Source organism: Nocardia pseudovaccinii, from assembly GCF_050942345.1.
GTDB lineage: Bacteria > Actinomycetota > Actinomycetes > Mycobacteriales > Mycobacteriaceae > Nocardia > Nocardia pseudovaccinii.
Genome location: NZ_CP192074.1, coordinates 1094305 through 1151975, shown reverse-complemented (window position 1 = coordinate 1151975; position 57671 = coordinate 1094305). Strand labels below are relative to the sequence as shown.

At 65.9% G+C, this 57671-nt stretch carries 52 protein-coding genes (2 of these 52 only partly in view); 24 read left to right on the top strand and 28 right to left on the bottom strand.

Annotation, left to right across the window (positions count from 1 at the left end; translation table 11 throughout):
- Window positions 1-201, top strand: partial view of an NAD(P)-dependent alcohol dehydrogenase gene (locus ACQPZ2_RS05300; RefSeq protein WP_433524561.1) — the final stretch only. It extends 852 nt beyond the left edge of the window; only the last 201 of its 1053 coding nucleotides appear in the window; its start codon lies beyond the left edge, outside the window; the stop codon is at window positions 199-201.
- A gap of 46 nt (window positions 202-247) precedes the next feature.
- The gene (locus tag ACQPZ2_RS05295) at window positions 248-1450 is read left to right on the top strand and encodes an AI-2E family transporter (protein ID WP_433524560.1); all 1203 of its coding nucleotides are present in this window, start codon (window positions 248-250) and stop codon (window positions 1448-1450) included.
- Here ACQPZ2_RS05295 and ACQPZ2_RS05290 read toward each other — a convergent pair whose 3' ends face one another.
- A complete protein-coding gene (locus tag ACQPZ2_RS05290) occupies window positions 1451-2734 on the bottom strand; it encodes a phthiocerol/phthiodiolone dimycocerosyl transferase family protein (RefSeq protein WP_433524559.1) in 1284 nt (427 codons plus the stop codon).
- A 133-nt stretch (window positions 2735-2867) separates the two neighbouring features.
- Between ACQPZ2_RS05290 and ACQPZ2_RS05285 the strand changes: the two genes are divergently transcribed.
- The gene (locus ACQPZ2_RS05285) at window positions 2868-3434 is read left to right on the top strand and encodes a TetR/AcrR family transcriptional regulator (protein WP_433524558.1); all 567 of its coding nucleotides are present in this window, start codon (window positions 2868-2870) and stop codon (window positions 3432-3434) included.
- Between the two features lie 174 nt (window positions 3435-3608).
- On the top strand, window positions 3609-4340 hold the full coding sequence (locus ACQPZ2_RS05280; RefSeq protein WP_433524557.1) for a ZIP family metal transporter: 732 nt from the start codon (window positions 3609-3611) through the stop codon (window positions 4338-4340).
- Here ACQPZ2_RS05280 and ACQPZ2_RS05275 read toward each other — a convergent pair.
- From ACQPZ2_RS05275 to aceA, 6 genes are all read right to left on the bottom strand, one after another.
- Window positions 4337-5257, bottom strand: a complete 921-nt coding sequence (locus tag ACQPZ2_RS05275; protein WP_433524556.1) for an LLM class flavin-dependent oxidoreductase — start codon at window positions 5255-5257, stop codon at window positions 4337-4339. The two genes, ACQPZ2_RS05280 and ACQPZ2_RS05275, sit on opposite strands and share 4 nt — an antisense overlap.
- A gap of 39 nt (window positions 5258-5296) precedes the next feature.
- Window positions 5297-5863: a TetR/AcrR family transcriptional regulator gene (locus ACQPZ2_RS05270; RefSeq protein ID WP_433524555.1), complete on the bottom strand. Its 567-nt coding sequence runs from the start codon at window positions 5861-5863 to the stop codon at window positions 5297-5299.
- Window positions 5863-6282 carry a VOC family protein gene (locus tag ACQPZ2_RS05265; RefSeq protein WP_040696382.1) on the bottom strand — a complete coding sequence of 140 codons (420 nt, stop codon included), beginning with the start codon at window positions 6280-6282 and terminating at the stop codon, window positions 5863-5865. Before ACQPZ2_RS05265 ends, ACQPZ2_RS05270 begins: the two co-directional genes overlap by 1 nt.
- A gap of 107 nt (window positions 6283-6389) precedes the next feature.
- The gene (gene metE, locus ACQPZ2_RS05260) at window positions 6390-8696 is read right to left on the bottom strand and encodes a 5-methyltetrahydropteroyltriglutamate--homocysteine S-methyltransferase (RefSeq protein ID WP_433524554.1); all 2307 of its coding nucleotides are present in this window, start codon (window positions 8694-8696) and stop codon (window positions 6390-6392) included.
- A 300-nt stretch (window positions 8697-8996) separates the two neighbouring features.
- Window positions 8997-9866: a 3-hydroxybutyryl-CoA dehydrogenase gene (locus tag ACQPZ2_RS05255; RefSeq protein WP_357481834.1), complete on the bottom strand. Its 870-nt coding sequence runs from the start codon at window positions 9864-9866 to the stop codon at window positions 8997-8999.
- Between the two features lie 181 nt (window positions 9867-10047).
- Complete coding sequence (gene aceA / locus ACQPZ2_RS05250; RefSeq protein WP_433524553.1) at window positions 10048-11337, bottom strand: isocitrate lyase; 1290 nt, start codon at window positions 11335-11337, stop codon at window positions 10048-10050.
- A 432-nt stretch (window positions 11338-11769) separates the two neighbouring features.
- Here aceA and ACQPZ2_RS05245 point away from each other — a divergent pair, with 432 nt between their 5' ends.
- Window positions 11770-12891 (top strand): alpha/beta hydrolase, encoded by a 1122-nt coding sequence (locus tag ACQPZ2_RS05245; RefSeq protein ID WP_433524552.1) that lies wholly within the window; start codon window positions 11770-11772, stop codon window positions 12889-12891.
- On the opposite strand, the gene puuE is transcribed toward ACQPZ2_RS05245, so the two are convergent.
- From puuE to ACQPZ2_RS05220, 5 genes are read right to left on the bottom strand one after another with little or no spacing between them, the layout of a single operon-like run.
- On the bottom strand, window positions 12888-13787 hold the full coding sequence (gene puuE / locus ACQPZ2_RS05240; RefSeq protein ID WP_433524551.1) for an allantoinase PuuE: 900 nt from the start codon (window positions 13785-13787) through the stop codon (window positions 12888-12890). The genes ACQPZ2_RS05245 and puuE overlap by 4 nt on opposite strands.
- 5 nt (window positions 13788-13792) lie before the next feature.
- Complete coding sequence (alc, locus tag ACQPZ2_RS05235) at window positions 13793-14755, bottom strand: allantoicase (protein WP_433524550.1); 963 nt, start codon at window positions 14753-14755, stop codon at window positions 13793-13795.
- A 20-nt stretch (window positions 14756-14775) separates the two neighbouring features.
- Window positions 14776-16041 carry a DUF6986 family protein gene (locus tag ACQPZ2_RS05230; RefSeq protein ID WP_433524549.1) on the bottom strand — a complete coding sequence of 422 codons (1266 nt, stop codon included), beginning with the start codon at window positions 16039-16041 and terminating at the stop codon, window positions 14776-14778.
- Between the two features lie 39 nt (window positions 16042-16080).
- Complete coding sequence (locus tag ACQPZ2_RS05225) at window positions 16081-19098, bottom strand: molybdopterin-dependent oxidoreductase (protein ID WP_433524548.1); 3018 nt, start codon at window positions 19096-19098, stop codon at window positions 16081-16083.
- Complete coding sequence (locus tag ACQPZ2_RS05220; RefSeq protein ID WP_433524547.1) at window positions 19095-19952, bottom strand: FAD binding domain-containing protein; 858 nt, start codon at window positions 19950-19952, stop codon at window positions 19095-19097. The genes ACQPZ2_RS05225 and ACQPZ2_RS05220 overlap by 4 nt, the downstream gene beginning before the upstream one ends.
- A gap of 421 nt (window positions 19953-20373) precedes the next feature.
- Here ACQPZ2_RS05220 and ACQPZ2_RS05215 point away from each other — a divergent pair, with 421 nt between their 5' ends.
- The 3 genes from ACQPZ2_RS05215 (at window position 20374) to ACQPZ2_RS05205 (ending at window position 25121) form a co-directional block, all read left to right on the top strand.
- Window positions 20374-23013: a tetratricopeptide repeat protein gene (locus ACQPZ2_RS05215; protein ID WP_433524546.1), complete on the top strand. Its 2640-nt coding sequence runs from the start codon at window positions 20374-20376 to the stop codon at window positions 23011-23013.
- A gap of 142 nt (window positions 23014-23155) precedes the next feature.
- Complete coding sequence (locus tag ACQPZ2_RS05210; RefSeq protein ID WP_433524545.1) at window positions 23156-23896, top strand: 2OG-Fe dioxygenase family protein; 741 nt, start codon at window positions 23156-23158, stop codon at window positions 23894-23896.
- Complete coding sequence (locus tag ACQPZ2_RS05205) at window positions 23889-25121, top strand: M20 family metallopeptidase (protein WP_433524544.1); 1233 nt, start codon at window positions 23889-23891, stop codon at window positions 25119-25121. Before ACQPZ2_RS05210 ends, ACQPZ2_RS05205 begins: the two co-directional genes overlap by 8 nt.
- A gap of 6 nt (window positions 25122-25127) precedes the next feature.
- On the opposite strand, the gene ACQPZ2_RS05200 is transcribed toward ACQPZ2_RS05205, so the two are convergent.
- Complete coding sequence (locus ACQPZ2_RS05200) at window positions 25128-28016, bottom strand: tetratricopeptide repeat protein (RefSeq protein ID WP_433524543.1); 2889 nt, start codon at window positions 28014-28016, stop codon at window positions 25128-25130.
- A gap of 242 nt (window positions 28017-28258) precedes the next feature.
- On the opposite strand from ACQPZ2_RS05200, the gene ACQPZ2_RS05195 reads away from it, so the two are divergent.
- Entirely contained in the window at window positions 28259-28600 is a 342-nt protein-coding gene (locus ACQPZ2_RS05195) for a hypothetical protein (protein ID WP_433524542.1), read from the top strand.
- A gap of 89 nt (window positions 28601-28689) precedes the next feature.
- Here ACQPZ2_RS05195 and ACQPZ2_RS05190 read toward each other — a convergent pair whose 3' ends face one another.
- The 4 genes from ACQPZ2_RS05190 to uraD are packed head-to-tail and all read right to left on the bottom strand — an operon-like array spanning window position 28690 to window position 31789.
- Window positions 28690-30051, bottom strand: a complete 1362-nt coding sequence (locus tag ACQPZ2_RS05190; protein WP_433524541.1) for an 8-oxoguanine deaminase — start codon at window positions 30049-30051, stop codon at window positions 28690-28692.
- Window positions 30052-30055: 4 nt separating this feature from the next.
- The gene (gene pucL / locus ACQPZ2_RS05185) at window positions 30056-30961 is read right to left on the bottom strand and encodes a factor-independent urate hydroxylase (RefSeq protein ID WP_433524540.1); all 906 of its coding nucleotides are present in this window, start codon (window positions 30959-30961) and stop codon (window positions 30056-30058) included.
- 7 nt (window positions 30962-30968) lie between these two features.
- A complete protein-coding gene (uraH, locus tag ACQPZ2_RS05180; protein ID WP_433524539.1) occupies window positions 30969-31286 on the bottom strand; it encodes a hydroxyisourate hydrolase in 318 nt (105 codons plus the stop codon).
- Window positions 31283-31789 (bottom strand): 2-oxo-4-hydroxy-4-carboxy-5-ureidoimidazoline decarboxylase, encoded by a 507-nt coding sequence (gene uraD / locus ACQPZ2_RS05175; protein WP_433524538.1) that lies wholly within the window; start codon window positions 31787-31789, stop codon window positions 31283-31285. The genes uraH and uraD overlap by 4 nt, the downstream gene beginning before the upstream one ends.
- 140 nt (window positions 31790-31929) lie before the next feature.
- On the opposite strand from uraD, the gene ACQPZ2_RS05170 reads away from it, so the two are divergent.
- Both ACQPZ2_RS05170 and ACQPZ2_RS05165 read left to right on the top strand, forming a co-directional pair.
- Window positions 31930-32517, top strand: coding sequence for a nucleotidyltransferase family protein (locus ACQPZ2_RS05170; RefSeq protein ID WP_433524537.1), 588 nt, complete (start codon window positions 31930-31932; stop codon window positions 32515-32517).
- Window positions 32518-32531: 14 nt separating this feature from the next.
- Window positions 32532-33569, top strand: a complete 1038-nt coding sequence (locus ACQPZ2_RS05165; RefSeq protein WP_433524536.1) for an XdhC family protein — start codon at window positions 32532-32534, stop codon at window positions 33567-33569.
- A gap of 2 nt (window positions 33570-33571) precedes the next feature.
- On the opposite strand, the gene ACQPZ2_RS05160 is transcribed toward ACQPZ2_RS05165, so the two are convergent.
- The 4 genes from ACQPZ2_RS05160 to ACQPZ2_RS05145 form a co-directional block, all read right to left on the bottom strand.
- Window positions 33572-34663 carry an ABC transporter substrate-binding protein gene (locus ACQPZ2_RS05160; protein WP_433524535.1) on the bottom strand — a complete coding sequence of 364 codons (1092 nt, stop codon included), beginning with the start codon at window positions 34661-34663 and terminating at the stop codon, window positions 33572-33574.
- 78 nt (window positions 34664-34741) lie between these two features.
- Complete coding sequence (locus ACQPZ2_RS05155; protein ID WP_433527328.1) at window positions 34742-35479, bottom strand: ABC transporter permease; 738 nt, start codon at window positions 35477-35479, stop codon at window positions 34742-34744.
- Between the two features lie 306 nt (window positions 35480-35785).
- Window positions 35786-36532, bottom strand: a complete 747-nt coding sequence (locus ACQPZ2_RS05150; protein ID WP_433524534.1) for an ABC transporter permease — start codon at window positions 36530-36532, stop codon at window positions 35786-35788.
- Window positions 36529-37338: an ABC transporter ATP-binding protein gene (locus ACQPZ2_RS05145; RefSeq protein WP_063046987.1), complete on the bottom strand. Its 810-nt coding sequence runs from the start codon at window positions 37336-37338 to the stop codon at window positions 36529-36531. The genes ACQPZ2_RS05150 and ACQPZ2_RS05145 overlap by 4 nt, the downstream gene beginning before the upstream one ends.
- A gap of 142 nt (window positions 37339-37480) precedes the next feature.
- On the opposite strand from ACQPZ2_RS05145, the gene pnuC reads away from it, so the two are divergent.
- The 4 genes from pnuC (at window position 37481) to ACQPZ2_RS05125 (ending at window position 42172) form a co-directional block, all read left to right on the top strand.
- Complete coding sequence (gene pnuC / locus ACQPZ2_RS05140; protein WP_433524533.1) at window positions 37481-38167, top strand: nicotinamide riboside transporter PnuC; 687 nt, start codon at window positions 37481-37483, stop codon at window positions 38165-38167.
- Between the two features lie 75 nt (window positions 38168-38242).
- Window positions 38243-39745 (top strand): DHA2 family efflux MFS transporter permease subunit, encoded by a 1503-nt coding sequence (locus ACQPZ2_RS05135; RefSeq protein ID WP_433524532.1) that lies wholly within the window; start codon window positions 38243-38245, stop codon window positions 39743-39745.
- 35 nt (window positions 39746-39780) lie between these two features.
- Window positions 39781-40746: a sigma-70 family RNA polymerase sigma factor gene (locus ACQPZ2_RS05130; protein WP_433527327.1), complete on the top strand. Its 966-nt coding sequence runs from the start codon at window positions 39781-39783 to the stop codon at window positions 40744-40746.
- Between the two features lie 67 nt (window positions 40747-40813).
- Window positions 40814-42172, top strand: coding sequence for a HEAT repeat domain-containing protein (locus ACQPZ2_RS05125; protein WP_433524531.1), 1359 nt, complete (start codon window positions 40814-40816; stop codon window positions 42170-42172).
- 153 nt (window positions 42173-42325) lie between these two features.
- Here the strand turns inward: ACQPZ2_RS05125 and ACQPZ2_RS05120 are convergent, their stop codons facing one another.
- Complete coding sequence (locus ACQPZ2_RS05120) at window positions 42326-43474, bottom strand: FAD-dependent monooxygenase (RefSeq protein WP_433524530.1); 1149 nt, start codon at window positions 43472-43474, stop codon at window positions 42326-42328.
- An 89-nt stretch (window positions 43475-43563) separates the two neighbouring features.
- On the opposite strand from ACQPZ2_RS05120, the gene ACQPZ2_RS05115 reads away from it, so the two are divergent.
- Together ACQPZ2_RS05115 and ACQPZ2_RS05110 are read left to right on the top strand one after the other, a co-directional pair.
- The gene (locus ACQPZ2_RS05115) at window positions 43564-44136 is read left to right on the top strand and encodes a TetR/AcrR family transcriptional regulator (RefSeq protein ID WP_433524529.1); all 573 of its coding nucleotides are present in this window, start codon (window positions 43564-43566) and stop codon (window positions 44134-44136) included.
- 120 nt (window positions 44137-44256) lie between these two features.
- Window positions 44257-45048 carry a DeoR/GlpR family DNA-binding transcription regulator gene (locus ACQPZ2_RS05110; protein ID WP_433524528.1) on the top strand — a complete coding sequence of 264 codons (792 nt, stop codon included), beginning with the start codon at window positions 44257-44259 and terminating at the stop codon, window positions 45046-45048.
- Window positions 45049-45101: 53 nt separating this feature from the next.
- On the opposite strand, the gene ACQPZ2_RS05105 is transcribed toward ACQPZ2_RS05110, so the two are convergent.
- Complete coding sequence (locus ACQPZ2_RS05105) at window positions 45102-45947, bottom strand: enoyl-CoA hydratase/isomerase family protein (RefSeq protein ID WP_433524527.1); 846 nt, start codon at window positions 45945-45947, stop codon at window positions 45102-45104.
- Between the two features lie 112 nt (window positions 45948-46059).
- On the opposite strand from ACQPZ2_RS05105, the gene ACQPZ2_RS05100 reads away from it, so the two are divergent.
- Complete coding sequence (locus tag ACQPZ2_RS05100) at window positions 46060-46680, top strand: TetR/AcrR family transcriptional regulator (protein WP_433524526.1); 621 nt, start codon at window positions 46060-46062, stop codon at window positions 46678-46680.
- Between the two features lie 77 nt (window positions 46681-46757).
- Here ACQPZ2_RS05100 and ACQPZ2_RS05095 read toward each other — a convergent pair whose 3' ends face one another.
- From ACQPZ2_RS05095 to ACQPZ2_RS05080, 4 genes are all read right to left on the bottom strand, one after another.
- Complete coding sequence (locus tag ACQPZ2_RS05095) at window positions 46758-47411, bottom strand: TetR/AcrR family transcriptional regulator (RefSeq protein WP_433524525.1); 654 nt, start codon at window positions 47409-47411, stop codon at window positions 46758-46760.
- Between the two features lie 110 nt (window positions 47412-47521).
- Window positions 47522-48427 carry a carbohydrate ABC transporter permease gene (locus ACQPZ2_RS05090; protein WP_433524524.1) on the bottom strand — a complete coding sequence of 302 codons (906 nt, stop codon included), beginning with the start codon at window positions 48425-48427 and terminating at the stop codon, window positions 47522-47524.
- Entirely contained in the window at window positions 48424-49329 is a 906-nt protein-coding gene (locus ACQPZ2_RS05085) for a carbohydrate ABC transporter permease (RefSeq protein ID WP_387294691.1), read from the bottom strand. Before ACQPZ2_RS05085 ends, ACQPZ2_RS05090 begins: the two co-directional genes overlap by 4 nt.
- Before the next feature lie 82 nt (window positions 49330-49411).
- Complete coding sequence (locus ACQPZ2_RS05080) at window positions 49412-50662, bottom strand: extracellular solute-binding protein (protein ID WP_433524523.1); 1251 nt, start codon at window positions 50660-50662, stop codon at window positions 49412-49414.
- Window positions 50663-50857: 195 nt separating this feature from the next.
- Here ACQPZ2_RS05080 and ACQPZ2_RS05075 point away from each other — a divergent pair, with 195 nt between their 5' ends.
- From ACQPZ2_RS05075 to ACQPZ2_RS05050, 6 genes are all read left to right on the top strand, one after another.
- Window positions 50858-51772 carry an SIS domain-containing protein gene (locus ACQPZ2_RS05075; RefSeq protein ID WP_063046977.1) on the top strand — a complete coding sequence of 305 codons (915 nt, stop codon included), beginning with the start codon at window positions 50858-50860 and terminating at the stop codon, window positions 51770-51772.
- 30 nt (window positions 51773-51802) lie between these two features.
- On the top strand, window positions 51803-52852 hold the full coding sequence (locus tag ACQPZ2_RS05070; protein WP_433524522.1) for an ROK family protein: 1050 nt from the start codon (window positions 51803-51805) through the stop codon (window positions 52850-52852).
- Window positions 52849-54018 (top strand): N-acetylglucosamine-6-phosphate deacetylase, encoded by a 1170-nt coding sequence (locus tag ACQPZ2_RS05065; protein ID WP_433524521.1) that lies wholly within the window; start codon window positions 52849-52851, stop codon window positions 54016-54018. The genes ACQPZ2_RS05070 and ACQPZ2_RS05065 overlap by 4 nt, the downstream gene beginning before the upstream one ends.
- Window positions 54015-54965, top strand: a complete 951-nt coding sequence (locus tag ACQPZ2_RS05060) for a hexose kinase (RefSeq protein WP_433524520.1) — start codon at window positions 54015-54017, stop codon at window positions 54963-54965. Before ACQPZ2_RS05065 ends, ACQPZ2_RS05060 begins: the two co-directional genes overlap by 4 nt.
- Window positions 54962-55789, top strand: coding sequence for a class II fructose-bisphosphate aldolase (locus ACQPZ2_RS05055; protein ID WP_433524519.1), 828 nt, complete (start codon window positions 54962-54964; stop codon window positions 55787-55789). Before ACQPZ2_RS05060 ends, ACQPZ2_RS05055 begins: the two co-directional genes overlap by 4 nt.
- 128 nt (window positions 55790-55917) lie before the next feature.
- Window positions 55918-57333 (top strand): glycosyltransferase 87 family protein, encoded by a 1416-nt coding sequence (locus ACQPZ2_RS05050; RefSeq protein WP_433524518.1) that lies wholly within the window; start codon window positions 55918-55920, stop codon window positions 57331-57333.
- Between the two features lie 130 nt (window positions 57334-57463).
- On the opposite strand, the gene ACQPZ2_RS05045 is transcribed toward ACQPZ2_RS05050, so the two are convergent.
- Window positions 57464-57671, bottom strand: partial view of a DUF3349 domain-containing protein gene (locus ACQPZ2_RS05045; protein WP_433524517.1) — the 3' portion only. The gene runs 149 nt beyond the window's last position; 208 of the gene's 357 nt are visible here — the last part of the coding sequence; its start codon lies beyond the right edge, outside the window; the stop codon is at window positions 57464-57466.

Sequence of the window (57671 nt, the reverse complement as noted above, 5' to 3'; positions counted from 1 at the left end):
ATGACCGGATATCGACGGGCGCTGGCCGGCTCGAATATCGGCGGTATCGCGCAGACCCAGGAGATGCTGAACTTCTGTGCCCAACACGGAATCGGCGCGGAGATCGAGCTGATCTCGGCCGACGAGATCGATGGCGCCTACGACCGGGTCGTCGCCAGTGATGTGCGGTACCGGTTCGTGATCGACGCCGCAACGATCTAGTCCGTGTCGCTGCGCCGATTCGTCGCCGGTTCGCTAGCTTGGCGATGTGTCTGCGGATGAAGAGCAATCCCCGCCCGCCGAAACGGCGGTGGTCACCGCCGATGTGACCGCGGGGCCGCCGCCGTGGCTGTTGCGAGCGTTCCTGCTCGCGGCGGCGACGGTGGCCGGGTTGGTATGCGGCTTCTGGGTTCTGCAGAAACTGCAGGGTTTCCTGCTGGTGCTGCTGGTTTCGCTGTTCCTGGCCTTCGCCATCGAGCCTGCGGTGAATTGGCTTGCCGCACGCGGTGTCCGGCGCGGGCTGGCGACCGGGGTGGTGTTCCTGGTGTTGGCCGTCGGCACCGTCGCCTTCGTGTGGACGCTCGGCGCGCTGCTGGTCGATCAGGTCACCACCCTGGTCAAGAACGCGCCCGAAAACGCGGATCAGGCCGTCGACTGGGTCAATCGCACCTTCAAGACGAATCTGTCCGGCAACGATCTGCGGAAGTACCTCGGTGAGTGGAGTTCCACCATCGACCGCTATCTGGTCGGGCTGGCGGGGAATGCCTGGGGTGTCGGCACCGCCGCGATCGGCGCGATCTTCCAGTCCCTCGGCGTGCTGTTGTTCACCTACTATTTCGCCGCCGACGGGCCGCGCTTCCGCAATGCGGTCTGCTCGCTGCTGCCGCCACACCGCCAGCGACACGTATTGCGCGCCTGGGATATCGCCGTCGACAAGACCGGCGGCTATATCTATTCACGCGGACTGCTCGCACTGTGCTCGACGATCGCGCACTATGCCGCACTGCGCATCCTCGATGTGCCGTCCGCATTCGCCCTCGCACTGTGGGTCGGCGTCGTCTCGCAGTTCATTCCGACCGTCGGCACCTATCTCGCCGGTGCGCTGCCGGTGCTCGTCGCGCTGGTACAAGGTCCGTCCACCGCGCTGTGGATTCTGGGCTTCATCGTGGTGTATCAGCAGTTCGAAAACTATGTCCTGCAACCGAGAATCACCGCGACCACGCTGGATATGCATCCGGCCGTCGCGTTCGGCGCGGTCATAGCGGGTGCGGCGATACTCGGGCCGACCGGTGCGCTGCTGGCGATTCCGGTGACCGCGACGGTGCAGGCGTTCGCGGGCGCCTACATCCGTCGCTATGAGGTCGAGACGGACAGCGATACCGAAAAGCCCGAGCGGCCGCCGAAGAAGCAACGAAAGTGGACTCGTCAGTTGACCATTCGACTCAGCGGCAGCAGTCGGCCACCGGAGTGATCATTCGATCCGCTGGAGCGCACCTATCAGTGCCGAGCTGACCTTGCCCATCTGGGCGCGGCTGTACAGGACAGTGTCGTACTCGACCTGGATGGTCAGGCGGCCGCCGATGGTGAAGACGGTGAGCTTCGGCGGCATGCCGGGGCCCATGGCGTAGACGTCGTCGCGAATGTGGCGGATGCCCTCCGGGATCGAATGTGCTGGCAGGCGACCGATATTGGAGATGGCGACGGTCGGCGATGCCGCGAGGATCGCGGCGGTCGCCTCGTCCTGGACGCGCTGCGAGGCGAGTAGGAATATGGGCGCTTCCCGCTGCTTCACTGCGACCGCCATGCCCTCGGCCACCTCGTGCGCGATCTCGATCGGGCCCGCGTTCTCGGCGACGAGCGCGAAGGTGCCCGCGCCGGAAGCGCAATTCAGCATCATGTGCGCGGGCAGATTCAGCTCGGATCGCACGTCCACCGCGTGGCCACAGAATACCGGGAGCGTCCCCGTCGCGGGTTCGAGTTGGGAGCGGACCGCGACGAGTGCGGCGCCGCCGAGCAGGCTGTTGAGCGAAAGCCCATGCGCGCGAGCGGCGTCGACCAGATGCTGGGTTTCCTTGGTATCCAATTCGATTCGGTGTACAGCGAACCGGCCCAGCGGATCGTCGCCATTCCCGTCGATCGGTAAGGTGCGCGGAGCCGATTCCGGCCCCATCGTCGCGGCCACGGCGCGGACTTGGTCGAGCCACCCGGCAACCTCCGCATCCGAGACGACCGCGGCGAGTTGGATATCGGCGGCCTCCGGCAATTCCCGAGCGGAATCCGACTGTGGCAGTGCGGTTCCTGTCGCATGTGCGGTGTAGCGCTGCCACATCTGCGCGAGAAGTGCGAATGCCGATCTGCCATCGGCGATTCCGTGATGGATGACCAGGACGATCTGATCGCGGTCACCGTCGCGGAGCAGATGCGCGCGGAACAGGCCGTCGTGCCAATCCCTCGGGCCGTTGACCAGATTGAGGTATTCGACTTCACCGCCATCGGTGATTTCGAGGCGCGGCCGGTAGGCGTCGTCCGGGTGGAAGTACAGCGTGCCGTCGGGATCGGCCACCGGCTTGCTGCGCAGCAGTGGATGGTCGGCCGCCAGTTCGTCGAGTACCCGGCGCAGGATCTCGACATCCAGCAGACCGTGCACGGTGGATCCGATGAACAACGGCATACCGCCGGTCGGCACGCTGCCGAGATGGGTTTCGGAGCCGAAATAGATGAGTTCGAAGGGAGAAAGCGCTCGCTGGTCGGTCATTGGTCGTCTCGTACTTCCGTGTGGCGGAGCAGGCTACGTCCCTCAACATACAGATGTTTCAAACGCTTGTCACAAACCAACGTTTGAAACGCTTGTCACAAACAGATGTATTCCACGCTGATAGGGTGCGAAGGTGGGAACCCGAGACGATCTGCTCGCCGCGGCCAAGCAGTGCCTGGCCGAACGCGGATACGCGCGCACCACCGTGCGGGATATCGTGGCCGCCTCCGGCACCAATCTGGCCGCCATCAACTACCATTTCGGCACCCGCGACAAGCTGCTCAACCAGGCGATGATGGAATCGAGCGCGGATGCGGTCCAGCAGATTCTCGATTCACTCCCCGCCCGCGACGCCGCGGATCCGGCCGCGCGACTGCACGACTTTCTACAGCAGCTGATCACCTCGTTCACCGAGGATCACGCCCTCTGGACCGCCAATGGCGAAAGTCTGGCCCAGGCACTGCACTCCCCCGAACTGCGTGCCGAACTGGGCTCCGCCCAGGAACGGGCGCGCACCGAACTATCCGGCTTCTTCGGCCCGGCCGCGCAGGACGCTCGACTCGGCGCCCTCCTGCAAACCATGATCGGCGGGCTGCTGATCCAACACCTGATCGATCCCGAACACGCCCCGACCGCCATCGACATCACCACAGGTCTGCGCACTCTCGCCACCCTGCTACCGACTGACGGCGGAAAATAGCCGCCGCATCGTCGCCGCGGCTTCCGGGCGGGTCCCGCTCCGCTCCGCACGACGTATCGCGCTGGGCGCGCCCGGATGGCCGCCGGTGCCGTGGGCGCCAGCATCGCGAACCGGCAGCGAACTTACTGCGCGGATATCGCTTCGCGGCGGCGACGAGTGACAGATGCTGGATCGATGGCGATTCTGCTTGCGCTGGTATCGATGTGCTCGACGCTGCTCGGCGGGCTGGTGGCGGTGCGGATCGGCGACCGCAAACATCTGGTGCTGGGGCTGGCGGCGGGTGTCATGTTGGGTGTGGTGTTCTTCGATCTGCTGCCGGAGGCATTGGCGCAGTCGGGGGATGTCGTGCTCGGGGTCCCGGCGGCGCTCATCGCAACCGTGGCCGGGTTTCTCACCATCCACGTCATCGAGCGCGCCGTCGCCATCCACACCGGCCATGAAGGTGAATTCGGTTCGCACAAGCACGGTTTCGAATCCGTCGGCTTGGTCGCGGCGGCCGGGCTGATCTTCCACAGCACCCTCGACGGTCTCGGCATCGGATTGGGTTTCCAAGCCGGAGCCCCCGTCGGCATCGCGGTCGCCATCGCCGTCATCTGTCACGACTTCGCCGACGGCTTCAACACTTTCACCATCACCACGCTCTACGGCTCCGCCCACAGACGCGCATTGACCCTGCTCGCCCTGGATGCCATCGCCCCGGTGATCGGTGCGGTGATCGGCACCCTCGTCCGGATGCCCGCCGGGACCATCGGCCTCTACCTCGGCTACTTCGCCGGTTTCCTGCTCTACCTGGCCACCGCCGACATCCTCCCCGAGGCTCACGCCGAACACCCGTCCCGTCTGACCCTCGCCTGCACCGTCACCGGCGCGACATTCATGCTCGTCGTGGCTGTGCTCAGCGACTAACCGAGCTCCGGCAGCACCTCTTGGGCCACCCAGGCCATGGCGTCGGCGAATGCGGGACCAGGTACCGGCAGCCAGATCGAGCAGGCATGAAGTCCGGCTTCGTGCAGGGCTCCCAATTCGTCGACAATGCTTGCGGCCGTCGGCTGCCCGCCACCGAGCAGCCGACCTGGATCGCGGCTGATGGCAGTGAACCCGGGTGGGACCACGAAGGCCACCGAGGTGAGTCGCAGCTGCCTCTCGACGCCGGATACTTCGGCAAGCTCGTTGAGCCGCTCGCGGATTCGATGCAGTTCGGCGGGATCGGCGACCGACCCGTGCCATGCGCTGCCGAAGCGCACGGCTCTGCGCAGCGCGGCATCGCTCTGCCCGCCGACCCACACCGGTGGTCCACCGGCCGTGCGCGGCGCGATACCGATCCGCGGCTCGGACTCACCCCGCCACAACGATGACAGCACTTCCAGATACTCACCGGCGCGCTTGCCGCGTTCCCCGAACGGCACCCCGACCGCATCGAATTCGGCACGATCCCAACCGGTTCCGACGCCGAGCGTGAACCGCCCACGCGACAGCCGGTCGAGCGTCGCGGTCTGATGGGCCAGTACGACCGGGTTGTACAGCGGCAGGATCAGCACGCTGGTCGCGATACCGATGCGCGAGATCGCACCCGCGATGGCCGACAGCATGATCAGCGGCTCATGCGTGACACCCAGGTCACCAGCGAGCACATGACTCCCGGCGACGATATGGTCGAAGCCCAATTGCTCTGCGGTACAGGCAGTTTCGACGATGTCATCGAGTTCACCGGCATTGTCGGGCCATAACCGATGCGGGGCGATACCGAGCCGAAGGGCATTGCTGGCTGTTTCTCCCGAGGGCATGGCGCTGGCTCCCGATTCCGGTGTCCCGACAGAGGTCATCAGATCAACACCAACAGCCTGCCCGCCCATTCCGGACGGTCAGCGCGTGATCGCGCGCAGCGCGGCATCCACCGACTGGTCAGCGAGCGGTTCGGTGAGCGGCAGATGGCCGAAGAGGGCGCGGTAGTAGATCGGGGCGGCGACCGCGTCGAGGACGAAATCTATATCGATACCCGGGTCGATCTCGCCTCGGTGGATGGCCGATTCCAGGGCATTCGCGGTGGTTCGCCTGCGTGGTTCGAATACCGTCGCCAGGAAGTGGGCGCGTAGATCCGGGTCGTTGGCGAGATCCGCCACCAGGGCGGGCAGGACGTGGCTCAGCGAGGTATCACATAGTGCGGCAACCAGATTGCGCATGGCGATGGTCAGGTCGGCACGCAGGTCGCCGGTGTTCGGCGTTGGTTGCACACCCAGCAGGTCGGCGACGACATCGACAACGAGGTGGCGTTTGGACGGCCAGCGGCGGTAGATCGCCGGGCGATGCAGGCCCGCTCTGGCCGCTACCTGGCCAATGGACAACTCGGCATAACCGTTCTCGTCCAACAGCTCTCGCGCCGCGGCGAGTACCGCGGTGTCGATGCGGTCTTCACGCGTGCGTCCCGGCATCAGAACACCGGACGCGGCATCAGGACGACTCGCCAACCGTCCGGATCCGGGAAGGTCAGGCCACCGTTGGCCGCCCAGTACGGATTCTCGGCGGGCACGGGCTCCACCCCGAACTCACCGAGGCGCTGTGCCACGTCGTACATCTGGGTTTCGGTCGAAAAGTAGAGCACCAGCAGGTTTTCCGCGCTCGGCGCATCGCCGGGGCTGCCGTCCACGTGGGTGGTGAACTCCAGGTGATATCCGGTCCCCGGCAATCCGAGCATCACGCCGTCGTAACCCGCGTGGTTTTCGAATCGGTAGAGCTCGCGCAGTCCCAACCCCTCGACGTAGAACCGCACGACCTCTACCAACCGATCGGTGGGCCTGGCAATTCGAACCTGGGCCACCGGCAACGACTCGGGCCATGTCTGCTCAGCCATATCTCAACGATACGGTACGTACTGTACCGATTCAGTATGGCATCCATCACCCGAGCCGCAAAAGACCGCCGCCACGTCCGAGACATGGCGGCGGCCTTCGTCTTCGATTACTCCGTCGGCGTTGCCCGCCGACGAACACGGCGCGCGGCGGCGACCATATTGCGCAGCGAGGGCTCCAGCTGCCAGTAGTGCCGGGTCTTGAGTCCGCCGTCCGGATTCGCCCACAGGCGTTCCGGACTGATGGCTTCGGCTGCGGCCGTGAGCAATTCGTCTAGCTCGTCGATATCCGGGATCCGCGCCGAACGGCTCTCGTAGACACCGGGACCGACGCCGTGACTCAGCCCGTGACCCGATGCGGAGTCCTCCTTGAGCGCCTTCAACACCCATTCGATCGAGCGGGTCGCCACGATCGCGGTGACATCGGCATCGAGCTCCTCGATCGCGTCGACCACCTCGGTGCGACCGGAATAGCCGATATGCGTGTGGATCTGGGTCTCCGGCTTGACGCCGGAGGTAGCCAGGCGGAATGCCCCGACCGCCCACCGCAGATATTCGGCGCGCCCCTGCGGACGCATGGGTAGCAACTCGCGAATGGCGGGCTCGTCGACCTGGATGATCGAGATCCCGGCCCGTTCCAGATCCACGACCTCATCGCGAATGGCCAGCGCGACCTGATCAGCGGTCTCGAACAGCGGCTGATCCTGGCGCACGAACGAACGCGCGATCATGGTGACCGGACCGGTGACCATGCCCTTGACCGGCTTGTCGGTCAGCGACTGGGCATAGCTGATCCACTCGACCGACATCGGCGCGGGCCGCGAGACGTCGCCGTAGATGATCGGCGGTCGCACACAACGGGATCCGTACACCTGGACCCAGCCGAAGTGGGTGGTCGCGAAGCCGTCGAGCAGCTCGGCGAAGTACTGGATCATGTCGTTGCGCTCGTGCTCACCGTGCACGAGCACATCGAGGCCGATGTCCTCCTGAAGGCGGATCGTGGCCTCGATCTCGGCCTCGATCTTCTTGCGGTATTCGTCATAGGACAGTTTGCCCTGGCCCAGGTCGTAGCGGGCCTGGCGAATCCTGGTCGTCTGCGGGAAGGAACCCAGCGTGGTCGCGGGCACCGGCGGCAGATTCAGCTTGCGCTGCTGGGCTTCGCGGCGCACCTCGTACGGTTCGCGCGCGCGCATATCGGGCGTGATCGCGTAAACCCGTTGCCGCACCGCGTGTTTCTGCTTGAAGTGCACCTCGGTCGGCCGCTTGCGCCACTTGTCCGATGGCCCCTCGGTGAGCGCCTTGGCGAGCGAAACCACCTCCCCGACCTTCTGCCGCGCGAACGCGAGACGGTCGGCGACATTGCCCTCGATCTCGTATTCGGCGAGCACGTCATAGGGCACGTGCAGCAGTGTCGTGCCGGTGGACACCACGAGATCGGGACACACCTCGGCCAGCTCGTTCAGGTATTCCAGCGTCACGTAGCGATCCGCGCGCCACACATTGAGACCGCTGATCACGCCCGCGTACAGGCGCTTACGCCGCATGCCGGGAATCTCCGCGAGCTCTTCCGGCTGGATGCGGTAACTGGCCAGATCCAATCCGATGGCCTCGACATTGGTTTCGGCCAGAATGCGCAGCGCCTCACCGAAATCGCCGTACTGCCCGGTGACCAGCATGCGCGGCCGCAGCGCCGAGGTCGAAAGTCGTTGGTAGGCACGCTCGAACGCGGCCAGCTCTTGCGGAGTGCGCTCACTGGTGAAGCACGGCTCGTCGAGCTGCACACAGGTGGACCCGCGCTTGGCGAGGATCTCGAACAACTCCTCGTACACCGGCAGCAGCTTGTCCAACAGGCTGAGGGTGTCGAAACCGCCTGCCTCACCGGGGATATGGCCCGCCTTGGACAGCAGCAGCAGCGACACCGGACCCACCACCACCGGACGCAGCTCGATATCAGCGGCCTTGGCGCGATCCCATTCGTCGAGCAAAGCCTCGGGGTGCAGCGAGAATTCGGTGTTCTCGTCGAGTTCTGGCTGGCGGTAGTGGTAATTCGTACCGAAGAACCGCACCAGCTCCAGCGGCGGCAGATCCGGACGACCGCGCGCCATCAAGAAGTAGAAGTCCAGCGGGTGCAGCTCGTCCTGATAGGGCTTGAACCGCGCGGGCACCGCACCGAACAGCAGCGCATTGTCGAGAATGTGGTCGTAGAAGGAGAAGGTATTGCCGGGCACCTGGGTCAGACCGGTCGCGGCCAGCCCGTTGTACTGCCGCTCCTGGATATCGCGCCCGACCGCGAGCAGCTCGTCGCGGGAGACCCCACCATGCCAATAGCCCTCGAGGGCCCGCTTGAGTTCCCGGTGCGGCCCGATCCTCGGGTAGCCGAGAATGCTCGACCCGTAACCGTCCTGAACATTGACCATGAGCGGGGTACTCCCTTGCTGTGTCTGATTGCAGCGCCTGCGGCGCTGCGTGTTCGCGGCCCCCTGGTGTCTCCCGGCCGAGCCGTCGAGACTGGCGCCTGCGGCGCATGCGCTTCGACGGCTCGGCCGCGAGACGGGCCGCGAACGGTCGCTCGTAAGACTCGCTCCGTGGTGGTCACCCGAGTGCCCAAGTCACCGACCACGCCCTGCACTTTCGGAACAGCTTATGCCGATGAATGCATCGACAAGCGCCGTTCGCGACCCGGCTCGATGTGAGCCGAGCCGCGAATTCGGATCAACTCAGACCTTGTACTGGTAGAAGCCCGCGCCGGTCTTCTTGCCGAGCAGACCGGCCTCGACCATGCGCATCAGCAGCGGCGGCGCCGAGTACAGCGGCTCCTTGAACTCCTGGTACATGGAGTCGGCGATGGACTTCACGGTGTCGAGGCCGACCAGGTCGGTGAGTGCCAGCGGACCCATCGGATGGGCACAGCCGAGCACCATCGCCTTGTCGACGTCTTCCTTGGTGGCGAAGCCGGATTCGACCATCCGGATGGCCGAGAGCAGGTACGGCACGAGCAGCGCGTTCACCACGAAACCAGAGCGGTCGGCCGAGCGCACGACCTGCTTGCCGAGCACATCGCCTGCGAAGGCCTCGGCCCGTGCGGACACGGCTTCACTGGTCTTCAGCGTGGTGACCAGCTCGACCAGCGGCAGCACCGGCACCGGGTTGAAGAAGTGCATGCCGACCACGCGCTCCGGGTTGGCGGTGGCGACGGCGATCTTCATGATCGGGATGGAAGAGGTATTGGAGGCCAGCACGGCGTCCGGATCGGTGACCACCTTGTCGAGTTCGGCGAAGATGGCGGTCTTGACCTTCTCGTCCTCGAGCACCGCCTCGACCACCAGCTGGCGGTCGGCGAAGTCGCCGAGGTCGGAGGTGAACCGCAGTCGCCATGCGGCCTGTTCGCGCTCGCGCTCGGTGATCTTGCCGCTGCTGACGCCGCGGTCGAGCGAGCGCAGGATGCGGGCGCGACCTGCGGCGGCTAGCTCCCGGGTCTGTTCGTAGACGAGCACGTCGATATGCGCCCGCGCACACACCTCCGCGATGCCGGCACCCATCTGGCCGGCACCGATGATGCCGACGCGCTGAATCTTCTCGCTGCTCACGTCCCGCTCCTGCTGGTTTTGTCTGGCTGTCGGGTGGCTGATGAAGGTGCCTGCTCCGGTGTGAGCGGGCCTTCGATGGTCCAAGGTATAGGGATGCCCTCCCCGCTGGGGCTGTTCAGCGGGGAGGGCGGTACACCCCTAGAGGGGGCTATCGGCCTGCATTACTGCGGGCTGGTCGGGCTCAGTGGAACTGACCCTCTTCGGTGGAACCCTTCAGGGCCGCCGTCGAGGTGTTCGGGTCCACGGTGGTGGCGATGGTGTCGAAGTAACCGGCACCGACCTCACGCTGGTGCTTGATGGCGGTGAAGCCACGCTCGGCGGCGGCCTTGAACTCGCGCTCCTGCAGGTCGACGAAGGCGGTCATGCCCTCGCGGGCGTAGCCGTAGGCCAGGTCGAACATGCCGTAGTTGAGCGAGTGGAAGCCGGCCAGGGTGATGAACTGGAACTTGAAGCCCATCGCGCCGAGCTCACGCTGGAACTTCGCGATGGTCGCGTCGTCCAGGTGCGCCTTCCAGTTGAAGGACGGCGAGCAGTTGTAGGCCAGCAGCTGGTCCGGGAACTCGCCGCGGACGGCCTCGGCGAACTTGCGCGCGACCTCGAGGTCCGGCACGCCGGTCTCCATCCAGATCAGGTCGGCGTAGGGGGCGTAGGCCTTGGCACGCGCGATGCAGGGCTCGATGCCGTTCTGCACACCGAAGAAGCCCTCGGCGGTGCGGGTGCCGTCCAGGAACTCACGGTCGCGCTCGTCCACGTCCGAGGTGATCAGGGTGGCGGCCTCGGCGTCGGTGCGGGCGATGATCACCGAAGGCACGTCGGCGACGTCGGCGGCCAGACGCGCGGAGGTCAGGGTGCGGATGTGCTGCTGGGTCGGGATCAGCACCTTGCCGCCCAGGTGGCCACACTTCTTCTCGGAGGCCAGCTGGTCCTCCCAGTGCACACCGGCGGCGCCGGCGGCGATCATGGCCTTCTGCAGCTCGTAGGCGTTCAGCGCGCCACCGAAGCCGGCCTCGGCGTCGGCGACGATCGGAGCCAGCCAGTTCTGGACCGAGGTGTCGCCCTCGACCTTGGCGATCTCGTCGGCGCGCAGCAGCGCGTTGTTGATGCGGCGGACCACGGACGGAACCGAGTTGGCCGGGTACAGCGACTGGTCCGGGTAGGTGTGGCCGGACAGGTTCGCGTCACCGGCGACCTGCCAACCGGACAGGTAGATGGCCTTCAGGCCGGCGCGGACCTGCTGGACCGCCTGGTTACCGGTCAGGGCACCGAGGGAGTTGATGTAGTCCTCGTTGTTGACGAGATCCCAGAGGATCTCCGAGCCACGACGGGCGAGGGTGGCCTCTTCGACGACGGTGCCCTGCAGCTTCGACACCTGCTCGGCGGTGTAGTTGCGGGTGACGCCCTTCCAGCGCGGGTTGGTGTCCCAATCCTGCTGGATCTCCGCAGCGGTCTTCGGGGTGCCGGCGTTCGACATCTCTGACTCCACTTCTTCGTTTCGGTGCCCCACGGTCGAGCATCACTCGAACTGCTGTGGCGGCAATTTGCAGGCTTGCTAGGCCCATGGGGTGTACTTCCACACGATGGCACACCAGGAAATAGCCGTCTACCTGTTGCAAGTGTGAATCCGAGCTAGGTTTCGACTGGCCTTTGCTAACCTTGCGAAATTTGCCTGCGAATTGCAAGCGTGAAACCTACCCGCCGGTAGCGCTGACATGCGGTTTTAGCGTAACGCTCGTACTGTTTGAGATCGCCCGACGGGCTGCCATCCGACGCCCCCGGAATTCCGGGTTGTGAGCACCTTCACAAGCCTCTGTGTGGCCTCCGCCACCTCGAAATCGGCGCCGATGGTTCGATTGGCAGACCGCGTCCATCGCGGGCAGACGTTCCGCGTCCGAGAGGAGCCTTTATGCGGAAACTGTGGTTCGCCGTTGTCGTCATATGTGGTCTAGGCCTGCAACTGCCCGCGGCCAGCGCCGATCCGGGCGCGGTGGAATCCGTGGCGCCGCTGGCCGCGGTGGCGACACCGCCCGGTTCGGCGAATTCCAGCCGCATCCTGTACGAGACGACCACCGCCAACGATGTGCCGACGGTGGCCGGCGCCGCGGTCTACTTCCCGCCAGGGGAAGCACCCGAGGGTGGTTGGCCGGTGATCGCGTGGGCGCACGGCACGGTCGGACTCGGCGACGACTGCGCCTACAGCATCGCCGGGCCGAGCGCGGTCGAGCGGGACTGGGCGTATCTGGAGACGTGGCTGCGGCAGGGCTATGCCATCGTCACCGCGGATTACGCCGGGCTCGGCACGCCGGGCGAACACCCGTATCTCAACGGCGTCGTGGTCGCGCACAACGTCGTCGACGCGGTGCGGGCCGCCACCAGGCAGTACTCGTCGCTGGCGAAGAAGTGGGTGGTCGTCGGTCAGTCACAGGGTGCCGGTGCTGCCGTCTACACGGCGCGCTACGCCTCCGAATTCGGCGGACCCGAACTCGACTACCGCGGCGCGGTCGGCACCGGCATACCGGCGTATATCCAGGACATTCTGTTGCCGCTCGGTCCGCATGTGCCGCCGGTGAAACTGTCGCCGCACTCGTCGGCGTACGTGCTCTACATCCTCAACGGCCTGCGCACCACCTATCCGGCGCTGGATATCGATTCGTATCTGACCGAGTCCGGCCGCGACTGGCTCGCCCGTGCCCGCGAGGCCTGCATCAACCCGCTCAGCGATGCGCTCGCGGCCGAGGGCGTGGTGATCGGTGACCTGTTCGCACGTCCGCTACTCGAGATCCCGGACCTGCACGGGCTGCTGACCGGATACCTCGGCCTGCCCGAATCCGGTTACGACAGGCCGCTGTTCCTGGGGCAGGGTTTGCGCGACACCGATGTGGTGACGCCGGAGACGTTGCGGTACGCCGCGGTGCTCGAGGCGAATCGGCAGCCGGTCACGCTGCACACTTATCCGGAAGATCACAGCGGGACCGTCAATGCGTCGCTGCCGGATTCGCTGCCTTTCGTGCGGAATCTGTTCGCCTAGACCGCCGGATGCACCCGGCGCCAGTGCTCGGCGATATCGATGCGGCGCGCGATCCACACGTCGGCATGCGACTGGACGTGGTCCAGGAAGCGTTCCAGCGCGGCGAGGCGGGCGGGGCGTCCGACCAGACGACAGTGCAGGCCGATCGACAGCATTTTCGGACTGCCCTCCGCGCCTTCGCGATAGAGCACGTCGAAGGCGTCGCGGAGGTGGGCGAAGAATTGCTCGCCGCTGGGGAAACCCGCTGGTGAGGCGAAGCGCATGTCGTTGGTGTCGAGGGTGTACGGGACGACCAGGTGGTTCCGGCCGTGCACGGTGACCCAGTACGGGAGATCATCGGCGTAGGAGTCGGAGTCGTAGACGAAACCGCCGTGTTCGACCACCAGTTCCCTGGTGTGCGGGGAGTCGCGGCCGGTGTACCAGCCGAGCGGGGCCGCGCCGGTGAGTTCGGTGAGGATACGCACGGCCTCGGCCATGTGTTCACGCTCGGTGTCGCGGTCGGTGAGCTGGTAGGACTGCCAGCGCAGGCCGTGGCCGGCGATTTCGTGGCCGAGTTCCCGAAAGGCGGCCACCGCCTCCGGATTTCGCTGCATGGCACGGGCGACGGCGAAGATGGTCAGCGGCAGATCACGGCGTTCGAAGGCGCGCAGGACCCGCCACAGTCCGGCGCGGGAGCCGTATTCGTACAGCGATTCCATGCTCATGTGACGGTTCGGAAAGGCTTGCGCGGGAGTCATTTCCGAGAGAAACGTCTCCGAATGTGGATCGCCGTCGAGCACATTGCGCTCCGCGCCCTCTTCGTAATTGAGGACGAACTGGACCGCGATCTTCGCACCATCGGGCCACCGCGGATCCGGCGGCGTCGCGCCGTAGCCGACGAAATCTCGTTCGCTCATGCCGCTCAGCCCCCGAGTTCGCCGTAGAGGCGCAGTCGCGCGAGCCCGCCGTCGGGGTAGATATCCAGGCGGACCTCCTCGACCGAGGCCGCCATCGGCGCGATCGCGAAGCGATGCCTGGTGTCGGGCAGCAGTTCGGTACGCGGGAGCAATTCGAGTTCGGTGCCGTCGGTGGTGCGGCCGGTGAGCCGGGCCGAGCCCGGGCTGTTGCCGAGGAAGTACGACGTATCGATCTCGGCGAGGCGGATGAGGCCGGGTCCGGCCAGCCGGATGTGCACCCAGTCGTTGCTCTCGTCGCGGCGGCGGGCGGTTTCCCAGCCGTCGCCCATTTTTCGTGCCAGGCCGGGGTAGAGCAGCTGGTTCGGCGAACTGTAGAAGCGGTTGGAGCAGTCGAGGACTAGGGCGCCGTTTTCCAGTGCTGCCAAGTCCAGTGGGCCGAGGCCGAGCAGCTTCGGATCGGGCCTGCCCTCGCCGTGTACGCGCAACCGGGCGACGCCGCCGTCCGGGTGCATGGTGAGTTTCACATGGGTCCAACGGTTTTCGTTCTCGATCGCGAACGGATTGCGGCTGTCGCCGGTTACCGGGGCACGGTCGATCAGGGGCACCCAATCGCCGCGCTCGGCCATGGTTTCCGCGGGCGGATAGCCATCGATCTCGAGTGCGGAGACCGAAACCGCGGGCGGATAGTTGCCCTTGAACCAGGCGGTGTCCACCACGATGCCGCGGATCACGCCGGGCACGCCCAGGCGCACGATGGCCGAGTCGTCGCCGGGGCGGCCCCGGTGCCTGCGGGTTTCCCAGCCATCGTAGATCTGGCCCTTGTGTCCGAAGGTCGACGGTCGGTATTCCGACGGACCCGGATTGATCAAATTCTCCTTCTCCGCGAAGAATTCGTCATCGGCCCAGATGACCGATCCACCGAGCGGCCGCACCGCGAGATCGGGCAGCAGCGTGAAATCCGCGTTCAATGGGCCTCCTGGGTAGTCGTTCACACCGTCTCCTGCGGAATCGGCTCGCGCGCAACGAGCGCCCGCAGCACCTCGGGAGTCAGCACCGGCGCGAGCGCACGCAGTTCATCGGCGGTGCGTGCACCGCAGTTCAAGCCGCGTAAAACGGTGGCCGCCAAAGCTTCCGCGGTGGCGGGCTCGTCCATGACGCCGCCGGAGCGCCGGTCGAGGTAGGCGACCAGACGGGGAACCGCGACGTCGATGGCGCGGCGGAAGAATTCGTAGGTGGCCAGCCAGCGGGTGATCAGGTGGCCCGGATGCATATCCCAGCCCTGGTAGTAACCGAGGCGCAGCGCCCGGCCGACGAGCCGATGATGGTTGCGCAGTGCGGATTCCGGATCGCGGTCCGGCACGATCTGGGTGGAGCCGTCACAGATCCACACCCCGGTTTGGGCGGCGGCCACCTGCATGACCGACTTCGCGTAGTCCGCAGCCGGATGGTCGAGCGCCTGATCGGGCGCGGCGATACCGCACGCGGCCGTGTAGTCATAGGTGCCGAAGTGCAAAGCACTGCAACGGCCTTCGGACATGCTGAGCATCTTGGCGATCGGGGCGCTGCCGTCGGCGGCGATAATCGCCTGCGGGCTCTCGATCTGCAGTTCGAATCGCAGGGTGCCCGCAGCGAGTCCGGATCCGCGCTCGAGTCCGTCACACAGGGCGACCAACGCCGAAGCCTGTTCCGCCGCACGGATCTTCGGGACCGTGAAGACGAAACCCGTCGGCACACCGCCCGCGGCGTCCAGAACCAGCTCGAGGGTGCGCAGGGCGCGGATGCGCTCGGTGCCCGCCAGACCCTTCATCCGAATGCCGAGACTCGCCGGGCCACCAGATTGCTTCGCCCACTCGGCGAGTGCCGTCCCCGCGTTGGTGGCGGCCTCGTCCTCCTCGGCGTCCGTACGGAAGCCGTAACCGTCTTCGAAGTCGATACGCAGATCCTGGATCGGCCGCTGCTCGAGTCGGCTGCGCACGGTGGGCAGCGCGTCGGTGCCGTCGATTCCGGCGAGCAGGTCGTGGTGGCGATCGAGCAGCTCTATCGCCGCCGCACCCCATTCGGCGGGGGTCGCGGCGGTGGCCCGGTCGGCCGGGACGTAGGCGGTGTGGATCGGCTGGACCCGGCCGTCGGGGCCCGGGTACCGGGTCCGCAACTCGGCGTCGACCGTGTCGAGTATCGCGTCGATGCGAGCGCGGACATTCTCGGGTAGCTGAGTTCGATTTGCGCCGCTCCCGGGCCCTCCGTGGTTACGCACGCTGCCTCCTCCGGGCCTGACGCTCACGACGCTGGGTGCTCACCCCTGGTCTCCTTCCTGAAGGGCGCGCCAGATCCGGTCCGCTGTCATCGGCAAACCGGTCTGTCGTACCCCGACAGCATCGCGGATGGCGTTCGCCAGGGCGGGGGCAACCGGGTTGTACGGGGATTCGCTCATCGATTTGGCGCCCAGTGGTCCCAGGTCATCGGCGGTTTCGGCGAAGTAGACCTCGGTGTGCGGCAGATCGGCGAACTGCGGAATGTGATAGTGCCGCAGTGTCCGCGTGGTTACCTCGCCTTGTGCGGAGCGCATGTCCTCGTAGAGCGCGGTGCCGATGGCCTGCGCGACACCGCCGACCACCTGACCGCGGCACTGCGCCGGGTTGAGCACCGTGCCCGCGTCGGCGGCCTGGACCGATTGCAGGATGCGCACCAACCCGGTGTCGGGCTGCACGGCGACCCGGAATGCCTGCACATTGAAGCTGACCGAGCGCGGGCTGCCCGCGTGTTCGCCGTGGCCGGACAACTCGCCGTCGGCCAGAAGTTCGGTGGCGTCGATCAGCCGATCGCCGCAGCGGACGCCATCGGCCACCAGGACGCACTCCGCTTCGGCGCGACCGGTCAGCTTGGCGGCCCGAACCAGGATGTGCTCGCGCAATGCCACGGCAGCGGCGTAGGTGGCCTTGCCCGCGACGGTGATGCCGGTGGACCCGAAGGCGCCGGTGTCGTAGCCGATGACGTCGGTGTCCGATTGGCGGATCACGATGCGTCGCACGTCGGTGTGTAGCGCTGTCGCCGCGAGTTGCGCGTGCACTGTGGTGGTGCCATTGCCGAATTCGACTGTGCCGACCCGGAGTTCGTACCGCCCATCGGGTAGGAGCGTGACGGTCACCTCGGAGCGGTGGCCGCGCGGTGGGATGGTGGCGATCATGGCAAGCGCCATACCGGTGCCCACCCGCCAGTCCGGACCAGGAGCGCGACTCCCATTGCCGCGCAATAAGGCTCGTTCGGCGAGGTCCAGACATTGATCGAGGCCGTAGCTGCCGAAGTCCAGATCGCTGTCGCTGACTTGCGCGCCGACGAACGCGTCGCCGGGGACGATGACATTGCGGCGGCGGAATTCGAATGGGTCGATATCGAGTGCGCGCGCCAGTTCATCCAATGCCGACTCGACGCCGAAGATGATCTGTCCGAGACCGTAGCCGCGGAATGCGCCCGAGGGAACGTTGTTGGTGTAGACCGTCTTCGCCTCGACGCGCTTATTGGCGCAGCGGTAGACCTCGACGGATTCGCCGACGCCGTGGTACAGCACGCCCGCGCTGTGATTGCCGTATGCCCCGGCATCGGCGAGCACGTCGATCGAGAGTGCGGTCAGTATGCCGTCGGCATCCGCGCCCGCGGTGATCGCGACCCGCATCGGATGACGGCAAGTGGCGCTGGTGAATTCGTCGGAGCGGGTGAATTCGTATTGCACGGGTCGACCGGTCCTCAACACGGCCAGTGCTATCAGATCCTCGGCCAGCATTTCCTGTTTGGCACCGAATCCGCCGCCGACACGCTTGGCGAATACCCGCACCCGGTCACGCGGTAGCCCGAATATCTGGCACAGTTCGTCGCGCACCAGGAACGGGACCTGCGTGCTGCAGCGGACGACCAGCCTGCCGTCGGCGTCCAACCAGCCGATACCGCCATGGGTTTCCAGATGGACGTGCTGGGCGCGCGGCGAATGCCAGACGCCACTGACCACCTGCGCCGCCGCGGCGATGCCCGCCGAGACATCGCCGACCTCGCCGTCGATCTCGGCGATCAGGTTGCGTTCGGCATCGGCGATGCGAGCCGAATCCGGCTTGTCACCATGCAGTTTCGGCGCTTCCGGCAGCAATGCCTCGGCCGGATCGAATACCGCGGGCAGGATGTCGTACTCGACCTGCAGGGCCCGGCAACCCGCGCGCGCGATATCCAGGCTATCCGCCACTATGGCGGCGACCCGCTGCCCTATGAATCGGACCGTGCGATCAAGCACATGAGTGTCGTCGGGGTCGTCGACTCGGAGTTCGTGGCGCGCAGTGGAAAAAGCGATATCGGGAGCGTCCGCGTAGGTGAGCACTGCGTGCACACCGGGCAGATTTTCGGCGGCGGAGGCGTCGATGGATACGATGCGCGCGTGGGGGTGCGGACTCGGCAGGACCGCAATGTGCAGTGGGGCGCTGGGCGGCGCTATTGCGGCGTCGACATCGGTGGCCGCATCCTGCGGACAGACATCGAAGGTGAACGGCTCTGTGCCGGTGACGACACGCGGTCCGGCGGGCGCACCAACGTCGGTGCCCGCGCGCCCAATGGCGGCATTGTCCGGACGGACCTCCGCTGCGGCGCTGGTCCTCGTGCCACCTTCAGAGCGGTGGATAGGGTCCTTCGCCTGGTCAGGCCCGACGGTCGTACCAATGCCCGGTGCGCTACTGCCCATGGTCGGGCCACTAGTCGTATGCCCGCCCGGTGCCGAAACGTCGCCCCTCCCCATGGTCACGCCCCCAGTCGCACGACCGCCAGGTGCCCAGGCGTGGCTTGTGCCTGTGGACGGGCCCGCACCACATGCTGCAGCCGCCTTCGGGGCCGTGTCAGGAGGCGTACCCAGTGCATCGGCAATGGTGCGATATCCGGTGCAGCGGCAGAGGTTTCCCTTCATGAGCTCCGGTAGCGCCTCGGGATCCGGGGCGTTCGGGCCACCGCAACCGAGGCCCGCGGCGGTGACCACCATGCCCGCGGTGCAGAAGCCGCACTGGAAGGCGGCGGAGTCGACGAAACGTCGCTGGACCGGGTGCGGCACTTCTGGGGCGCCGAGGCCGGAGGCGGTGGTTATGGTGCGGTCGGCGGCGCGGTAGGCGGGAATGATGCACGAGTGCACGGGGATTCCGTCGAGTTGCACGGTGCACGCGCCACAATCGCCCGCATCACAACCTTTCTTCACCGCGAAATGGCCGTTTTCGCGCAATAACGTACGCAGACATTGGCCCGGGCGTGGTTCGGCCTGTACCGGCTGACCGTCGACCTCGAATCTCATTGCCCATCACCGGCTTCGGTGCACAGCTCGGCCGCAACCGCACCGGCCAGCACCCCGGCGACATGGCGACGCCAGTCCGGCGCTCCGTGCGGATCGTCGAACCAGAGCGCCGATTCGATGGCGGCGACCGCATCCCGCACCTCGGCAGCGCCGGGCGTCCCATCGAAATCGAGCACTATCGGCCGGGTCGTCGCCGCGGTTATGGTCAGCGCGCAGCGGCCGTCCACTTCGCGTCGGCCCATCACAACCGCACCGGAACGACCGAGCGGAGCCAGCGCGATCTTCCGGAATGCGGTGCGCGCGTGCAGACTTCGAATCGGAACGGTAATCGATCGCAACACTTCACCCGCGGCGAGCACATTGCGTCCCGGTCCGAGCACGAACTCCCGTAGGGGAATCCGCCGATCCGAACCATCCGGCGACCACACCAGCGCGACGCCGTCCAACGCCACCAACGCCCCCAACACCGCTCCGGCGGGCAACGACAGGCACACATTTCCGCCCACCGTCGCCGTCCGCCAGATCTTGTGCGATGCCACCAACGCCCGGCACGCCTGCGCGAACAGCGCCGTCCCCGGCCACTGCGCCCGCAAGACCTCCACCCCCAGTTCCTGCCCGACCCCGGCCCCCGCCAACTCCGCCAACGTGCAGGTGGCCGCGATCTCCAACCCCGCCCCCGTCGCCGTCAACGCGGCCCACCCGAGCCCGGTGATATCGACCAGCCGCTCCAGCCCCTCCTGCTGCTCGGAGAACAAAAACGTCCCCCCGGCGAGCACCCCGCAACCCCCACCCACCAGAGCCAGGTCAGCCCGACCCCGGGCCACAACCACATCCCGAATCGTGTCCAGATCCACGCCACACCTCGCTCCACTGTCCCTGCCGCCAACCCTAGGAGCCGAGCGTTGCGCCGATATTTCACAACGGCCACCGCAGATTGCACGGGGGTAACCACACCGGATATATCTCCATCCTCGCTCGAGAACTATGCGCAGGTCAGCGGTGGTCCGGCCGAATCGTCTCGGATGACGATCAGGTGTTATCGATCACGATGTCGATATTCCGGTGCACGCGGATATCAGGCCTGCGAACTCGGCGCAATCCCACCGGCGCACCTTTTCCTTCACCCCCAAAGGTCGGCCTTGACCAGGGAAAACGCTGCTGCTACCAAGTAGTTGTCACAAATTGCATTTCGATTCCGCAGTGCCGCAATCGGATTCATACCGGTAATGCGTTGGCAGGTAACCACCTCGGATGCCTGCCAGGGGGAGGTGCGCGATGGAACGTGCTGGCGGTGATTCCCGCGCACGTGCGGGTCCCGGTAGCACCGCCGACGAGCGTCGACAGCTTCGCGAAAGCCTCGCCGAACTCGGGTTGGCGGAGCAGGATGTGCTCGACCGGCTCGTCGGCGAGTTACGCCAGCGCGGATATCGGCTGCGAGCGGCCTGGCGGCTGGCCAAGGGACTCTCACAGACCGCGGCCGCCGCGCGCTACAACGAACTCACCGATAGTGCCCGGGCGGCCATGAAGGCCAGTCGTATTTCCGAATACGAAACCTGGCCGTCCTACGGACACGGCGACGATGAGCGCCGCAAACCGCTCGGTGTGCGACCGACCATTCAGGTGCTGACGAATCTGGCCACCATTTACGGCACCACCTGGGATCAGTTGGTCGACGTCGCGGATCTGACGCATATGCCCGAGAGCGACCGACAGCAGTACCGCGACGCGGTCGCTCGGCATTCGATCGGCAGGCAGCCGCTGCCTGCCAGTGGCGATCTGCCCGCCGAGGTACGTCACTTCACCGGCAGGCACGACCAGAAGGCCGAACTGCGGCGTCTGGTCTATGAGCACCTCGGTAGCGGCAATGTCGCCGTTCACGTCATCGATGGGCTGACCGGAATCGGTAAGACCGCGCTCGCCCGCTATGCGGTATCGGCACTCGCCAAGAACTATCCGGACGGGTTCATCTGGTTCGACCTGCACGGCTACTCCTCGGGCCGCGAACCGCGCCAGCCTTTCGATGTGCTCGAACAGTTGCTGCTCGAGATCGGCGAGCCGCGCGAGACAATAAAGGCCGACCCCGGCGGACGTGCCAATCAATGGCGCAGCGCCATGATGTCGCGGCGGATGCTGGTCGTCTTCGACAATGTGCTCGATACCGCTCAGGTGAAGGATCTGCTGCCGGGTGCGCCCGGCTGCTTCGTGCTGATCACGAGCCGACGCAAGCTCACCGGCCTGGCGGCGACCCCGCTGCATCTGGACGAGCTGGGCTCCGATGACGCGGAAGAATTGCTCGTCAAACTCGGCAATCTCCGATCCGGCTACGACCAGGCCGCCGTGACGACAATCCTGCGGACCGCGGGCCGACTTCCCTTGGCCATCAGGCTGATCGGCGGCCAGATAGCGCATCACGGCGAGGAAATGCTGTCCGAGATCGCGGCCGATCTGGTGAATCTGACCGCGCGGATCGAGGAGGGTTCGACCGAACACCCCGCGGGCGACTCGGCAGCCGCACATCTGCTGGATCGATTCGCGGCCGAGGACGAATCATTGCGGACCGCATTCGAGGTTTCCTATCAGCGGCTGCGCGATGATCCCCAGCTGCAACGCGCGGTGCGGCTGCTCGGCTGGTTTCCCGGTCCCGAGATCAGTGCCGAGGCCATGGCGACCATGGCCGCGGTACCGCTCGGCGACGCAATGATGATGGTGCGCAGGCTCTTCGAGGCGGGTTTCCTCGATCCGGCCTCCGGCGGCCCCGGCCCGCGCTATCAAATGCACGATCTCACTCGACTCTGCGCACGGATACAGGCCGACCGCGAGGATCCGCCGTCCGAGCACGCGGCGGTCATCGAACGCCTGGTCCGCGACGGCCTGGACCGGGCCAGAAAGGTTTACGCACCAGCGCTTTTCGATGGGCCGAGCCGATCCAAGGACTCGGCGACCACCGATACCGCCGAAGCCCGGATGTGGCTCACCACCGAACGCGAGATGCTGAAAGGCTGCGTCGATGCGTCGCGACCGACAGCCGATGCCGCCGAACTGGCCAGATTGGTGGCATCACTGCTGTGCGAGCTCGGTCACTGGTCGGACGCGCATCGACTCTACGGACGGGCCTTGGATATCGCCCGCATACTCGACGCCCCCGAAGCGGAGGCCGCCGCACTGCATGGATTGGGTCACGTCGAACGGATGGCGTGTGACTATCGGGTCGCCAGCAATCGTTCGCGACAAGCCTTGGCCATCGCTATCGACATCGGCGACCTCGCGCGCGTGGGTTCGGTGCGGTGGGGGTATGCCGAAACCATCCGCCGCATAGGGCGTTACGCGGCCGCCCGACGCAATTACGCGGCCGTGCTGGAGATCGCACGGGCGACGAAGCACCGGAAGATGGAGGGTGATGCGCTGCGTGGCCTCGGGTATATCGAGCGTTCGAGGGAAAGGCACGATATCGCGGGAAGCTACTTCGACACCGCGCTCGACATCGCCCGCGAAGTGCACGATCGATACGGCGAAGGGTGGGCGCTGTGGGGACTCGGCAATATCGCGCGAAAAGCCGGGGACTACACCGCGGCTCGCGCCAGATTTCACCAGGCGCGCGCCATCGCGGCGGAGATCAACGACCCGCGCTGTCAGATCGACGCCCTGCGCGGCCTAGGACATATCGAACGACGCTTGGCCCGCTACGATTCGGCCCGTCATGCCTACGATGACTCACTCACGATCGCACGACAGATCCGCGATCCGCATGGTGAGGCCGACGCGCTGCGGGCGCTCGGTTACATCGCCGCCGACACCGGAGATACCGATCGGGCGCAGCGGCTCTGGGCTCGCGCACTCGAACTCTACGACCAGATCGGCGTCCGGCGCACGCCCCGTCGGCGACGTCCGCCCCGGGGCCATTCGACACGGGTGTGATTGATCACCGCAATGCTTGATATGTCGGTATTTGGCACTAAGTTCGAGCCGCGCGGCTCAGCGCTTCGGTCGCCGTGGTCGTGTCATCTTTCGCATTGCTGACTACACCCTCAGTCGGAAGGTTCCGGCCATTAACCAGCACATGGTGCCCGAGGTCAACGCCGATCTCGAGTCCTTCGCATCCCGCACCCCGAACGGGGCTGCCTTCTGGCGTCTCGCCGCCGCAGATTTCGGGCTGTCCGCCGACGATCGGTCGGTGCTGCAGCGCACGTTCCATGATTCGACCGAACTGGATAAATGGCTACCGTCCGGCAAGACCTATCGACAGCGGGCTTATGGCTGCTACCGGCTTTCGGTAGCCGATATGCATTTCACCCCCATCGACGAACCGCCGCCGTACATGCAATCGGTCGAGGTCAATCCGCTGGCCGGTGGTATCGAACGCAGGTTCAAACAGATCGAGCCGCGGCATCCGGCGACCGAGCCGACCAGGAAGATAGCGGCCGTCGTTGCCCGCTCGCTGGTGGCGGCCGGTGTCCTGTCGGCGCGGCGCACCCCCGAGGTGCTCGTCGACGCCCATTACATGGCCATCACCGCACCGGGTGAACCAGCGCCGGAGGGTAAGCACCGCGACGGGCTGATCGCCGGATCGGCACATTTGATCGAGCGCCGAAACCTGGCGAAGGGCACCGGTATCTCGTCCATTTACGACGGCGCCGAACCGGAGGTCGAGCTGGCGTCATTCCAGCTGAGACGGCCGCTCGACTCCTACGTCTTCGACGATGAGCGTGTCCAGCACTTCACCGACGAGATCCGGCGCAGGCTCCCTTTCGTGCAGGCGTATCGAAATGTGCTGCTGCTCGGATTCAGAAGGTGTGACTGACTCGATCGAGAAGATGATCGGCGACCTGGACCGACTGCTCCCGGAGGACGAACTCGTGGCCATCGCCACCGAGCTCACCGCCGTCGCATCCTTCACCGGACAGGAGACGCCGTTGGCGGTTCAGGTCCAGAAAACACTCGCCGACAACGGTATTCATACCTTCGGACAGGAGGTGCAGCCCGGTCGATTCCAGACGATCGGCCTGCTCGGCCCGTTGCATGGAACACCAGCACTCATGCTGAACGGACACTTGGATATGGATCCGCTGGGCCGCGATCACCCGGAGGATCCGTTCACCGCGAGACGAATCGGCGACCAACTGTTCGGGGCTGGCCTGCACAATATGAAAAGCGGTCTCGCCGCCATGATCGGCGCGGCAATCGCCGTGCACCGCAGTGGAATACCACTCCGGCAGGGTTTGCTGTTGGAGTTCGTGGTCGGCGAACTTCAGGGCGGGGTCGGCACAAAGCACGCATTGCGATCCGGGCTCACGGCGGCGGCGGCCGTGGTGCCCGAGCCCTATTCGGTCCGTCGCGTCATCACCCGGACGGCGGGCGTGCACAAGTTCGCCCTGGTTGTTCGCGGCCGCAGTGCCCACACCAGCAGGCCAGACGAAGGTGTCGACGCCATTGCGGTGCTGCGGAAGGTTCTCGACCTGCTCGACACGGCCGACATCGGACTGCGCAACTCCGACTTTCCACCGCTGCCCCGCATGCAGGTCGCCAGCCTGCTGGCGGGACGTGGCGAGGGACATGATCTTTCGGGAATTTCCTATTGTGCCGACAAGGCGACTGCCCTCATCGACCTGCGCTACCCGCCGCCCCATCAGCCCGAGGACGTCCACGCGGCCATCGACGCCGCACTCGACCGCCTCCGCCCGCGTTTTCCGACGGCCACGATCCACCTGGAACATCCGGTGGACCCGCAGTTCCGGGTCAGCGGGACGGATATGCCGCCGATGGATATGCCCCCCGAGTGCGCCGTCGTACGCGACATCGCCGAACTACTCCCCCTGGTCTCGGATTTCCACGTCGAGGAGACCGGGCTCGCGCTGCCGTACTCGTACTGCGGCAACGACACCACCCACCTCAGCCGGGCGGGCATCGAATGCTGTCTGTTCGGACCGCGCGGAACCACACCGGACACCGAACATCACGTGCTGATCAGCGAAATGTCCGCCTGCGCCCGCACACTCGCCGCGCTCGCGATTCGGCGCTGCGCATGACGCGGATCAGTCGCTGCGCATCCGAATTTCAGAGGTGATCTGTTCACCGTGCCGCACACCGGTGCTCGCATAGAGTTCGAGCGCCTGGGAGAGCAGTTGTTCGGCCAGCTCGGCCTGCCCGGTCTTGACCGCGACCGTGGCCAGCCCGCGCAGTGCATCGGCGCGCCCCAGCGGATCACCGATCCGTTCGGCGATCCGCTGGGAATCCTCGTAATACCTTTGGGCGCCCAGGTATTCGCCGAAATGTCGCTCGATATGCCCGAGTCCGCGCAACGTATCCACCTGGCTGAACCGATCATCGATCTCGACAGCGATGTCGTATGCCTGCTGGAACATGCTGCGAGCCTTCTTGTAGTCGCCGGTCTTGCGCGCGATATTGCCCAGACCCCACAGCGTCCACCCCTCGCCGTACCTGTCGTGGATGCGCCGGGCGATCGCCATTGCGTCGTCGAAGTACTCGCGGGCGGTTTCCTGCTCCCCGACCAGCCTTTCGATATGACCGAGCCCCCGTAGCGCGTCCCCCGCCAACCTCCGGTGGTTCATCTTCTGCGCGATGCGCAGGGCCTCGCCGTATAGGTGCCTGGCTTCGGCTTGTTCGCCCAGTCGCCGGATGACCTCGGCCAGACCCCATTGTGCGGTGGCCACCCGGATCGGGTCGCCGATATCGCCCGCGATGGCGAGTGCCTCCTCCGAGTAGCTGCGGCCGGTCCGATAGTCCGACGCCACCCAGGCCACATGCGCGAGCCCTTGCAGAGCGTCGCATTCGGTCGGTTGATTGGCGATAGACCTGGCCATTTTCAAGGCCTGACCGAAGTAGTCCCGTGCCTCCGCGTGATCGCCGGTGCTCCTTGCGGTTTGGCCGAGCTCACACAGGATGGCCGCCTCGGTATTCTGATCCGCCAGTTCGAGTGCGATGGCCCTGGCATGCTCGAACGCCGCCCCCGCCGCCTCGTGGTGGCCCATGAGGCGGTCGACGCGACCACGGCCGACCAGGGCCCAGGATTCGGCGCGACGATCGTGGACTCGGCCCGCGATGTCGAGGGCGCGGCCGAAGAGGCGGTGGGCCAGAGACCAGTGGCCGGTGCCGGAGAGGTGCGAGGCCAGTCGGCGGGCCAGTTCGGCTGCGTCTCTTGTCGGTTCGGCCGCCTGTACGCAGCCCTGCAGCATTTCGCGTTCGCGGGTCAGCCATTCGCGCGCTTGGGTCGCGTCATCGGAGGGGTTCCAGAGGTGTTCGCTGCCCGCGGGATCGAAGATCTGGTGGGTGCTCGCCTGACGCGCGACGGCGAGGCTTTCGCCGACGAGGCGATCGATGACGGCGGCGTGTGCGGCGGGTGAGTCCTCGCGTTCGGCGTGCATGCGGGCGCACCATCGGGTGAGGTCGTGCATTCGGTAGCGGTGACCACCGGGACCACCGGAAGACGGGTCGAGGAACCCGGCCTCGAATAGCCTGCGCACCATCATCATTCCGTCACCGAGCGGTACCGAGGCCATCGTCGCCATGGCCTCCGCGGTGATCTCGGGGCCCGGAAACCAGCCAAGAAGGCGAACCGCCCGTTGATGTTTCGGGTCTTGCAGACGCTCATAGGACATCTCGAAGGCGGCACGCAGCGACTCGTCTTCCGCGGCGAACTGATCGAAGAGGTGTTCGGCGGCCGAGTCGTTCGCGCGGCGATCCACCGAGGCCTCTTTGATCCGCGCCGTCAAATTGGCGATATCGGCCGCGCTGTCGGCGAGCATCTCCTCGCCGTGGTGAGCAATTTGACCGCCGATCAGCCTGATGGCCAACGGAAGTCGGCCCGCCGTCTCCAGGATCAGGCGTACCGCACGCTTGTCGTAGCCGGTGCGCAGATTGCCCAGTTTGACGAGCAGTTCCTCGGCCTCCTCCCACTCCATGACCTCCAACCGCAGTGGTGCGGCACCGGCCAGGCCGGTGAGTTTGCTGCGGCTGGTGATCAGGACGAAACAGCCGGGGGCTTGTGGTAGTAGGTCTTTCACCTGCGCGGTGTCCAGGACATTGTCGAAGACGATGAGCATGCGGCGATCGCTCATGGTGGTGCGCCAGCGGTTCGCCCGCCCGGCCAGGTCCATTTCGATGGTTTCGCGGGCGACCCCGACCTGTAGCAGGAGCTGCTCGAGTACGTCGATGGGTTCGCGCGGATCGCGGCCGATGGTGTAGCCGTGCAGGTCGACCCAGATCGTGCCGTCCGGGTAGTGCCGTCCGAAGGCCGCGACGGCGTAGCGTGCCAAAGCGGTCTTGCCGATGCCGGTCAGCCCGACGATCACATGCACCGCGACCGCGCCGCTGCGCAGGTGTTCGGTTACGCGATCACGCAATTGGGCCTTCGGCCCGGCGCGGCCGGTGAAGTGCGGGACCTCGGCGGGCAGGTCACCACCGGCGGGCACCGGGAGTCGGCCGATGGCACGCCGGGCCACCGCCTCGTGGTACTCCAGCCGTTCGTGTTCCGGCATATGCGCCAGGTCGGCGACATCGACGAGCTGGTCCCAGGTGGTGCCGTAGATGGTGGCGAGATTCTTGAGGACGCGGACCGTCGGCCGCACACCGGACGGACGCTCCGGTTCGTCATCGAGAACGACGCCGTCGCGGCTGAACGGCCACGCCTCGTACTCGGAGATCCGGCTGGCCTTCATGGCCGCGGTGGCGCTGTCGGTGAGCTCGTTGTAGCGCTCGGCGACCACGCCCTGGGTCAATTCGTTGGCATAGCGCCAGGCGGCGCGCGGTCGGTACCCGCGCTGACGCAATTCGGCGGCAAGGGGTTCCAGCAGTTGCTGTTCGGTCAATCCGAGATCGGCCAGGCGCTCGCGTAGGCGTCGTCGATCCTCGGCACTGACATTCCTTCCGGGACGTCTGCGGGGGTGGCGACCTGCTCGATCCATCGCCCCACCCTCCCCGCATGCGATGCGCCCGGCCGACGGTGCTGCGCGGGCACCGGAGAATCGAAACGCCGACTGTGATTAATTCCTTGGTATCAGCCGTATTTCCGCTGGTCAAGTGCTTCGGCCGGAGTGAAGAAATCACTTTTGCCACTGGGATCGCGCCACGCCGAGGCGAACTGACACCGTAGAGGGCAGCAACTGAACAATGTGACAAGTCGCAGCGGATGAAAGGGGTTCGCGCGATGCCGATTACGACCACGGAATGGCTCATCACGAGCGATGTGGCGCACGAGGCGGCCTTCCGGATCGATCTGCCCGAGGCCGGCCGCGGCAAATGGCTGCTGTCGTATCTGCCGACCGACCGTCGGCTGACGCGGGCGCAGGCACTGGCGGGAATGGTTGTGGCGGAGATGATTCTGCTGGATCAGTTGGATCCGTCCGGTCGATTCGACCACGAGATAGCCGAATTGCACGCGGCCGAACTGGGTCTCACGCTGCACGAGGTGATGTGCCTGCTCGCACTGCGGGCGCGGCTGGAATCGGATCCGGAACACGAGATCGAACACGCGACGGCCCTTGCCTGAAGACCAACTGGCGCTGCGGGTTCTGCGCCGGACCCGCAGTCGCCGCGGCCGCCGTCACCGAGGGGAGGACGGCGGCCGCGGAACGATACTCAGCCCGCCTTCGCGACGAGCACCGCCTGTGCCCGGGCGACCTCGCCGCCGACCTTCTCCTCGTCGACAGTGCGCACCTCGCCGTCGCGAACGATCGTGCGCCCGTCGACGATCAACGCCGCCAGCGGCGGGGCGGAGCCGAGAATCAATGCGGTCACCGGGTCCTCGATGCCCGCGTGTGCGGGCGTATCGAGCCGCCACAAAGCGAGATCGGCGAGTTTGCCCGGTTCGATCGACCCGATTTCGGCTGCCCGCCCCAGCACCCGCGCACCACCGATAGTGGCCAGCTCCAGAGCTTTTCGAGTGCTGATCGCGCGCGGGCCGCCCTTGGCTCTTGCGTAGAGCAGCGCATTGCGCGGCTCCTCGATCATCGAACTGGATTCATTGCTGGCGGCACCGTCCACGCCGAGTCCTACCGGCACACCCGCCGCGATCAGATCGGCCGTGCGCGCCGTACCCGCCCCGATCCGCGCATTCGAGGTCGGGCAATGCGCCACTCCGGTGCCGGTTTCCGCCATCGTGCCGATGGCAGCGTCGTCCAGGTGGATGCCATGGGCGTACCAGACATCCGAGCCGAGCCAGCCGAGCCGCTCCATGTACTGGGCGGGTGTGCAGCCGAATTTGTCCGCACAGTACTCCGCTTCATCGATCGTCTCGGCCAGATGGGTATGCAGGCGTACGCCGAGATCGCGTGCCAGCACAGCGGATTCGCGCAGCAACTCGGTCGTCACCGAGAACGGCGAACATGGCGCGAGCGCGATCCGGAGCATCGAATCGAATGACGGATCATGCCAGCGCGCAACGGCATCCGCGCTCGCGGTGAGGATGGCATCGAGGGTCTCCACCACCTCGTCGGGCGGCAGCCCACCCGCACTCTGCCCGAGATCCATCGAGCCGCGCGTCGGATGGAATCGCAACCCCACCTCGGCGGCCGCGGCGATCTCCGCGCCGAGCAGGTCACCACCCGCGCGCGGGAATACGTAATGGTGGTCGGTGGACGTGGTGCACCCCGTCCGGGCCAGCGCGGCGAGCGCACCGGTCGCGGCGATGCGAACCGCATCTTCATCGATGCCCGCCCAGATCGGGTAGAGCGTGGTGAGCCATTCGAACAGCGTGTTATCCGCGGCCAGACCCCGGGTGACCCATTGGTAGAGATGGTGATGGGTGTTCACCAGCCCGGGCGTGAGCAGGCAGCCACGGCCATCGATGCGGTGCACATCCGCGCCGAGATCGGGCGCATCACCCGCACCGACCGCGGTGATCCGGTTGCCCTGCACCGTCACATACCCGCGGCGGTATTCGGTGCCGTTCGGATCGACGGTCGCCACGGCGCACCCGTCGATGACCGTCGTTATCATCATGTGCCTACGGTAGCCATGCGGGGCCCGCCTCCGGGGCATCTTCCCGCTGCACAGTGGCATGGATGAGTCCGTAGGGCCGGTCGTCGGCGTGAAAGACCTCACCGTGATTCTCGATGCCGAACCGACCGAGGTCGTAGTCGAAATGATGCTTATTCGGCGCGGCCAGCCGGATTTCGGCGAGCACCGGAAAGGCCTCGAGTGCGGCCTTGCCCATTTCGAAGAGCGTCTGCTGCATAGCCTTCGAATGCAGCGTCGCGAAGACCTCGACCATCCGCTGCCGGACGCCCGCGTACACCGCATCCCAGTCCACACCGGTCGTGGCGGCGAAACGCCACTGCGCGACGAGGGAGGTCGCGAGCATCCGGTCGTGCGTCGGGGCGAGGACGGTGAAATCGTCGGTGAGGAAGTCGGCGAATTCCGAGCCGGTCGACTTGAGGATCACCAGATCCTTGACCCCGCCGATGGCCCAGGCCCGCTGGCGGTCGCCCTTGCCCGACACCGTGACCGTCGCGGTCCGCACTTCGGAACCCTGCCGCACCCAGGTGTGATCGTGCTCGCTGCCGTCGACGGTGACCCGCTGCCAGGCATACTCCTCGACCTCGATGCGCGCGCTGTCGACGGGCGCGATCTCGTCTACGAAATGCGCGGCGAGCGTCAGCGCATAGTCTTCGATCGGTTGCAGCCCAGGCTTTTTCGCATACGCGTAGGCGGTCTGCTTCTGGGTATCGGTGGGCAGCACCTTCGACTGGTCACCGGCGACATAGGCATCGGCGAAATCGCCACGCAGCACCGTGGATACGTTCACATCGCGGATTTCGTGACGCGGCTGGTCCCGGTAGATCCGGACGATGCGGTTCTCCGCCTTTCCGTACCGGTTGTCGGACAGCACGATCGGCCCGGTCAGTTCCATGAATGGCTCAGCTCCCTCGGTAGGTGGAAAAGGCGAAGGGCGACAACAGCAATGGGACGTGGTAGTGCCGCTCCTCGATGACGACGAACGTGATGGCAACCTCCGGATAGAACGATTCGACCCCGCGCTCGGCGAAGTATGCGCCGGTAGCGAATACCAGCCGATATGTGCCGGGTGGCACTGCCGCACCGAGCGAGGCGATCCGGCCGTCGGCATCGGTGGCTCCGGAACCGAGTACCTCGGTGTCGCGATAGAGCACCACCGCGATACCGGCCGCGGGCGCACCCGCGACGGCATCGAGGACATGTGTGCTGAGCGAGCTCATTCGGCAGCACCGATCAGCAACCGCGTCAACCGAATCCGATTGATCTTCGCCAATTCCGTTCGCATAACCCGCCTTTCGGTCTCGGGATCATTTCCGAGCCGGGCGGTGAGCAATTCCAGCAGTTCGTCCCCGGATTTACCGGTCGCACACACCAGATAGATATGGCCGAACTTCTCCTCATAGGCCAGATTGCCCTCGGCCAGCCCCGCCCGCACCGTATCCCCGGCCCCGGCCACCCCGGCCTGCTCGCGCGCCGACGCCGCGGTATCGGGCCGGGCGCCGATGCGCGGATGTCCGTCGAGTGCGCGATCGATCTGCGCCTCGGACAATTCGGCCAGCACCGCATCGGCCGTATCGAATACGGCATCGACATTCGCGTACGGCCGCCCGGCAACCAGCGCACGAGCCCATTCCGGCGCGGCGCAACACATGAGCAAGGCCGCATTCGCCTCCGCTTCGGGCAATGCGTTGAATTCCGCGAGGCCCAACCCGTCGGGTGTCATCGGACCAGCATCGAATACGACCGACCCGGTCGCCAGTCGAACGAGATAGATCACCTCCGGCGTGTCGCCTGCATCCGACTGTCGACGTCAGAGCACTTTTCCGTAACCCATCGGCTACGCGGCCGGGCTACCGTCATTTCATGGCTGCATCACCCGAACCGGTCTGCGCGGGCATCGTCCTGGCCGCGGGCGCCGGAACGCGCTACGGGATGCCCAAGGCATTGGCCGAGGGCGGCGCCTGGCTGCGATCGGCGGTGGCGGCATTGCGCGACGGTGGCTGCGATCCGGTGATCGTGGTGCTCGGCGCGACCGGACCGGCGCCGGACGCGGTCGACCTACCCGAGGGTGCCGATCACGTGTGGGCGGCGGACTGGGCGACCGGACTCGGGGCCTCGCTGCGGGCGGGTTTGCGAGCCGTCGCGCACACCCCCGCCGAGTACGTCGCGATCATGCCGGTGGATACCCCCGATGTCGGGGCCGATGTGGTCGCCCGGGTGGTCGGCGCGGCCTTCGCCGCACCCACCGGCCTGGCGAGAGCTGTGTTCCACGCCACACCCGGCCATCCCGTTGTCATGTCTCATAAGCACTGGACCTCGGTGTATCAAGCAGCTGTTAGAGATTCCGGCGGGCGCACCTATTTAGCCGGTAATAACGATATGGTGTGCGTCACGTGCGACGATTTGGCGACAGGCGATGATCGTGACTTCCCGGCCACGCCGCACGCGTGAGCGGAGCTGAACAGATGCGGGACATCGTCGACGACCTATTGCGGGTGTGGCATTCGGGCCGGACAGGTGGACTGGCCACCGTCGTGCGAACTGTAGGTTCCGGACCGCTGCCGGTCGGAACATCGATCCTGATAGATGCCAATGGCGCGGTCTACGGTTCGCTCCTGGGCGGGAGCGTCGAGACGACCGTGATCGAGGCGGCCGCCGATGCCGCGCGCAGCGGTCGACGCGGACTGCACCGCTTCGGCGTCCCGCCGGGCGAGCCCGGATTGGACTCCGGCGGCATGGTCGATGTTTTCGTCGAGCCGTTCTCGCGCCGGGACTTTCCGGAATTCCCCTCCATAGCCGCGGAAATCGCCGCGCACCGCCGGGTTACCCTCTTCACCGTGGTGTGGAACCAGGATCCGGATCTGATCGGACAGCATCTGATCACCCCGCAGCGTCATGCGACGGAACTGGTCGCGCTGCCCGAATCCGACGTGTTCGTCGCCTCGTTCCCGCCGCCACCGCGGCTGATCATCTTCGGCGCCAACGCTTTTGCCGCGGCGCTGGCGGTCCAGGCCAAACTGCTCGGCTACCGCGTCACGATCTGCGATTCCCGCGACACCTTCGCAACACCCGAGGCCTTCCCTGGTGCCGAGGTGGTCGTCGACTGGCCGCACCGGTACCTGAACACGCTGTCGGCGGCGGGCGAAATCGATAGCAGCACGGCGATCGTCGTCCTCGGACACGATCCGACGTTCGAAATCCCGCTGCTCACCGTGGCACTGCGACTACCCGAACTGGGTTACCTCGCCGCGAACGGTTCCTGGTCCGCACACCTGAGACGCATCGAAGACCTACAAGCGGGCGGCTTCGACAACGCGACGCTCGCCCGCCTGCACTCCCCCGCCGGTCTCGATATCGGGGCACGCACCGCCGCCGAAGTCGCCGTTTCGATCGCCGCCGAACTGCTTGTCGCCCGGTCCGGAACCGAGCGGCGGATCACCGAAAACCGGGACGCCGAACCGCAATTCAAGGAATTCCCGGCCAACGCCCCGGTGGCGCTCTAGCGCTACTTCAGGCCCGGATTCTCCGCGTATACCTCGCGCAGCACCGAGAGGTCGAACAGCTGGTCGGCCTTGATATCGATCTTGGCATTGCGCAGCGCGGCGATATTCTGCTCGATCAACTGATCGGTCATGGTCAGCAAGCCATTGGCGGTCGAATCCGCGGAGACGACGAGGCCGTTCTGCGCGGTCGCCTCCTGGGTCTGTTCGTTCAGATCGAGTTTCTGATCCTTGCCGTATACCTCGACCGCGAGTCGCGCCGATTCGGCCGGATTCGCGACCGCATCCTTCCAACCCTTGATCTCGGCGATCAGGAAGGCCTTCAGCTTGTCGCGTTCCTTATCGATGGTGGACTGTTTGACCGTCAGGGTCTCGGCCACCAGCGGCAGGTTGTAATCGGCGAAGAGGAAGTTCGTATTCTGGAATCCCTTGGCGGTCAGCGTGATCGGCTCATTGGTCACATAGCTGACCCAGCCGTCGACCTCGCCGTTGGCCAGCGGAGTCGGATCGTATTGCGCGGGCACGATGGTCACATCGCCCGGCTTCATGCCATTGGCGTTCAGCAGCGCGTTGAAGATCAGCTGATTGGTGTCCTGGACGCCGATCTTGCGGCCCTTCATATCCTGCGGGGTCTTGATGGGCTTGGCGGCGGAGCTGACGATGCAGAACGGGTTCTTCTGATAGGTGGTCGCGACGATCTTGGCTGGTAGACCCTCCAGGATCGCGGGCGCTGTGGTCTGCGGAGCCGAAGTGCCGAGCCAGACCTTGCCGGTGTCCAAGCCCGCCTCGACCGAGGTGCTCGCCGCGCCACCGGCGATCAGATTCACCGAACCGAATCCGGCGTCCTTGTAGTAGCCCTTGGAATCGGCGAAGTATTCGCCCGCGAATTCGATGTTCTTCAGCCAGGACAGCTGGATCGCGACGGAACCGTACTTGGATCCGTCCGCCACCGACCCACCCGACGAGTCTTTCGAATCATCGCCACATGCGGCAAGCAGGCTCGCACCGCCCAATGCGGCGCCGGCCAGCGCGGAGTAACGAAGCAGGGATCGCCGGTTCAGGTTCGGCCCGAACGAAGAGCGTTGTACGGGGTTCATGTGCCGAATCTAAGGGGATTGGTGTTTCGATTTCTTTACTTTGGCGTTCCGAGCGTTGATTTGCGAAAAACTGATCGGTCAGCGACGACCCGCTTCGGGGCCGAAGCGGGCCAGCACCAGATTTTCGATGACGCCGACGATCGCGTACAGCAGCACCGAGACGATGGTCACGATCACGATCGAGGCCCACAGCTTGCTGTATTGGAAGGTCGGGATGGCGCGAATCAGACTGGCGCCCAGCCCCGTCCCGCTACCCAGCCATTCACCGAGCAATGCGCCGATCAGCGCGCCGGGCACCGAAATTCGCGCGGCCGCGAAGACCGAGGGCAGGGCGGCGGGCACGGCGACCATGCGCAGTCCGGTCCAGCGGGAGCCGCCGTAGGCGGCCACCAGATCCATCGCCTGCCGCGGTGCATTGCGCAATCCGGCCATGATCATCACGAGCGCCGGGAAGAACACCACGATCGCCGCGAGCACCGTCACACCGGCCAGTCCGCGCCCGAATACCAGCACGATGATCGGGGTCAGCGCCACCAGGGGGACCGACCGCAGCAGCATGGCGACCGGCATGAACGTCTGCTCGACCACCGCGAACAAGACGAACAGGGCCGCGACGACGAGTGCGGCCAGCATGCCGACGCCGAAGCCGATCGCGGCGTCGCGCAGGGTGATCTGCAGGTCGTCGAAGATCGCCTGACGTGCGGTGTGTGCGCCGGAGGAGTTGAACAGGTATTTCCAGATATCGCTGGGCGTTTTGCCTACTCGCGGGCCGACCTGGGGGAAGGCCTTCAGGAAGACGTACCAGATCACCAGCATCAGCAGGAGTGCGGTGACCAGAGGGAACAGGAAGCGGCCGATCCTGGTCAGCACAGCGAGCGTCCCCGCGGCGGCACCGCGCTGGGGCCGCGTGCTCTCCACGGCGGGCGGTGCGGGGGCAGTCACGTTGTCCACCGGCCCGAGTTCGTCAGTCATCTCACTCCTCCAAACGGGGGGCACGGCGGCGCGCGCGGTCTCGTCCGGCGCACACTGTGTCGCCCACCGCGCGCCTCCTGGCTCGGCGCACGCCAACGTGTTCGCGCCAGAATTCATCCGGCGACCGCGGGGCGCTGATTGGTGCGCGGCTCATCTCTGCTCCTGCGCGGTCCACGGGGTGACCAGTCGAGCGACCAAAGCGACAATCGCGTAGCCGAGTCCCGCGAGTGCGGCGGCGGCCAGCGCCATGCCCCAGGTACGCGGCACGTTGTACGCGGTCTGCGCGGCGGTCAGCGCGACACCGATCCCGCTGTCCACCCCGCCGAGGTACTCACCGATGATCGCACCGAGCACGGCCGACGGCGCGGCAATCTTCAACGCCGCGAACAGATTCGGCAGCGCGGCGATAGCCTGCACCCGGTAGAGCTGCTGCCAGCGACCGCCGCCATAGGCGCGGATCAGGTCGAGGCTGGTGACATCGGCCGAGCGCAGTCCGGTGACCGTGCCGACCATGGTGGTGAAGAAGCAGTACATCGCCGCGAGGAAGACCGTCGGGGTGCGGCCGCCGAAAACAACCAGGATGATCGGGCCCAGCGCGAGCAGCGGGATGCAGTAACTGAGGATGGCGAGCTGGGTGGCCAGCGGTTCGATCCACGGGATCAGCACGATCAGCATCGCCAGGCCGATGGCCAGCGCATTGCCCCAGATGAAACCTTTCAGCGCACCGAGCGCGGTGATCCGGAAGTTGGGACCGTACAGATCCCAGCCGTCGGTGTACATGGTGTGCAGGACGGTCCACGGACTCGGAATCGTGCCGCCCGCGACCTCCAGCGCGGCCAGCAGCCACCACACCGCGACAAGCCCGAGGACGCCGACGAGTCCGCCGATCCGTTTCATGCGACTCCACCCTTGCCGGACTTCCCGAACAACAGCTCGGAGAGGTAGTCGTGCAGCCTGTGGAATTCCGGCGTGCGCATCATCTCGGGCGTGCGCGGGCGCGGCAGATCGATCTTCACCAGTTCCAGCACCCGGCCCGGCCGCGGACTCATCACCGCGACGACATCGGAGAGGAAGACCGCCTCGGCGATACCGTGCGTGACCATCAGGGTGGTCGCGGGCTTCTCGGTCCAGATCCGCAGCAGTTCCAGATTCAGCCGCTGCCTGGTCATATCGTCGAGAGCGCCGAACGGTTCGTCGAGCAGCAGCACGGTCGGCTTCACCACCAGTGCGCGCGCGATCGAAACACGTTGGCGCATACCACCGGACAGCTGCGCCGGTTTGGCCTTCTCGAAGCCTTCCAGGCCGACCAGCCGCACCAGATCCGCGATCAGTCCCGGATCCGGCGAGATCCCCGCGACCTGTAAGGGCAGTTTGATATTGGATTCCACCGAACGCCACGGCAGCAGCGCCGAATCCTGGAAGGCGATGCCGAGTTCATGGCGGCTGCGCAGTTGGGCGGGGGTCTCACCGTCGATGAGCGTCTTGCCCGCGGTCGGTGTCTCCAGTCCGGCCAGGATGCGCAGCACCGTCGATTTGCCGCAGCCGGATGGTCCGAGCAGGGACAGGAACGCGCCCTGTTCGGTATGCAGCTCCACATCGTCGAGCGCCTGCACCGTCTTCCGGCCGACCCGGAATGTCTTCGTCAAACCGCTGATGTGGATGCCCGTCCCGCCGGTGGGCTCCTCGGTACCGCTCGCCGTCATGACCAGAACACTAGGAGCAGGTCGTTGCACGGATATTGCGAATCGCCACCCCAGATTGCGCAATCGTTACGCGACTTTCGATCCGCATGCGTCGAATCCGCAGGTTGGGATGAGATATCGACCCGCCCGGGTTACAGCGGGGGTGAACCCACTTTTCGCGCTGCTCGACGCCAAGCTGCATATCGCGGGCTCGGAGATCCTCTGGCGCGAGATCATCGGCAATGGTTTCGGTCTGGCCTCCGCGGTCGGCGGTATGCGGCGGCGGGTGTGGGCGTGGCCGATCGGGATCGCGGGCAATGCGCTGCTGTTCACCGTTTTCGTCGGCGGAATCTTCAACACGCCACAGCATTTGAATATGGCCGGACAGGCCGGTCGTCAGCTGATGTTCATCGCGGTCAGCGTGTACGGCTGGTGGAGTTGGTATCGGCACGCGCGCGCCGAAACCGGACTCGAACATCGCGGCGTCGTGCCGCGCTGGGCCAGCGGGCGCGAACGGCTGGTGCTGGTGGCCGCGATGTTGGTCGGCACGGCCGCGTTCGCCCGATTGTTCGCGTTGATCGGTTCCTACGGGCCGTGGGCGGAGGCGTGGATCTTCACCGGATCGGTGCTGGCGACCTATGGCATGGCGCGCGGGCTCGCCGAATTCTGGCTGATCTGGATCGCCGTCGATCTCGTCGGCGTGCCATTGCTGCTGAAGGCGGGCTACTACCCGTCGGCGACGCTGTATCTGATCTATGCGGGCTTCGTCGCGTGGGGGTTCGCCGTATGGGCGCGCACCCTGCGCAAATCGGCTCCCGTGGGCGCCGATCTCGCGCCTTCGCGTCCCTAGAAACTTTTTCCGCAACCTCCGATGAATCGGTGCGGTGACGCCGGTATGTACCCGCAAACCCATCGGAGGAATGCAATGAAGATGACCACGGGACAGCGCTGGGTACTGGCGCTGACATCACTCGCGGGTTTGATGATCGTGCTCGACGCACTGGTCGTCACGACCGCGATGCATGCGATCCAGCTCGATCTGCACGCATCGATCGGCGAGCTGGAATGGACGATCAATGCCTACAACCTGAGTTTCGCGGTGCTGTTGATGGCGGGCGCGGCGCTCGGCGACCGGTACGGCCGCAGACGGGTGCTCGTCGGCGGGCTGGCGTTGTTCAGCGCGGCATCCGCCGGATGCGCGCTCGCACCGAATCTGGGTCTGTTGATCGCTGCGCGGACAGCGCAGGGCATCGGGGCCGCCGCCGTCATGCCCGTGGCGGTGGCCTTGCTCTCGGCGGCGTTCCAGCCGGAGCAGCGGACCAAGGCGCTCGGATTATTCGCGGCGGCAACCGGATTGGCCGCCCTCGGCGGACCGCTCGTCGGGGGTGCGGTGGTGCAGGGCCTGTCCTGGCAGTGGATCTTCTGGTTGAACCTGCCGATCGGGGCGGTGCTGATTCCATTGGTGCGCACGCGGCTGGCCGAAAGTGTGGGCGAGGCACGCAGGTTGGACTTGCTCGGGATCGCGTTGGTGAGCGTCGCCGCCTGTGGCATCGTCTGGGGTCTGATTCGGGGCAATGAATCCGGTTGGACCGGTGCGGAAGTCACGCTTGCTTTCCTGGCAGGTGCGGTGGCACTGATCGGATTCGTACGCTGGGAGCTGCGCACCACCGCGCCGCTGATTCCCATGCGCTTCTTCGCCTCGCGCGCTTTCTCCGCGGGCAATGCGGTCGGATTCCTGTTGGCCGCCTCGATTTTCAGTGGCGCGTTCTTCTTCGCCCAGTTCCTGCAGATCGTGCAGCAGCAAGGCCCGCTCGGTGCCGGGCTGCGCCTGGCGCCGTGGACGGTCACCCTGTTCCTGGTGGCGCCGATCGCGGGCAAGCAGGTCAACCGGTTCGGTGAACGTCCGCTGGTTGTCACCGGTTTGCTCATGCAGGCCGTCGGCTACGGGTGGATCGCCCTGACCGCCGGACCGGACCTGCCGTACACCGCGATGATCGCGCCCTTCGTCATCTCCGGCGTCGGCGTGTCGATGGCGATTCCCGCCGCGCAGAGTGCGGTGCTGCGCGCGGTTCCGATGCCCGCCGTCGGCGCCGCGTCGGGCACATACAACACTCTGCGCCAACTCGGTGGCGCCTTCGGAATCGCCGTCCCCGCGGCTGTTTTCGCGGCGGTGGGCGGCTTCACCGGCGCGCGGGACTTCAGCGACGGTTTCGCGGCCGCCATCGGTACCGCCGCTTTGCTCGCGCTCCTCGGCGCCGCGATCGGCCTGTTGATTCCGGCCGGTGCGCCCATTCCCGCACCGAACACCACTGAGCCGGTTTCGGCCGACCCGAGCGACGGGTCGGCCTCCGCCCCCGCGGGCACGCCGAGCGGCGCGATGACCTCCTATTCGGCAGCTCGCGAGGACCGCACCGGGGTGAAGGCGTGACCAGCACCACAGATGCCTCGGTAGGTTGTGCACCCATGACGGTCAGTGCGGATTTCGCGGCGCGCACCGCGCCCTATCGGCCCGAACTCCTCGCGCACTGCTATCGGATGCTCGGCTCGATCCATGACGCCGAGGATCTGGTGCAGGAGACGATGCTGCGAGCATGGCGCGCAGCCGATCGCTATGACGAAGCGCGGGCGTCGCTGCGCACCTGGCTGTATCGGATCGCCACCAACGCCTGCCTGACCGCGCTCGAACAGCGCGGCAGGCGGGCGCTGCCCACCGGACTCGGCGGGCCCAGCGATACCGTGGTCACCAAACCGGAGCGCCATCCCGAAATCCCCTGGCTGGAACCGATTCCCGATGCCCTGCTCGGCACCGCCGCCGACGATCCGGCAACCGTGATCGCGGCCCGCAGCGGCATCCGGCTCGCATTCATCGCGGCCCTGCAATATCTACCCGCCAGGCAGCGCGCGGTCTTGATCCTGCGCGACGTACTCGCCTGGTCCGCGGCCGAAGTCGCCGACCTGCTCGAAACCACTACCGCCGCGGTCAACAGCGCACTGCAACGCGCCCACGCCCAATTGGAGAAAGACGCCCCCATGCTCGACCGCATATCGGAATCGTTGAGCCCGGACGAACGCGCGATGATCGACCGATACGTTACCACCTTCGGCAATGCCGACATGGCTTCCTTCGCCGAACTCCTACGCGACGATGTCGTCCTCGAAATGCCGCCCGCCCTCCTCTGGTTCGCCGGCCGCGCCCACGTCGTCGAATTCTTCACCGACAAGTGCGGTTCCACACCCGGCGAGTGGCGCGCAATCCCGACCTCCGCCAACACCCAACCCGCGATCGCCTACTACCGCCGCGACGAAACCGACACCTACCACGCACATTCCATCCACCTACTCACCCTCCGCGACGCGGCCATCGACCGAATCACGGTCTTCCTGGATGCCACCCTCTTCCCCGGCTTCGGCCTACCGGCCACTCTCTGAACCGTTCTTCGAAGGTCGGGTCGGCTGGATTGTCGAGCTTGTCCGCGGCGGATGGTAGGAACGGTGCGTGGACCTGCAAACCGCCGCAGCAGCGCTCGCCGATGCCTCGCTGCGAGATGAGGCGGTGGAAGCGATGGTGGCCGCGGGTGACTACGTGATCGAGCCACTACTCGACGAGCTGGTCGATCCGGATTCGTGGCTCGACCGCTCGGGCGTCATCGCGGTGCTGCGGCGGTTCGGGCCCGTCGCCTATCGCCCGCTGATCGTGCAACTCGCGATCGCGCAGACTCCGGACGCCGTCGAGTTGTGCTGTCAGGCATTGGGTATCGCGGCGGCTTCGGATACCTCGGATTTCGCGCTCCAGGTGTGCAGCGAAGCCGCGGAGGTGCGAGCGGGCAGCGCCTTCGTGCTCGGTTACCGTCGCCGCAGTGAGTACGCGCCCTTACTGGTGCCGTTGCTGGCGGATCCGGTGCAGCGGGTGCGTGACGACGCGATCGACGCATTCGGCCGACTGGGTCGTTCCGCGGTGCCGTTGTTGCGCCGGGTCCGAAGCTCTCGAACGCCCGAGCGGCGGCACGCACTGTCGGCGCTCATCCAGATCGGCTGGGACACACCAGAATCACGCGACCCGGCGGTATTGTCCCGGCTGATGCGGGCCAAGATCGCGGCAGACGTTCCCGAACCCTTTGTCCCGCAGGATGGCTGGTATGCCATCGAAACCACGGACCGGGCCGCGGTACTGGATGCGTTCGACCTGTCCGATCCGGTGGCGGTGACCTGGTCGATAGGCACCGACACCTGGCGGGGCCACGACTCGAGACACAGCCGCACCGCTTACGACGAGCATGCCGATTGCGCCCGGATGTATGTGAGTCCCGTGCTCGACGGTTGGACCCTCGTGTTCGGCACGCCCCTTGCCGATGGAGAACTCGCTCGCCACGATCACGAGTTGAACCGGCTGCTCGACATCGAGGGCGATTACACCTCGGACGGCCGCGAACACCAGCAGCGGCAAGCCCGCTGCGCGGCCCTGAGCGAACAGTTCGGGCAGGCGCACTGGTACGGCCAGAACTACGAAAGCGGCGGCGGCGACTGGTGGGGATGGTGCCTGGCAGAGCACGGCAAGGTGCTGCGCTACTACTACCGGGACTGGAGCGAATACATCGAGCCGATGCAATCCGGCCCGGGACACGCAGCAGAGACCGGCTTTTCGACCGAGACCGAAGACACGTTCCGGCCGCAAAACGGAATTCCCGACACAGTGAGACCAATGCTGATCGCCGGACGCACCTCGGTCGATCCGTCGCGAATCGGCGCCGACACCCATACTCGAGGGTACGGCGTGCTGGCACTGACCGCCTGCGGGCGTCGCCTGGGGCACCGCGGCGCCTTCAGCATCGAAAACTCCGTCAATGCGGCCTGCTAGCGCCGTGTTTCGAGGACAATCCGAATCAAGGTTCCGGGCTCCCGCACCGGTCACAGATTGCCCGGCAAGGTTATCGATCGCTCGACCGGAGAGGGCTGTCTCTCGTGGTTGAGTAATAGCGATACCCGCTGTATGGCCCCACGATGGTGAATTTCAAGCGGCGCACCGGACCCGATCGCGGACAGCCGTGACAGCGGGGAGGACCCGAGTCGCGGTATTGCGCAGTGCAATTCCGGCCTTCGTCGCCGGAATGAGCATCGACGCCGCAGTGGCAACGCCGTTGAGTTTAGGATCGACCAGCACCCGGTGCCGGGTCTCGTACCGCTGGAATGCCGCCTCGTGGTCCTCCGGTGTGGCCGCAAGTTCCTCCGCCAACGTGTACGCACCGGCGATCGCGAGGGTGGAGCCGTCGCCGAACAGCGAGACGCAGGATGCGGCGTCACCGAGCAGGGCGATGCGTCCATCCGACCAGCGTGGCAGCTCGCCCTTGCTGACGGAGTCGAAGAACAGGTCGTCGGTGTCGCGGACGCGATCCAGCAATTCGGGGACCCGCCAGCCCTGATCGGTGAAGGCCTCGATGACCAGGCGCTTGTGCAGTTCGGTATCGCGGTGGTCGAAACCGGGTACGCCCTTGTGCCGGAACATGAATGCCGCGAGGGCGCGCCCCTTGGTCGGGTGCACCGACAGTGCCCGTCCCGGTGTGTTGTAGATGAGAACTTCGCGGTCGCTGCCGAATGGTTCATCGAGCCGGATGGTGGCGATGTAGATGCCCATATGCCGGACGAATTCGGATTCGTCGCCGAAGGTCAGGCGGCGCACCACCGAATGCAGGCCGTCCGCGCCGATTACGAAGTCGAAGCGGCGGGGTCGGGCGTGTTCGAAGGTGACGTCGACACCGCCGGTGTGCTGTGTCAGGCCGGTAATGCTGTCGCCCCAAAGGAATTCGGCATTGTCACGGCTCGCGTCGAGCAGGATCGCGGCGAGATCGGCTCGCGGGACCTCGACTTCGCGGTCGCCCGCCGATCCCTGGAAGGCCTTCAGGTCGACCCGGGCGACGCGGCGGCCGCTCGCATTGACGAAATTCATCTGGGACACAGCGGAATTCGCGGCACGCAGTTGCGGCATGATGCCCATGCGCTCGACCACATCGATGGCGGGCCCCTTGACGTCGACCGGATTTCCGCTGGAGCGTCGACCCGTCGCCCGCTCGACCACCGTGACCTGGAAGCCACGGCCGGCCAGCCAGTACGCCAGGGTCGAGCCGCCGATGCCCGCGCCGGAGATCAGAACCGTCTTGTTCATGACAACACCTTTCGGCTAAGTGGACGAATTTCGTCCGGTTAAGCGGAGCGTACAGTAAGCGGAAGGATTTCGTCCACTTAAACTTGGAGGTGAGCGCGACGACCGGTCCGAAGAGGGCAGACGCCAGGAACAACCGGGACCAGATCATTGCCGCGACGCTGGTGACCTTCCGGGAGCAAGGGGTCGATGTGCCGATGAAGGAGATCGCGGATCGGGCGGGCGTGGGTGTCGGCACGCTGTATCGGCACTTCCCGGATCGGGATGCATTGATCGCCGAGACGGCCCAGTCCTACCTCACGGATCTGGCCCAATTGGCGGCGACCGCATTGGAGCAGGAGGGCTCGGCGTGGCCTGCGCTTTCGCGGTTTCTGCACGAGTGTGCGCAGCGCCGGGTCGGGGCGCTGGCGTCGGCAATCGAGCCGAATCTGCATGCCGAGATCCAGACCGATCCGCGGTTGCACGAGGTGCGGGGGCGGATTGTCGAGTCGGTCTCGCGGATGACCAGGCAGGCGCAGGCCGCCGGTGCGATGCGCGCCGATATAGAGCCCGGCGAGGTGGCCGGGCTGATGACGTTGCAGATCTACGCCCGGGCCGGTGAGTCGTATCCGGAAGCGGTTCGCCGGGTGGTCGACCTCGTGCTCGATGGGTTGCGGGCGCGGTGATGAAGATGTCCGGCTTGGCAATACGGCGGCCGAATCTCTACCGTCGGCACGCGCCTGTGGTCAGATTGTTCACGTGCATGGAAAAACGGCAGGTCGTCCGCGTGGGCGGGAAGATATGAAATGACCGGACCGACGGACCGGCCGCAGCGATGGAACCGACTGCTGGAACTGCTCGCCGAAACCGGGCGGCTCTCGGTAGAAGAAGCCGCCGAACGCCTCAGGGTTTCCCCGGCGACGGTGCGCCGCGACTTCACCGCACTCGCCGAACAGCAGTTGGCGACCCGAACGCACGGCGGTGTGGTCGCGACTTCGGTCGCCTACGATCTGCCCGCGCGCTACCGGCAGGGTGCGGACGAGGCGAAGCAGCGGATCGCGGAACATGCTGCGGGACTTATCGAACCGAATGCGGTAGTCGGGATGAACGGCGGGACAACGACGACCGCCGTGGCGCGGGCATTGGCCGGGCGCGCAGATTTGGCGAATGCCGCTGGCGATCAACTGACCATCGTCACCAATGCGCTCAATATCGCGGGTGAAATGGTGCTGCGACCGCATATGCGGACGATCGTGCTGGGCGGGGTGGCGCGGCGGGAATCCTATGAGCTGCACGGGCCGCTGGCCGAGCGGGCATTGGCCGAATTGCGTTTGGATGCACTGATTCTCGGCGTCAATGCGATCTCCGCCGAGGGTGGCGCGCAGTGTCGGCATATCGACGAAGCGGGGGTGACCACCGAGATGGTGCGGCGGTCCGGGCAGGTGATGGTTGTCGCCACCGCGGACAAACTGGAACGCTCGGCATTGGCTCGGATCTGCGGGATCGAGCAGGTCGATGTGCTGGTGACGGATTCGGATGCGGATCCGAGTGCGGTGGCGACGATTCGAGGGACGGGGGTTCGCGTGGACGTGGTTTAGGGCCGGTTTAGGGCCGATCCACGACCAGGTTGGTGAGGCGTCGGCCCGACCGATCACCGCGCGATTCCGTCGGCGGAGATGCCGAACATTTCGTGCGCGACACCGAATCCGAGATCCTGGACCAGGCGGCGTTTCCATGGACGCTGCGCGATCGCGTGGGTCATCCGTCGGGCAGTGCGGGGGGCTCGCATGATCGCTGCCGCGATTTCCCAGGCACGGGGCAACAGCCGATCCGTGGGCAGCACCTCATTGACCAGGCCGAGTTCGAGTGCCTGCCTGGCGCCGAGGGGCAGGCCTGTATACATGTGGTAAGCAGCCCTTTTCGTGCCGATGAGCTCCTGCAAGGTGAGCTGTTGACCGTCTCCGGGCGCGGTTCCGACGAGCAGGTGCGGGTCCATGATGGTGGCCGTTTCCGCAGCCAGGGTGATATCGCACAGCAGCGCGAACTCGGTGTGCGCCACGCTCGGCCCGTTGATCGCGGCGATGGTGGGGATATCGATGCCGAACACGAAGTTCTCCACCAGCTTGGTCGCGTCGTAGTAACTGTGCTCGTAGCCGAAGTGTTTCGGGCGTTCACCCTGGACGAGGCCCTTGGCTGCCTGCGCCAGATCAGCGGAGTGGGTTGCGGGCAGTCCGAGCCACTGCGCTCCGGTCCCGGTGAGGATGAGCACCTCGTTGTCTGGATCGTTGCCGATCTCCTGCCATGCCTGCGCCCACGCGTTGTGGGTGGCCCAGCCGAAGCGGGCGGGTCCGCCGTCGGTGTGCATGCGCAGCTCGATGATCCCGTCCCGGCGCTGCATCACGAAATAGTCGGAGTACTTCTCGGCATAGGCATCGAAGTCCGGACGGGCGACGAAACCGCCGAATTGCGTGTGCCAATCATCGAGTTCTTCGGGCATCGAACACCTCACATCGGTGGGATAGACTGCGCTAAGTGAAGCACTGCTTCGAATATACGAAGCAGTGCTTCGTTTAGCAAGTGTCGTGTGACCTAGGAGAAGGGCGGAGTTCGTGGACGGCCGAGATCAGGATTCCGGCACCGGGATGCGGGTGGACGGAAGACGCAATCGTCAGCAGCTGATGCATGCGGCCCAGCAGGTCTTCGCCGCACAGGGAACCGGCGCCTCGCTGCGCGAGGTCGCGCGCACGGCCGGGGTGAATATCGCGACGCTCTACCGTCACTTCCCCACCCGCGAGGCACTGCTGGAAGCATTGCTGAGCGAAGGGTTCGACCGTCTGGCCGCCCGCGCGCGGGAACTGGCGGCGAATTCGGATCCGGCAGCAGGCCTCTGGGCCTGGACACGCACCCTCGTCGACGCGTTGAGCTGGTACGACGGACTGCCCGACTCGGTGTCGGAAGCACTACGAGAACCCGATTCGCCGCTGCACGACGGGTGCGAGCGTCTTCGAGCCAGTGCGTCCGAGCTACTGGATCGAGCCCAGAAATCCGGGCAGGTGAGGTCGGATCTGCGCATTGATGAGCTGCTGGCCACCGCCAACGCTGCGGCATGGCTGGCACGACCGGCGGCCGACTCCGCACTCGACTCGGAACGCTTCTTGACTTTGTTCGTCGAGGGACTCGCCGCGCGGCATCCGGACAACGATGTGGTCCAGCTCGACTCGGTAAGCTGACGCGGCCACATCAAGATCTGCGCGAGATCCCGCCCCCGGCAACGCATCCGGCGAAGCCCCGGGGTGGGATTACCGAATCAGTTCAACGCAAGCCCGGAATTCACGAAATACGCGATCTCCTCGCATATTTCATCGAGTGACACCTCGGTATCGGGATGGGTGGTCCGCACCAACTCCTGGGCCAGCGAATTCACCGCGCCGATCACCGCGAGCGCGAACAGATCGAACCGGCGCGCCTTGGTCTCGCCGCGCTCGACGGCTCGCTCCGCCTCGCTGATCAGCAGCGATGAGAGCAGGCGGCGCTGCTGCCTGCGCCAATCCTCCACGGCCGAACTGACGCCGACCACTTCGACGTAACACACCCGCGCCGACCGATGATCGGCGCAGGTCACCTCGAGATAGGCCCGAAAACTATCGACGACCCGCGTCGAAAGCGGTTGGCCCGCTGTCTTCGACATACTTTCCAGCGCTCGTTCGACCGCATGCGAGGTAATGCGATTGACCAGCGCGATCAACAAGGCCTCGCGACTGCCCATATCTTCGTAGAAACTACGGGTAGAAACATTCGCGACGGCACACAGCCGTTCGATCGAGGTGGCCGCATAGCCCTGGGTGCCGAATAATTCCAGCGCGGCATCAATGAGTCGCGCCTGCCGCTGAGCTACCCGCTGCTCCTTGGACAGCCCGCCGTAATTGCGGCCCTCCTTGCGTTCGTCATCCTGCCGTGCCACGGATTCGATGCTACCGGCCGGAAGCGCCTACCCCGGCGCACGGACTTCCGGCGGCCTACGCGTTCATCGTCGAAAACGGCGGGGGCACAAGACCGCCCGCCGTCCGACGATTACTTGACGCTGCCCGCGGTAAGCCCCGCGACCAGGCGCTTCTCGATGAAGGCGAACAGGATGACCACCGGAACGACGCCCACCGTGGAGATCGCGAACACGTACTGCCACGCCGTGTCGTACTGCCCGACGAATTTGGTCAGCGCCACCGACAGCGGCTGGTTCTCCGGCGTGGTCAGCACCACCAGGCTCGCCGCGAATTCGTTCCAGCAGGCCACCACCACGAAAATCGTCGCGGTGACGATGCCCGGCCAGACCAGCGGCAGGCTCACCCGGACCAGGATCTGCCAGCGGCTCAGACCGTCGAGCTGCGCGGCCTCCTCGATCTCCACAGGAATGGCGGCGAAGAAGCTGTGCAGGATCCACACCGCGAACGAGAGGTTGAACGCGGCGTTCACCAGGATCATGGCCAGCCAGGTGTCATTGATGCCGAGGGTGAAGAACTGCCGGATCAGGCCGGTCACCAATACCGTCGGCTGCAACATCTGGGTGACCAGCACCAGCGCGAGGAATATCGCGCGTCCCGGAAATTTGTGCCGGGCCGTGTAATACGCGGCCGGGATGGCCACGAAGAGCACCAGCAAGGTGGCGCAGACCGAGATGACTATCGTGCTCACCAGGTTGTACGGCAGCGGCGTCTCCGGGGTGTCCCACATGGTGGAGTAGTTGTCCGGATGCCAGGTCTCGGGCAGATACGTCGGCGGGATGCGCAGGATTTCGGCGCGGCTCTTCAGCGAGCCGAGCACCATCACCACGAACGGGGTCAGGAAGATGACGGCAAGCACCACCCCGACCGCGGTGAGTTCCCACCGCCGCCGCCGAGTTCGGCCGGTCGGAGCCTCGTCAACCGTTGCCTCCGGCGGGATGTCCACACCTTCGATGTGAATGTCGGCCTGTGTCGTCATGCGTCCACCTGCTGGGTCGGCTTGATGACCTTCACATAGATCGCGATGATGACCACGATCAGCGCGAAGTTGAGCACGCTCATGGCGGCGGCGGTGTCGAGCTGCTGGTTCTGACGAATCAGCTTGAAGGTCAACGTCGTTGTCGTATCCGCACCGAAGCCCGCGATACCGCCGGTGATCACCTGCAGAATGGGCAGCGAGTTGAACACATTGATGATGTTGATGATCGTCGCCACCGCGATCGCCGGACGCAATTGCGGCAGGGTGAGATGCCGATAGCGCTGCCACGCATTCGCGCCGTCTACCCGGCCCGCCTCATCGATCTCGGCCGGAATCGATTGCAGCCCGGCCAGGATCGTGTAGGTGGTGAACGGGATCGAGACGAAGACCGCGACGCCGATCGCCACCAGGAAGGCGGGCGTCGGCTGCTTGGTGAAGCCGTAGCCCCGGTCCAGCAGCCCGATATCGACCAGGAACCGGTTGGCGATGCCGACATCGGGATCGAGCATGTAATAGAAGATGGTCGTCGTCATCACGACCGAGGCCGCCCACGGGACCAGGATCGCCATCCGCACCGCGGTGCGTCCCGGGAAGTCCTTGTTCAGGAACTGCGCCAGCCCCGCCGAGAGCACCAGGGTGATCAGCACGACGCTGACCACCCAGACCACGGTATGCGCCAATACCGATCCCAATTCGCTGATATCGAACAGGTTTCGGTAGTTGGCCAGTCCAGCGGGACCGCGGTCCTGTCCGTAGGCGCTCAGGTCCCGGGTGCTGGTCCAGACCATATAGCCGACCGGGAACGCGACAATCGCCGCGATCAGCACCAGAGTCGGCCCGATCCAGGGGACGGCCCGCAGTGTCGAGTTCTTCCCTGAAAGTACCCGGGTTGCTCCGTTCAATTTGCGGCCCTCCCGGGGCCCTGCGGGGTCACGCTGCGCTACCTCCTCCGGGCCCATCGCTCGGTCCGCTGGGCGCCCCACGCTATTTCGCTGCTTCCTGAATCCGCTGCAACACTTGTGCCGGGTCCGCACCCTGGGCGATGGTGCCCATCTGCTGATGCATGGCGCCCTGCACCGCAGCCCATTTCGGGTTGTTGCTCGGGTAGAACTTGGCCACCGGCAGGGTCGCCGCGAAGGCCTTGGTCACCGGGTCGTCCGCGAGCACGGCGGTGGCACTGGTCGTGATCGGGATGAAGTGCTCGTTCTTGACGAAGTTCGAGTACACATTCGCCGAGTAGAAGAAGTCGAGGAACTTCTTGATCGTCTCGGCCTTCTTGCCGTCCTTCTTGAATGCCATCAGGTGATCGGCCACGCCCAGCGTGACGGGCGCACCGTCCTTGGTCGGCGTGGGCGCGGTGGCGTACTTCAGACCCGGATTCTTATCGGCGATCTGGGCGATGGTGGGCGGCAGCCCCTCGATCATCCCGACCTTGCCCTGGATGAACGAATTGATGACGTCCTTGCGGTTGGTCGCACCCGGATTCGGCTGGGTGACACCGGCGTCGAAGATCTCCCGCATAGCCTTGACCCCCTCCAGGTTCTGCGGGGTATCCACGGTGATCTTGTCGCCATCGGACCAGTTGCCGCCGGCACCGAAGGTCCACAGCGACGTCTCGGCCTGCGATTCCTCACTGCCCAGCGGCAGACCGTAGCCGGAAACACCGCCGCCGAGCGCCTGGATCTTCTTGGCGGCATCGGTCAGTTCGGCCCAGGTCTTGGGCGGCGTGCTCACCCCCGCCTTCGCGAACAGGTCGGTGTTGTAGAACAGGGTGCGGGTGGAGGCGAACAGCGGCATCGCATACTGCGTGCCGTTCAGCGAGGCGTTCTTGGCGAAGCCGGGCTGCACATCCGACAGCACATTCGGGGAGACGACCTCGGATACCGGATAGAGCATGCCGTCACCGGCGAAGCTGGCGTAGGCGTCGATATTCAGCAGATCCGGGGTGGTGGACTTGGACTGCAGCTTGGTCTTCACCACATCGTTGATCGACTCCCATGACTCCATCTGCAGGTTGACCTTGTAGCCGGGGTTCTGCTTCTGGAAGTCGTCGATGATGCGGTCCCACAGCGCCTTCGTGCCATTGGCACCGTCGCTGTAGGCGGGAGCCAGGAAGTTGATCGTCGTATCGGAGTCGGCCGAATCCTTGGAGCCGAAACCACAGGACGAGACGGCGAGCGCGAGGCCGGTGACCATCGCGATCCCCGCGAGGACGCCGTGGAGGTGTCTTTTCACGAGCAGAACCTTTCAAATTTTCACTCCGGGCGCTACTGAAGCGCCGATGATGGAGCGAACGAATCGCTCGAGCCGATCCTTTCGAGCGACCTGCAAGCATTCGCTACGGATAGAGGCTAGACCCAACTGTGATCACATGTGACTGATTTGCTCGTAAATTTGACATGAACGATCACCGAGAGTGATCCTGTTGTTGTGCCGATTTCCGCTCACCCCACCCCCGTGACTCATCTGGCCGCCGAAGTCGCCACCCAGCCGGACGACTGGGTTCGCGCCGAGACCACCGCCGCCGAGCACCGCGCCGTGCTGCCCCAACCGGGTGAGCGTGTCGCCGTCATCGGTTGCGGTACTTCGCTGTTCATGTCCCGTGCCATCGCATCACTGCGCGAGAGTTCGGGGCAGGGCATTACCGATGCCTGGCCCGCGAGCGAGGTCCGCGGCGATCGCGATTACGACCGCTACCTAGTTATCTGCCGCTCCGGCACCACCACCGAGGTGGTCGATGCGATGCGGGCGATACCGGCGCGCATTCCGCGCACTGTCATCTGCAGCAGTCCGGGCACCCCGGTGCTCGACCTCGGCGATCCGATTCTGATCGACGAGGTCGACGAGCAGTCGGTGGTGCAGACCCGTTTCGCGACAACCGCGCTGGCGATTCTGCGCTGGCATCTCGGCGAGGATCTGCGTCCGGCCATCGAGCAGGCCAGGGCCGTACTCGCCGAGGATCCGGCTACGGCACTGGCCGACGTGCGTCGGGCCGAGCAGATCAGCTTCGTCGGAATGGGTTTCGCGGCCGCGATCGCCGAGGAGGCGGGGCTCAAGCTGCGCGAATCCTGCCAGTCCTGGACCGAGTCGTATCTGCAGACCGAATACCGGCACGGACCGATCAGCATCTCCACTCCCGGCCGCGCCGTCTGGGCCTTCGGACCGCTTGTCCCCAATTTCGCGCAGGACGTGGCCGTCACCGGAGCGCACTTCGAACATCGCGATATCGATCCGATGGCCGATCTGGTGCGGGTGCACCAGCTCTGTGTACTGCGCGCCGCCGACCAAGGGCTCGACCCGGATCATCCGCGCAACCTCAACCGTTCCGTCGTTCTGGATCGGTGAGCGGTCGCTACCAGGAACTACTGTGCGGATATGGGAAAGGAACAGCCCCCGACCACCGTGCACCGCGACGATCTCGCGGACCGCACGGACGTGGCGACCTCGGCGGTGCCGGACGCCGCGGCAGCGCCGGGGCCGGTTGCGCAACAGCAACCGGTCACGGCGTTGACCGATGATCTGCTGGTGCTCGGCCTCGATGTCGGCGGCACCACGATGAAAGGTGAGGTCACCGATGCCGCGGGCACGGTGCTCGCCTCGGGTGTGGTGGCAACGCCGCAGGGCGAGGCGGCCTTCGAAGCCATGGGAGCACTCGGCGATCAACTGCTGGCGGAGTTGACCGATGACCAGCGCGACCGCGTCGCGCGCGCGGCGGTACTACTGCCGGGCATCGTCGATCCGGTCCGTTCGATCGCGGTATTCAGCAGCAATGTCGGTTGGCGCGATGTGCACATCGGCGATCGGTTCACCGAGCGCTGGGGCATGCCGGTGCTGATCGAGCACGATGTCGCGGTGGCGGGCTGGGCCGAATGGCGTTTCGGCGCCGGGCGCGGCCACGATGACGTCTGCGTGGTCATTCTTGGCACCGGCATCAGCGGCACCCTTTCCGTCGGCGGCCGTTTGATGCGCAGCGCGTACGGGCAGACCGGCGAGTACGGACACATCCCGGTGCGGCACGCCGACGGATTGCGCTGCCCCTGCGGCAATATCGGCTGCGTGGAGACCGTGGCGTCCGGCGCGGCCATCGCCCGCGCCTACGCGAAGCGAACCGGTCACGAAACAGCGAGCGCGGCAGATGTTTTCGCGATACTGGAGACCGATCCCGATGCCAAGGCCGTGGTCGCCGAAGCGATCAGCGCACTTGCCGACGGACTGCTCGGCCTCATCCATGCGGCCTGTCCCGAACTGATCATTCTCGGCGGCGGCCTGGCCGGGGCCGGACCCGCGCTGACCGAACCCCTGCACCACACCATTGCCGAACGCCTGCGCGTGGTGCCCGCGCCGCGGGTGGTGCTCGGCGAGTTCGGTGTTCGCGCGGGGCTCATGGGTGCGGCACTGTTCGCCAGACAGGGAGCGCTCACGTGACTCGCGTCGAGACCAGCACGAGTCTCGAGCTTCGCGGACGGATCGTATCGGCGACATCCGAATTCGACGACGGCGTCGTGTCCATACGCGCGGGCCGCATCGATCGAGTGCGATCACTCGCGGACTGGGTCGCCGCACATCCGGATTCGATAGTGCCGCCATTTTCCGGGACGGTACTGCCCGGCCTCGTCGATATTCACAACCACGGCGGCTTCGGCCATCGGTTCGACACCGTCGACGGCGCCGAGGCCCGCGCGGCCGCCGAGTTCCATCACACGCACGGCTCCACCACCGTGCTGGCCAGCGTTGTCACCGGCGCCGCGCCCGACATGATCGCGCAGGTCGCTGCGCTGCGATCCTTGGCGGCGGAGGGCACCATCGGCGGAATCCATGCCGAGGGACCGTTTCTGGCCGCCGCACGGTGTGGTGCACAGGATCCCCGATATCTGCGCGATCCCGATCTCGAGCTGACCGAACAGCTGCTCGCTGCCGCCGACGGACATCTGCGGGTCATGACGCTCGCCCCGGAGCTGCCGGGATTCGACAAGGTCGCCCAACGTCTTTCCGACGCCGATGTGGTGGTGTCGCTCGGCCACAGCGATACCGATTTCACCCGGTTCCGACAGGCACTGCGCCCCAGCGGTTTCGGCAGTCTGGTCACGCACTTGGCGAACGGAATGCCGCCACTGCATCACCGAACGCCAGGTCCGGCGGCCGCCGCACTCGTCGCCGCGGCGCAACGCCAGGTCGTCGTCGAGCTGATCGGCGACGGCGTACATGTCGACTCCGGTTTCGGCGCTTTGGTTTTCGCGACCGCACCCGAACGGGTCGCGCTTATCACCGACGCGATGCAGGCAGCGGGCATGCCAGACGGCGAATATCAGCTCGGTCCGCAAGTCGTGCACGTCGCCGATGGCGTGGCCCGGATAGCCGATGGGTCCATCGCGGGCGGCACCGCCCACCTCCTGCGCTGCCTCGCCTGGGCCGTCCGAGAATGCGGTGTGCCACTGCGCGAGGCGGTGATCGCCGCCACTTCGGTTCCGGCCGCGGCGGCAGGACTGGCCGATGTGGGCGACCTCAGGACCGACCATTTCGCCGACCTGCTGATAGTCGATGACAATCTACAGTTGCGCCGGGTGCTCAGACGTGGACAGTTGTTGACGTGATCCTCACCGTGACAATGAATCCCGCCTACGACATGACCTACCGGGTAGAGCATTTCGAGCGCGGCCAGGCCCATCGGGTCCGTTCGGTCGAGCAGCGCATCGGCGGCAAGGGCATCAATGTGACCCGGGTGCTCAATCAGCTCGGGAAATATGCCAGGGCAACGGGATTCTCCGACCACGCCTTCGCGGCCGCCGCCGAGCTGGAGATGCCGGTCGACTTCGTGCACGCACTGCCCTGGGTCCGGCGCACGGTGGTGATCAGCGAATCGGGCGACGGCACCGCGACCGCACTGTGGGAGCCGGGTGCACGGGTGTCGAATCCGCATGCCGCCGAACAGCTCTCGGTCCGTGTTTCGGGCATGCTGCCCGATATCAACGGCCTCGTCATCTCGGGATCACTGCCGGGCGGCATCGCCCACGGCCTGCCCGCCGAAATCGCGCGCACCGCCATCGCCGCCGGTGTCCCGACCGTCTGTGATGTCGACGGCGAGTCACTGCGCCTGGCCGCGCAGGTCCCCGGCATCGTGCTGATGCCGAATACCGAAGAGCTGGAACGCCTCACCGGACGAGTCCCGGTGACCCCGGACGAAGTCGTCACGGCCGCACTGCCGCTCATCGAACGCGGTGTGCGCGCCGTCCTCGCCACCCGCGGCGCCGAGGGCATGGTCGTGGTCACCGCCGAGGGCGCGTGGTCGGCGGCCCTGCCCGAACCACTCGCCGGAAATCCCACCGGCGCGGGCGATTCCGCGACAGCCGCGGTGATCGCGGCCCTGTCGGATGCGAAGGACACCCCCGACTGGCCCGCCGTTCTGGTAGATGCCGTCGCCACCTCGGCCGCCGCGGTCGTCATCCCGGTCGCCGGTGAAATCGACCGCCGCATGCGCACCCAGATCGCACCGACGGTGATCGTCGAACGACTAGCCACCCCGCAGGAGACCTCCCCATGACCTCGAGACCTGTCGCGGACCTGATCGCGGCCGCCCGCCCGGGCGGTCTCGGCGCCTTCAATGTGATCACCATCGAACACGCCGAGGCCATCGCCGCGGCCGCCGAGGCGGCGAATCGGCCAGTGCTGCTCCAACTTTCGGAGAATACGGTGCGCTACCACGGCAATCTCGCCCCGATCGCGCTGGCCTGCGCGAGCATTGCCGCCGACAGCAGCGCCGATATCGCCGTGCACCTGGACCATGCCACGTCGTTCGAACTCATTCGCACCGCGATCGACCTCGGTATCCGCTCGGTCATGTACGACGGCTCCACCCTCCGCTACGCCGAAAATGTCGCTGCCACCGCCGATGTCGTCCGCTGGTGTCACGACCGCGATGTCTTCGTCGAGGCCGAACTCGGCGAGGTGGGCGGTAAGGACGGTGCGCACGCCCCCGGCGTCCGCACCGATCCGGACGAGGCCGTCGAATTCGTCACGGCAACCGGTGTGGACGCCCTCGCCGTCGCCGTCGGATCCTCGCACGCCATGCAGACCCGCACCGCCGAACTCGATAACGACCTGATTGCTCGGCTGGCCACGAAAGTCCCTGTCCCCCTTGTGCTGCACGGCTCCTCAGGCGTCCCCGACGCCGGTCTGCGGGCCGCCGTCGAGCACGGCATGACCAAAATCAATATCGCCACCCGGCTGAATGTCGTTGCCACCGACGCGATTCGGACCGTGCTCGCGGACGGGCCCACCATTGCCGATCCGCGCAAGTACCTGCAGCCCGCTCGCGATGCGATCCGGTCCGAGGTCGAACATCTGCTGCGGGTGCTCACGCGATAGGTCTCACCACCCCAGGAAAGTTTGGGCAGCCGTCGGTGGGCAGCGATGATACGATGGATTGCCTTTAGTTTAGCTAAGGATTTGCTGTCCGCTAGAGCTGTATCACCTGATGAAGGAATAACAACTCCATGGCTGTCATCCTGCAAACAGGAGAACAGCGCGCTGCCGGTGCGGGGACGCAGCTCGAGGTCTCGCACAAATCAACGCTCAGTGCCGCAATAGTATTCGCCTCCCTGTCCATCGGCGCCTGGCTGCTGTTCGTGCGGCCCAACTGGCAGATGTACTGGCACCAAATCGATCTACAGGTCTATATGTGGGGCGGTACGGCCGCGGCGACTCATCCCGCGCTGCTGTACGACGGCCGCGGACCGATGGGCCTGCCCTTCCTCTATCCGGTTTTCGCCGCGTGGATCTGCGCCGAACTGTCGCGATTCCCGATCAACTACATCGGGACCGGCGTCACGGTGCTCACCATGGTGTCGCTGTTCGTGAGCGTCTGGAGCGCCGCCAGACTCCAGCAAATACGCCGCGGAACGGGTTTGCTGGCATTGAGCATCGCCGTCACCGGCGCTGCGATCTGGTTGGAGCCCGTCCAGCAGACGTTCCGGTTCGGTCAGCTCAGCGCGATCCTGATGGCCTTGGTCCTGGCCGATCTCGCCATGCCCAAGGAGAGCCGATATCGGGGCATCCTCATCGGCATCGCGACCGGACTGAAGCTGACCCCTGCGGTCTTCATCGTCTATCTGCTCATCACCCGCCAGTTCCGGGCCGCCGCGACGGCCGCGGCGACCTTCGGCGCCACGGTCGCGATCGGCTTCTGGTACCGGCCGACCCAGGCGCTGCAGTTCTGGACCACGACCACGACCTCGCAGAACCGGATCGGCTTCGCCTATGTGCAGAATCAGTCGATCAACGGCATGTTCGGCCGCTTGGAATGGTCGACCTGGGGCGACACCACGTCTTCGTTCGTCTGCGCCGGACTGCTCGGACTTGCCGGAATGGCGGCCGCGCGGATCGCCCACCTGCGCGGTGACCAATTGCTGGGCGCACTGCTCGCGGCCACGGTAATGCTGCTGGTCTCGCCGATTTCCTGGACCCACTACTGGGTGTGGATCACACCGGCACTGCTGTGGCTGATCCACGTGCTGCGCCATCGGCCCCTCGCCGTCCGGATCGCCGTACCCGGGCTCATCTACCTGTTCGTCTTCGCCTGGCCACTGAAGTCCGACCAGGTCGGCGCATGGGATCCGGATCTGCCACTGCTGCCGCAGGGGCTGATCTGGCAGGTACCGCAGACCAATGGCCGGGAATTCCGTTGGACGGTATGGCAATTCCTACTCGGCGATTCGTACACCCTGCTCGCGACCATCGCGCTGGTCGCCGCGATCGTCTGGCTGATTCCGCTCCGGCTGAACACCGTGCAGCTGCCCGACGAGGAAGTCGCGGACCGGCGGCGCGAGCGAGGGGTGGGCGCCGCCGGTCGGCGGGAAGACGGTCCGAGCAGTGAACCGCCGGGGTCGAGCGAGTTGGAAGCCGTGGGGTAAGGCTCCTCTTTTATAAGGAGCCGCTTCGTTCGCCGACATTGATCATCCTGCTCCGATCACCTCGAGAATGCTGGCAAACCAGCTGTGAATCGTCTGGGAACCGATCAGTCGGCGCTAACAGTCTGTCGGGCTAACAGTCTGTCGGATCGGAAGATTCGGCATCGGTCAGTGGGGTCGCCAGCGGCCAGCCGCCCGCCGCAAGATGTGAAGCGACTCTGGCGATATCGTGCGCGTCCGGCTGCTCCTTGGCCATCCGCGCGATCGCCCCTTCGATATCGGCGTGGCTGATCTCGCTGTCCGGATTCGAGTCCACCAGCTCCTCGGCGATCACCACCACT

Bases quoted from the DNA above. Each gene is read 5' to 3' on its own strand.
- ACQPZ2_RS05290 (WP_433524559.1), bottom strand. From the start codon at position 2,734: ATGACCGACCAGCGAGCGCTTTCTCCCTTCGAACTCATCTATTTCGGC.
- ACQPZ2_RS05280 (WP_433524557.1), top strand. From the start codon at position 3,609: ATGGCGATTCTGCTTGCGCTGGTATCGATGTGCTCGACGCTGCTCGGC.
- ACQPZ2_RS05275 (WP_433524556.1), bottom strand. From the start codon at position 5,257: ATGACCTCTGTCGGGACACCGGAATCGGGAGCCAGCGCCATGCCCTCG.
- ACQPZ2_RS05270 (WP_433524555.1), bottom strand. From the start codon at position 5,863: ATGCCGGGACGCACGCGTGAAGACCGCATCGACACCGCGGTACTCGCC.
- ACQPZ2_RS05265 (WP_040696382.1), bottom strand. From the start codon at position 6,282: ATGGCTGAGCAGACATGGCCCGAGTCGTTGCCGGTGGCCCAGGTTCGA.
- metE (WP_433524554.1), bottom strand. From the start codon at position 8,696: ATGGTCAATGTTCAGGACGGTTACGGGTCGAGCATTCTCGGCTACCCG.
- aceA (WP_433524553.1), bottom strand. From the start codon at position 11,337: ATGTCGAACGCCGGCACCCCGAAGACCGCTGCGGAGATCCAGCAGGAT.
- ACQPZ2_RS05245 (WP_433524552.1), top strand. From the start codon at position 11,770: ATGCGGAAACTGTGGTTCGCCGTTGTCGTCATATGTGGTCTAGGCCTG.
- puuE (WP_433524551.1), bottom strand. From the start codon at position 13,787: ATGAGCGAACGAGATTTCGTCGGCTACGGCGCGACGCCGCCGGATCCG.
- ACQPZ2_RS05225 (WP_433524548.1), bottom strand. From the start codon at position 19,098: ATGAGATTCGAGGTCGACGGTCAGCCGGTACAGGCCGAACCACGCCCG.
- ACQPZ2_RS05215 (WP_433524546.1), top strand. From the start codon at position 20,374: ATGGAACGTGCTGGCGGTGATTCCCGCGCACGTGCGGGTCCCGGTAGC.
- ACQPZ2_RS05210 (WP_433524545.1), top strand. From the start codon at position 23,156: ATGGTGCCCGAGGTCAACGCCGATCTCGAGTCCTTCGCATCCCGCACC.
- ACQPZ2_RS05200 (WP_433524543.1), bottom strand. From the start codon at position 28,016: ATGGATCGAGCAGGTCGCCACCCCCGCAGACGTCCCGGAAGGAATGTC.
- ACQPZ2_RS05195 (WP_433524542.1), top strand. From the start codon at position 28,259: ATGCCGATTACGACCACGGAATGGCTCATCACGAGCGATGTGGCGCAC.
- ACQPZ2_RS05190 (WP_433524541.1), bottom strand. From the start codon at position 30,051: ATGATGATAACGACGGTCATCGACGGGTGCGCCGTGGCGACCGTCGAT.
- pucL (WP_433524540.1), bottom strand. From the start codon at position 30,961: ATGGAACTGACCGGGCCGATCGTGCTGTCCGACAACCGGTACGGAAAG.
- uraH (WP_433524539.1), bottom strand. From the start codon at position 31,286: ATGAGCTCGCTCAGCACACATGTCCTCGATGCCGTCGCGGGTGCGCCC.
- uraD (WP_433524538.1), bottom strand. From the start codon at position 31,789: ATGACACCCGACGGGTTGGGCCTCGCGGAATTCAACGCATTGCCCGAA.
- ACQPZ2_RS05170 (WP_433524537.1), top strand. From the start codon at position 31,930: ATGGCTGCATCACCCGAACCGGTCTGCGCGGGCATCGTCCTGGCCGCG.
- ACQPZ2_RS05165 (WP_433524536.1), top strand. From the start codon at position 32,532: ATGCGGGACATCGTCGACGACCTATTGCGGGTGTGGCATTCGGGCCGG.
- ACQPZ2_RS05160 (WP_433524535.1), bottom strand. From the start codon at position 34,663: ATGAACCCCGTACAACGCTCTTCGTTCGGGCCGAACCTGAACCGGCGA.
- ACQPZ2_RS05155 (WP_433527328.1), bottom strand. From the start codon at position 35,479: ATGCTGGTGATCTGGTACGTCTTCCTGAAGGCCTTCCCCCAGGTCGGC.
- ACQPZ2_RS05150 (WP_433524534.1), bottom strand. From the start codon at position 36,532: ATGAAACGGATCGGCGGACTCGTCGGCGTCCTCGGGCTTGTCGCGGTG.
- ACQPZ2_RS05145 (WP_063046987.1), bottom strand. From the start codon at position 37,338: ATGACGGCGAGCGGTACCGAGGAGCCCACCGGCGGGACGGGCATCCAC.
- ACQPZ2_RS05135 (WP_433524532.1), top strand. From the start codon at position 38,243: ATGAAGATGACCACGGGACAGCGCTGGGTACTGGCGCTGACATCACTC.
- ACQPZ2_RS05130 (WP_433527327.1), top strand. From the start codon at position 39,781: ATGACGGTCAGTGCGGATTTCGCGGCGCGCACCGCGCCCTATCGGCCC.
- ACQPZ2_RS05120 (WP_433524530.1), bottom strand. From the start codon at position 43,474: ATGAACAAGACGGTTCTGATCTCCGGCGCGGGCATCGGCGGCTCGACC.
- ACQPZ2_RS05110 (WP_433524528.1), top strand. From the start codon at position 44,257: ATGACCGGACCGACGGACCGGCCGCAGCGATGGAACCGACTGCTGGAA.
- ACQPZ2_RS05105 (WP_433524527.1), bottom strand. From the start codon at position 45,947: ATGCCCGAAGAACTCGATGATTGGCACACGCAATTCGGCGGTTTCGTC.
- ACQPZ2_RS05090 (WP_433524524.1), bottom strand. From the start codon at position 48,427: ATGACGACACAGGCCGACATTCACATCGAAGGTGTGGACATCCCGCCG.
- ACQPZ2_RS05070 (WP_433524522.1), top strand. From the start codon at position 51,803: ATGGGAAAGGAACAGCCCCCGACCACCGTGCACCGCGACGATCTCGCG.
- ACQPZ2_RS05055 (WP_433524519.1), top strand. From the start codon at position 54,962: ATGACCTCGAGACCTGTCGCGGACCTGATCGCGGCCGCCCGCCCGGGC.
- ACQPZ2_RS05050 (WP_433524518.1), top strand. From the start codon at position 55,918: ATGGCTGTCATCCTGCAAACAGGAGAACAGCGCGCTGCCGGTGCGGGG.